The 55,333-nt window shown below is 63.9% G+C and carries 52 protein-coding genes, 2 tRNA genes and 2 pseudogenes (1 of these 56 cut by a window edge); 29 read left to right on the forward strand and 27 right to left on the reverse strand.

Annotation, left to right across the window (positions count from 1 at the left end):
- From dnaA to HYN69_RS00040, 8 genes and pseudogenes are all read left to right on the forward strand, one after another.
- A complete protein-coding gene (gene dnaA, locus HYN69_RS00005) occupies window positions 1–1,383 on the forward strand; it encodes a chromosomal replication initiator protein DnaA (RefSeq protein ID WP_108433940.1) in 1,383 nt (460 codons plus the stop codon).
- A gap of 21 nt (window positions 1,384–1,404) precedes the next feature.
- Window positions 1,405–1,710, forward strand: coding sequence for a hypothetical protein (locus HYN69_RS00010; protein WP_108433941.1), 306 nt, complete (start codon window positions 1,405–1,407; stop codon window positions 1,708–1,710).
- A gap of 155 nt (window positions 1,711–1,865) precedes the next feature.
- Window positions 1,866–2,984 carry a DNA polymerase III subunit beta gene (gene dnaN / locus HYN69_RS00015; RefSeq protein WP_108433942.1) on the forward strand — a complete coding sequence of 373 codons (1,119 nt, stop codon included), beginning with the start codon at window positions 1,866–1,868 and terminating at the stop codon, window positions 2,982–2,984.
- Window positions 2,985–3,055: 71 nt separating this feature from the next.
- Window positions 3,056–4,129: a DNA replication/repair protein RecF gene (gene recF, locus HYN69_RS00020; protein WP_108433943.1), complete on the forward strand. Its 1,074-nt coding sequence runs from the start codon at window positions 3,056–3,058 to the stop codon at window positions 4,127–4,129.
- Between the two features lie 15 nt (window positions 4,130–4,144).
- A complete protein-coding gene (locus HYN69_RS00025) occupies window positions 4,145–4,579 on the forward strand; it encodes a VOC family protein (RefSeq protein WP_108433944.1) in 435 nt (144 codons plus the stop codon).
- Complete coding sequence (locus HYN69_RS00030; protein ID WP_108433945.1) at window positions 4,576–5,196, forward strand: LysE family translocator; 621 nt, start codon at window positions 4,576–4,578, stop codon at window positions 5,194–5,196. The genes HYN69_RS00025 and HYN69_RS00030 overlap by 4 nt, the downstream gene beginning before the upstream one ends.
- 80 nt (window positions 5,197–5,276) lie before the next feature.
- A pseudogene (gyrB, locus tag HYN69_RS00035) lies at window positions 5,277–7,726 on the forward strand (DNA topoisomerase (ATP-hydrolyzing) subunit B).
- Between the two features lie 8 nt (window positions 7,727–7,734).
- Complete coding sequence (locus HYN69_RS00040) at window positions 7,735–8,442, forward strand: hypothetical protein (protein ID WP_159082308.1); 708 nt, start codon at window positions 7,735–7,737, stop codon at window positions 8,440–8,442.
- Between the two features lie 41 nt (window positions 8,443–8,483).
- On the opposite strand, the gene HYN69_RS00045 is transcribed toward HYN69_RS00040, so the two are convergent.
- Both HYN69_RS00045 and HYN69_RS00050 read right to left on the reverse strand, forming a co-directional pair.
- Complete coding sequence (locus tag HYN69_RS00045; protein WP_108433947.1) at window positions 8,484–8,864, reverse strand: group II truncated hemoglobin; 381 nt, start codon at window positions 8,862–8,864, stop codon at window positions 8,484–8,486.
- Between the two features lie 90 nt (window positions 8,865–8,954).
- A tRNA-Arg gene (locus HYN69_RS00050) sits at window positions 8,955–9,030 on the reverse strand.
- Between the two features lie 334 nt (window positions 9,031–9,364).
- Between HYN69_RS00050 and HYN69_RS00055 the strand changes: the two genes are divergently transcribed.
- Window positions 9,365–10,318: a LacI family DNA-binding transcriptional regulator gene (locus HYN69_RS00055; RefSeq protein WP_230426576.1), complete on the forward strand. Its 954-nt coding sequence runs from the start codon at window positions 9,365–9,367 to the stop codon at window positions 10,316–10,318.
- Here the strand turns inward: HYN69_RS00055 and HYN69_RS00060 are convergent.
- The 3 genes from HYN69_RS00060 to HYN69_RS20410 are packed head-to-tail and all read right to left on the reverse strand — an operon-like array spanning window position 10,315 to window position 13,126.
- Entirely contained in the window at window positions 10,315–11,190 is an 876-nt protein-coding gene (locus HYN69_RS00060) for an endonuclease/exonuclease/phosphatase family protein (protein ID WP_108433948.1), read from the reverse strand. The genes HYN69_RS00055 and HYN69_RS00060 overlap by 4 nt on opposite strands.
- Window positions 11,187–12,938: a hypothetical protein gene (locus tag HYN69_RS00065; protein WP_108433949.1), complete on the reverse strand. Its 1,752-nt coding sequence runs from the start codon at window positions 12,936–12,938 to the stop codon at window positions 11,187–11,189. Before HYN69_RS00065 ends, HYN69_RS00060 begins: the two co-directional genes overlap by 4 nt.
- Window positions 12,938–13,126: a hypothetical protein gene (locus HYN69_RS20410; RefSeq protein ID WP_216824626.1), complete on the reverse strand. Its 189-nt coding sequence runs from the start codon at window positions 13,124–13,126 to the stop codon at window positions 12,938–12,940. The genes HYN69_RS00065 and HYN69_RS20410 overlap by 1 nt, the downstream gene beginning before the upstream one ends.
- Before the next feature lie 168 nt (window positions 13,127–13,294).
- Between HYN69_RS20410 and HYN69_RS00075 the strand changes: the two genes are divergently transcribed.
- Window positions 13,295–14,248 carry a glycosyltransferase family 2 protein gene (locus HYN69_RS00075; protein WP_159082310.1) on the forward strand — a complete coding sequence of 318 codons (954 nt, stop codon included), beginning with the start codon at window positions 13,295–13,297 and terminating at the stop codon, window positions 14,246–14,248.
- 60 nt (window positions 14,249–14,308) lie between these two features.
- On the opposite strand, the gene HYN69_RS00080 is transcribed toward HYN69_RS00075, so the two are convergent.
- A tRNA-Lys gene (locus HYN69_RS00080) sits at window positions 14,309–14,384 on the reverse strand.
- A 94-nt stretch (window positions 14,385–14,478) separates the two neighbouring features.
- Here HYN69_RS00080 and dapF point away from each other — a divergent pair.
- Both dapF and mtaB read left to right on the forward strand, forming a co-directional pair.
- Window positions 14,479–15,318 (forward strand): diaminopimelate epimerase, encoded by an 840-nt coding sequence (gene dapF, locus HYN69_RS00085; RefSeq protein ID WP_108433952.1) that lies wholly within the window; start codon window positions 14,479–14,481, stop codon window positions 15,316–15,318.
- Window positions 15,315–16,568, forward strand: coding sequence for a tRNA (N(6)-L-threonylcarbamoyladenosine(37)-C(2))-methylthiotransferase MtaB (mtaB, locus tag HYN69_RS00090; RefSeq protein ID WP_108433953.1), 1,254 nt, complete (start codon window positions 15,315–15,317; stop codon window positions 16,566–16,568). The genes dapF and mtaB overlap by 4 nt, the downstream gene beginning before the upstream one ends.
- A gap of 251 nt (window positions 16,569–16,819) precedes the next feature.
- On the opposite strand, the pseudogene HYN69_RS00095 reads toward mtaB, so the two are convergent.
- The 4 genes and pseudogenes from HYN69_RS00095 to HYN69_RS00110 all read right to left on the reverse strand — a co-directional run bounded on the left by HYN69_RS00095 (window position 16,820) and on the right by HYN69_RS00110 (window position 20,459).
- Window positions 16,820–18,057, reverse strand: a pseudogene (locus HYN69_RS00095) (saccharopine dehydrogenase family protein).
- 47 nt (window positions 18,058–18,104) lie between these two features.
- Entirely contained in the window at window positions 18,105–19,196 is a 1,092-nt protein-coding gene (locus HYN69_RS00100) for a carboxynorspermidine decarboxylase (protein ID WP_108433954.1), read from the reverse strand.
- 296 nt (window positions 19,197–19,492) lie between these two features.
- Window positions 19,493–20,197 carry a winged helix-turn-helix domain-containing protein gene (locus HYN69_RS00105; RefSeq protein ID WP_108433955.1) on the reverse strand — a complete coding sequence of 235 codons (705 nt, stop codon included), beginning with the start codon at window positions 20,195–20,197 and terminating at the stop codon, window positions 19,493–19,495.
- Window positions 20,169–20,459, reverse strand: a complete 291-nt coding sequence (locus tag HYN69_RS00110) for a hypothetical protein (protein ID WP_108433956.1) — start codon at window positions 20,457–20,459, stop codon at window positions 20,169–20,171. The genes HYN69_RS00105 and HYN69_RS00110 overlap by 29 nt, the downstream gene beginning before the upstream one ends.
- Window positions 20,460–20,630: 171 nt before the next feature.
- Between HYN69_RS00110 and HYN69_RS00115 the strand changes: the two genes are divergently transcribed.
- From HYN69_RS00115 to HYN69_RS00125, 3 genes are all read left to right on the forward strand, one after another.
- Window positions 20,631–21,119, forward strand: coding sequence for a hypothetical protein (locus tag HYN69_RS00115; protein ID WP_108433957.1), 489 nt, complete (start codon window positions 20,631–20,633; stop codon window positions 21,117–21,119).
- Between the two features lie 139 nt (window positions 21,120–21,258).
- Window positions 21,259–21,900 (forward strand): ribonuclease HII, encoded by a 642-nt coding sequence (locus HYN69_RS00120; protein WP_108433958.1) that lies wholly within the window; start codon window positions 21,259–21,261, stop codon window positions 21,898–21,900.
- An 88-nt stretch (window positions 21,901–21,988) separates the two neighbouring features.
- On the forward strand, window positions 21,989–23,113 hold the full coding sequence (locus HYN69_RS00125; RefSeq protein WP_108433959.1) for a site-specific DNA-methyltransferase: 1,125 nt from the start codon (window positions 21,989–21,991) through the stop codon (window positions 23,111–23,113).
- A gap of 248 nt (window positions 23,114–23,361) precedes the next feature.
- Here the strand turns inward: HYN69_RS00125 and HYN69_RS00130 are convergent, their stop codons facing one another.
- Together HYN69_RS00130 and HYN69_RS00135 are read right to left on the reverse strand one after the other, a co-directional pair.
- On the reverse strand, window positions 23,362–23,811 hold the full coding sequence (locus tag HYN69_RS00130; RefSeq protein ID WP_108433960.1) for a DUF421 domain-containing protein: 450 nt from the start codon (window positions 23,809–23,811) through the stop codon (window positions 23,362–23,364).
- Window positions 23,811–24,338 carry a hypothetical protein gene (locus tag HYN69_RS00135; RefSeq protein ID WP_108433961.1) on the reverse strand — a complete coding sequence of 176 codons (528 nt, stop codon included), beginning with the start codon at window positions 24,336–24,338 and terminating at the stop codon, window positions 23,811–23,813. Before HYN69_RS00135 ends, HYN69_RS00130 begins: the two co-directional genes overlap by 1 nt.
- A 430-nt stretch (window positions 24,339–24,768) precedes the next feature.
- Here HYN69_RS00135 and HYN69_RS00140 point away from each other — a divergent pair, with 430 nt between their 5' ends.
- Window positions 24,769–25,275 carry a hypothetical protein gene (locus HYN69_RS00140; RefSeq protein ID WP_108433962.1) on the forward strand — a complete coding sequence of 169 codons (507 nt, stop codon included), beginning with the start codon at window positions 24,769–24,771 and terminating at the stop codon, window positions 25,273–25,275.
- Window positions 25,276–25,416: 141 nt separating this feature from the next.
- On the forward strand, window positions 25,417–26,043 hold the full coding sequence (locus HYN69_RS00145; protein WP_108433963.1) for a TetR/AcrR family transcriptional regulator: 627 nt from the start codon (window positions 25,417–25,419) through the stop codon (window positions 26,041–26,043).
- A gap of 7 nt (window positions 26,044–26,050) precedes the next feature.
- Here HYN69_RS00145 and HYN69_RS00150 read toward each other — a convergent pair whose 3' ends face one another.
- Window positions 26,051–27,190, reverse strand: coding sequence for an alkane 1-monooxygenase (locus HYN69_RS00150; protein ID WP_108433964.1), 1,140 nt, complete (start codon window positions 27,188–27,190; stop codon window positions 26,051–26,053).
- 39 nt (window positions 27,191–27,229) lie between these two features.
- The gene (locus HYN69_RS00155; protein ID WP_108433965.1) at window positions 27,230–28,309 is read right to left on the reverse strand and encodes an A/G-specific adenine glycosylase; all 1,080 of its coding nucleotides are present in this window, start codon (window positions 28,307–28,309) and stop codon (window positions 27,230–27,232) included.
- Between the two features lie 81 nt (window positions 28,310–28,390).
- Here HYN69_RS00155 and HYN69_RS00160 point away from each other — a divergent pair, with 81 nt between their 5' ends.
- The 3 genes from HYN69_RS00160 to HYN69_RS00170 are packed head-to-tail and all read left to right on the forward strand — an operon-like array spanning window position 28,391 to window position 30,675.
- Window positions 28,391–28,915: a DUF721 domain-containing protein gene (locus HYN69_RS00160; RefSeq protein ID WP_108433966.1), complete on the forward strand. Its 525-nt coding sequence runs from the start codon at window positions 28,391–28,393 to the stop codon at window positions 28,913–28,915.
- Window positions 28,912–29,553 (forward strand): DsbA family protein, encoded by a 642-nt coding sequence (locus tag HYN69_RS00165; RefSeq protein ID WP_407925238.1) that lies wholly within the window; start codon window positions 28,912–28,914, stop codon window positions 29,551–29,553. The genes HYN69_RS00160 and HYN69_RS00165 overlap by 4 nt, the downstream gene beginning before the upstream one ends.
- Window positions 29,554–30,675: a CaiB/BaiF CoA transferase family protein gene (locus tag HYN69_RS00170; RefSeq protein WP_108433967.1), complete on the forward strand. Its 1,122-nt coding sequence runs from the start codon at window positions 29,554–29,556 to the stop codon at window positions 30,673–30,675.
- Here the strand turns inward: HYN69_RS00170 and lpxK are convergent.
- From lpxK to HYN69_RS00190, 4 genes are all read right to left on the reverse strand, one after another.
- Entirely contained in the window at window positions 30,660–31,658 is a 999-nt protein-coding gene (gene lpxK, locus HYN69_RS00175) for a tetraacyldisaccharide 4'-kinase (RefSeq protein WP_108433968.1), read from the reverse strand. The two genes, HYN69_RS00170 and lpxK, sit on opposite strands and share 16 nt — an antisense overlap.
- The gene (locus tag HYN69_RS00180; RefSeq protein ID WP_108433969.1) at window positions 31,658–32,851 is read right to left on the reverse strand and encodes a 3-deoxy-D-manno-octulosonic acid transferase; all 1,194 of its coding nucleotides are present in this window, start codon (window positions 32,849–32,851) and stop codon (window positions 31,658–31,660) included. Before HYN69_RS00180 ends, lpxK begins: the two co-directional genes overlap by 1 nt.
- A gap of 13 nt (window positions 32,852–32,864) precedes the next feature.
- Window positions 32,865–33,110, reverse strand: a complete 246-nt coding sequence (locus HYN69_RS00185) for a DUF4170 domain-containing protein (protein WP_108436949.1) — start codon at window positions 33,108–33,110, stop codon at window positions 32,865–32,867.
- 309 nt (window positions 33,111–33,419) lie between these two features.
- Window positions 33,420–33,866, reverse strand: coding sequence for a hypothetical protein (locus HYN69_RS00190; protein WP_159082311.1), 447 nt, complete (start codon window positions 33,864–33,866; stop codon window positions 33,420–33,422).
- A gap of 244 nt (window positions 33,867–34,110) precedes the next feature.
- Here HYN69_RS00190 and HYN69_RS00195 point away from each other — a divergent pair, with 244 nt between their 5' ends.
- Complete coding sequence (locus HYN69_RS00195; protein ID WP_174213588.1) at window positions 34,111–36,561, forward strand: DEAD/DEAH box helicase; 2,451 nt, start codon at window positions 34,111–34,113, stop codon at window positions 36,559–36,561.
- A gap of 179 nt (window positions 36,562–36,740) precedes the next feature.
- Here HYN69_RS00195 and dapB read toward each other — a convergent pair whose 3' ends face one another.
- Entirely contained in the window at window positions 36,741–37,547 is an 807-nt protein-coding gene (gene dapB, locus HYN69_RS00200) for a 4-hydroxy-tetrahydrodipicolinate reductase (protein ID WP_108433971.1), read from the reverse strand.
- Between the two features lie 97 nt (window positions 37,548–37,644).
- Here dapB and rbfA point away from each other — a divergent pair, with 97 nt between their 5' ends.
- Window positions 37,645–38,064, forward strand: a complete 420-nt coding sequence (gene rbfA, locus HYN69_RS00205; RefSeq protein WP_108436951.1) for a 30S ribosome-binding factor RbfA — start codon at window positions 37,645–37,647, stop codon at window positions 38,062–38,064.
- Here the strand turns inward: rbfA and uvrC are convergent, their stop codons facing one another.
- The 4 genes from uvrC to HYN69_RS00225 all read right to left on the reverse strand — a co-directional run bounded on the left by uvrC (window position 38,065) and on the right by HYN69_RS00225 (window position 42,019).
- On the reverse strand, window positions 38,065–39,957 hold the full coding sequence (uvrC, locus tag HYN69_RS00210) for an excinuclease ABC subunit UvrC (protein ID WP_108433972.1): 1,893 nt from the start codon (window positions 39,955–39,957) through the stop codon (window positions 38,065–38,067).
- A 312-nt stretch (window positions 39,958–40,269) separates the two neighbouring features.
- On the reverse strand, window positions 40,270–41,046 hold the full coding sequence (locus HYN69_RS00215) for an SDR family oxidoreductase (RefSeq protein WP_108433973.1): 777 nt from the start codon (window positions 41,044–41,046) through the stop codon (window positions 40,270–40,272).
- Between the two features lie 2 nt (window positions 41,047–41,048).
- Window positions 41,049–41,195: a hypothetical protein gene (locus tag HYN69_RS00220; protein WP_216824627.1), complete on the reverse strand. Its 147-nt coding sequence runs from the start codon at window positions 41,193–41,195 to the stop codon at window positions 41,049–41,051.
- A gap of 29 nt (window positions 41,196–41,224) precedes the next feature.
- Complete coding sequence (locus tag HYN69_RS00225; RefSeq protein ID WP_108433975.1) at window positions 41,225–42,019, reverse strand: S49 family peptidase; 795 nt, start codon at window positions 42,017–42,019, stop codon at window positions 41,225–41,227.
- A 61-nt stretch (window positions 42,020–42,080) separates the two neighbouring features.
- On the opposite strand from HYN69_RS00225, the gene HYN69_RS00230 reads away from it, so the two are divergent.
- The 7 genes from HYN69_RS00230 (at window position 42,081) to HYN69_RS00260 (ending at window position 49,314) form a co-directional block, all read left to right on the forward strand.
- Window positions 42,081–42,974, forward strand: a complete 894-nt coding sequence (locus HYN69_RS00230) for a LysR family transcriptional regulator (RefSeq protein WP_108433976.1) — start codon at window positions 42,081–42,083, stop codon at window positions 42,972–42,974.
- A 241-nt stretch (window positions 42,975–43,215) separates the two neighbouring features.
- Complete coding sequence (locus HYN69_RS00235; protein WP_108433977.1) at window positions 43,216–43,686, forward strand: formate dehydrogenase subunit gamma; 471 nt, start codon at window positions 43,216–43,218, stop codon at window positions 43,684–43,686.
- On the forward strand, window positions 43,687–45,204 hold the full coding sequence (locus HYN69_RS00240; RefSeq protein WP_108433978.1) for a formate dehydrogenase beta subunit: 1,518 nt from the start codon (window positions 43,687–43,689) through the stop codon (window positions 45,202–45,204).
- The gene (locus tag HYN69_RS00245) at window positions 45,201–45,413 is read left to right on the forward strand and encodes a DUF4287 domain-containing protein (RefSeq protein WP_108433979.1); all 213 of its coding nucleotides are present in this window, start codon (window positions 45,201–45,203) and stop codon (window positions 45,411–45,413) included. Before HYN69_RS00240 ends, HYN69_RS00245 begins: the two co-directional genes overlap by 4 nt.
- A 1-nt stretch (window position 45,414) precedes the next feature.
- Window positions 45,415–48,291: a formate dehydrogenase subunit alpha gene (gene fdhF, locus HYN69_RS00250; protein ID WP_108433980.1), complete on the forward strand. Its 2,877-nt coding sequence runs from the start codon at window positions 45,415–45,417 to the stop codon at window positions 48,289–48,291.
- Window positions 48,288–49,091 (forward strand): formate dehydrogenase accessory sulfurtransferase FdhD, encoded by an 804-nt coding sequence (gene fdhD / locus HYN69_RS00255; RefSeq protein ID WP_108433981.1) that lies wholly within the window; start codon window positions 48,288–48,290, stop codon window positions 49,089–49,091. The genes fdhF and fdhD overlap by 4 nt, the downstream gene beginning before the upstream one ends.
- Entirely contained in the window at window positions 49,081–49,314 is a 234-nt protein-coding gene (locus HYN69_RS00260; protein WP_108433982.1) for a formate dehydrogenase subunit delta, read from the forward strand. Before fdhD ends, HYN69_RS00260 begins: the two co-directional genes overlap by 11 nt.
- 22 nt (window positions 49,315–49,336) lie before the next feature.
- Here HYN69_RS00260 and HYN69_RS00265 read toward each other — a convergent pair whose 3' ends face one another.
- The 4 genes from HYN69_RS00265 to HYN69_RS00280 all read right to left on the reverse strand — a co-directional run.
- Window positions 49,337–50,413 (reverse strand): lysine-2,3-aminomutase-like protein, encoded by a 1,077-nt coding sequence (locus tag HYN69_RS00265; RefSeq protein ID WP_108433983.1) that lies wholly within the window; start codon window positions 50,411–50,413, stop codon window positions 49,337–49,339.
- A gap of 80 nt (window positions 50,414–50,493) precedes the next feature.
- Window positions 50,494–53,481, reverse strand: a complete 2,988-nt coding sequence (locus tag HYN69_RS00270; RefSeq protein WP_108433984.1) for a DNA translocase FtsK — start codon at window positions 53,479–53,481, stop codon at window positions 50,494–50,496.
- 12 nt (window positions 53,482–53,493) lie between these two features.
- Entirely contained in the window at window positions 53,494–54,672 is a 1,179-nt protein-coding gene (locus HYN69_RS00275; RefSeq protein WP_108433985.1) for an aminotransferase class I/II-fold pyridoxal phosphate-dependent enzyme, read from the reverse strand.
- A 125-nt stretch (window positions 54,673–54,797) separates the two neighbouring features.
- Window positions 54,798–55,333: the 3' end of an amidase gene (locus tag HYN69_RS00280; protein WP_108433986.1), read on the reverse strand. 796 nt of this gene lie beyond the right edge of the window; the window shows 536 of its 1,332 coding nt (coding positions 797–1,332); the start codon falls outside the window, past its right edge; it ends in the stop codon at window positions 54,798–54,800.

Raw genomic sequence — 55,333 nt, forward strand, 5'->3', positions numbered from 1 at the left:
ATGCCAAACGAAACGTGGGGATTGGTTCGTGAAGAACTGGTCAAAAGGGTCGGTCGCAATAACTATGTCACATGGATCGAACCGCTCGCCTTGCGCGATCTGAACGGTGGCGTGGCGCGGTTCGAAGTGCCGACATCGTTTTTCGGTGACTGGGTGTCGCGCAATTTTGCCGATCACATCCTGTCGCATATGAACACATCGGGCTTTGCGGTCGATCGCGTCGAATTCGCGGTGGGTCAGTCGTCGCGCATCCCGCGTCCGGCCGAGAAACCCGCACAGCCGGTGCAGGCGCCCAAGCCCGCGCCGCGTGCCGCCGCCAAATCGCGCGCCGACTCCGAGGAGTTGCCGGGCGCACCGCTTGATCAGCGCTTCACCTTTGACAGTTTCGTCGTGGGCAAGCCGAACGAGCTGGCCCATGCCGCCGCCCGCCGCGTGGCCGAAGGCGGGCCTGTCAGCTTCAACCCGCTGTTCCTTTATGGCGGCGTGGGCTTGGGTAAGACCCACCTGATGCACGCGATCGCGCATGAATTGCAGACCCGCCAGCCGCATCTGCGCGTGCTTTACCTGTCGGCCGAACAGTTCATGTATCGCTTCGTGCAAGCCTTGCGCGAACGGCAGGTGATGGATTTCAAGGAAATCTTCCGTTCGGTCGATGTGCTGATGGTCGATGACGTGCAGTTCATCGCCGGCAAGGATTCGACACAGGAAGAATTCTTCCACACCTTCAACGCGCTGGTCGACCAGAACAAGCAGATCGTCATTTCCGCCGACCGCGCGCCCGGAGAGATCAAGGATCTGGAAGACCGGATCAAATCGCGCCTGCAATGCGGGCTTGTGGTTGACCTGCACCCGACCGATTACGAACTGCGTCTGGGCATCCTGCAACAGAAGGTCGAGCTTTACCGCGCCCAATACAAAGGGTTGGTCATTGCCGATGGCGTGCTGGAATTCCTCGCGCATCGCATCACCACCAACGTGCGCGTACTGGAAGGCGCGCTTACGCGGCTTTTCGCCTTTGCCAGCCTTGTCGGGCGCGAGATTTCGCTGGAACTGGCGCAGGACTGTCTGGCCGACATCTTGCGCGCCAGCGACCGCAAGCTCACGATCGAGGAAATCCAGCGCAAAGTGGCCGAGCATTACAACATCCGCCTGTCCGACATGATCGGGCCGAAGCGGGTTCGTAACATCGCGCGGCCCCGCCAGATTGCGATGTATCTGGCCAAGCAGCTGACCCCGCGGTCCTTGCCCGAAATCGGGCGGCGGTTCGGCGGGCGCGACCACACCACGATCATGCATGGCGTCCGCAAGATCGAAGAGTTGATGGCGACCGACAGCCAGATGTCGGATGATTTGCAGATGCTGCGGCGCCAGCTTCAGGGCTGAAGGTTAAAGGGAACGAGTGGGATGCGTATGATTGTTGCGGGGCTGGTGATGCTGGCAGCCTCGCCCGCCACTGCGGCGCTTTCGGGGTTTTACGACAGTGCCGAAAAGATCGCGACGATACTTGGCAGCGAGGCCGTGGCCGATGCCCTGCGTCAGGCGCCCGTAGGGGCGATCACCAATACCGGCACGACAAAGGACGGCGCGGACGAATGGACGGTGCGGACGCAAGACTGCGATCTGGTCGTCGCGCTGACAGCGCAGCCCTTGCCCGAGGGCATGGTTGGCAAGGCGACCTATGATCTGCGGATCGCAACGCCGTGCGAATAGTGCGGGGTGTGTCTTTTTCGGCGTGCCGCTGCGCGATTTCGTGCCAAATGGCTTGTGCAAGGCCGCAAAGCGGCTAATTTATTTTTCCCCGACGGGGGCGTGCCGGCGGGGCGTGCCAGCAGGCGCGGCGGGGCAGGAATGGATGGGAACGGACGATGAAATTTTCGATCGAACGCGGCACTTTGCTTAAGGCGCTGGCACAGGCGCAGTCGGTGGTCGAACGTCGCAATACCATCCCGATCCTTGCCAACGTGCTGATCGAAGCTGATGGAAACCAGGTCAGCCTGCGGGCGACCGATCTTGATATCGAAGTGGTCGACCGCGCTCCTGCCATGGTGGAACGCGGCGGGGCGACCACGGTTTCAGCGGTGATGCTGCACGAAATCGTGCGTAAACTGCCTGACGGGTCGCTGGTCAACCTGACCGAAGACGGCGCGACGGGGCGGCTGACGATCACGGCCGGCCGCTCGACATTCAGCCTTGCCACGCTGCCGAAAGAAGATTTTCCGGTGATGGCGAGTTCGGAGTATTCCACGAATTTCTCGGCCCCCGCGCCCGTGTTGCGGCGGCTGTTCGACAAGGCGAAATTTGCCATCTCGACCGAAGAGACACGCTATTACCTGAACGGCGTCTATATGCACACCTCGACCGCCGAAAGCGGGCCGGTGCTGCGCTGCGTGGCGACCGACGGGCACCGCCTTGCACGGATCGACGCTCCCTTGCCCGATGGCGCGCAGGCGATGCCAGGCGTGATCGTGCCACGCAAAACCGTGGGCGAGTTGCGTAAACTGCTCGACGATGACGATGCGACGATTGCCGTGTCGGTGTCGGAAACCAAGGTCCGCTTTGCAACGCCCGCGATCACGCTGACCTCCAAGGTGATCGACGGCACCTTCCCCGATTACACCCGTGTCATCCCGACCGGAAACACGCGGCGTCTGGAAGTGGACGCCTCGGAATTTGCCAAAGCGGTCGACCGTGTGGCAACCGTGTCGTCGGAACGCTCGCGCGCGGTGAAGCTGTCCTTGGACGAAGATCGTCTGGTGCTGTCGGTCAACGCGCCCGACAGCGGCGCGGCTGAAGAAGAACTGGCCGTTGCTTACGGCGACGAGCGGCTGGAAATAGGGTTCAACGCGAAATACCTGCTGGAAATCGCGTCGCAAGTCGACCGCGAGAACGCGGTGTTCCTGTTCAATTCATCGGGCGATCCGACCCTGATGCGTGAAGGCAATGACCTGAGCGCGGTCTATGTCGTCATGCCGATGCGCGTTTGACGTGTCGGAGCGGGGGTTTCACACCCCCGCACCCCCGTGGGATATTTAGGCGAGTGTGAAAGCGAGGGGCGTTGGGTCAGGCGGTAACCACGCTTGCGCTATCCCATTTCCGCAGCCATCTGGCGGGGCGGTTCGAATGGGACGGTCGGCCCGTGGCGATTTCGGGTGCGAACGGGGCGGGCAAGACCAACATTCTGGAGGCGGTGTCGCTGCTGTCGCCCGGTCGCGGGTTGCGGCGGGCCGGGGCGGATGAACTCGGCCGGCGGCCTGAATCGCTCGGCTGGAAGATCAGGGCCGAGGTGCAGGGCATCGGCGGGTTCCACGAGGTAGAGACCTTTGCCGAAGGCGCCGAGGCACGGGTGGTGCGGATCGACGGCAAGGCCGCGACGCAGGTGGCGCTGGGCCGCATCTTGCGCGTGCTGTGGCTGGTGCCCGCGATGGACCGGCTGTGGATCGAGGCGGCCGAGGGGCGGCGGCGGTTTCTCGACCGGATGGTGCTGAGCTTTCTTCCCGACCATGCCGAGGCGGTGCTGGCTTACGAAAAGGCGATGCGCGACCGGAACAGGTTGCTGAAGGACATGGTGTCGGACGCGCATTGGTACGGGGCGCTGGAGGCCCAGATGGCGGCGAGCGGGGCGCAAGTGACCGCGAACCGCAGGGCGGCCTTGCAGCGAATCAGCGTGGCGCAAAACGGGGCCGAGACAGCATTTCCCTTTGCAGACCTGGCACTTGCAGGGCCAGAGGGCGAAGGCGAGCCGGACGATCTGGCCGCAGCACTGGCTGAAGGGCGGCGGCGTGACATGGCGGCGGGGCGCACGCTGACGGGGCCGCACCGGGCGGATCTGTCGGCGGTTTACGTGGCCAAGGGCGTGCCTGCGGCGCAGTGTTCGACGGGTGAGCAGAAGGCGCTGTTGATCAGCCTGATCCTGTCGAACGCGCGGGCGCTGGCGCAGGATATCGGGGCCGCGCCGGTGTTGCTGCTGGACGAGGTCGCGGCGCATCTGGACCCTGCGCGACGTGCCGCGCTATATGACGAGCTATGCACATTGAATGCACAGGCGGTGATGACCGGCACCGAAGCGTCGCTGTTCGACACATTGGGGAACAGGGCGCAGTATATTTCCGTGAGTGACCCGATTGGCTAAGGCAGAGGTGACCGCATGAACCGGCAATGCGTGACGTTGATTACGCTGGGGGTCGATGACCTGACCGCGGCACGGGCCTTTTACGCGCGGCTTGGCTGGCGCGAACATGCCGAAAGCCAACCGGGCATCGCCTTTTTCCAGATGCACGGTCAGGCGCTGGCGCTGTTCGGGCGCGCCGATCTGGCCAAGGATCAGGGCAGGGCAGGGGCGGCGCTGGGCACGGGCGCCGTGACGCTGGCGCAGAACTTCGCCACCGAGGCCGAAGTTGATGCCGCCTATGCTGCGGCGCTGGCGGCAGGGGCGACTGCTTTGAAGCGCCCCGAAAAGGTGTTCTGGGGTGGCTATTCCGGTTATTGGGCCGACCCTGACGGCCATGTATGGGAGGTGGCGATGAACCCGTTCTGGCCCTTGGCCGACGACGGATCCCTTACCTTGCCAGAGCCGAAATGACCGTATCGTTTTACCAACTGCTGCTTTACGCGGGCGGCATGGCGGCGCTTTGGGCGGTGCCCGGTCCGGTCTGGGTGGCCTTGACCGCCCGCAGCCTGTCGGGCGGGTTCTCCGCCGCTTGGCCGCTTGCTGTGGGCGTGGCACTGGGTGATCTGATCTGGCCCTTGGCCGCCGTGCTGGGGCTGACGTGGATCGAAAGCGTTTACGGTGATTTCCTGTTGATGCTGCGCTGGGTCGCGGCGGCGGTGTTCCTGTTCATGGGCGTGATGCTGATCCGCAAGCCCGCCGCCACGCTTTCCGCCGATAGCAAGCTGACCCGTCCGGGGGCTTGGGCGGGGTTTACCGTCGGCATGGCCGTGGTCTTCGGCAACCCAAAGGCGATGCTGTTCTACATGGGCGCGCTGCCGGGGTTCTTCGACCTCGGGACGCTTACATGGCCCGATACGCTGGCGATCATTTCGATTTCCGCGCTGGTGCCGATGGCCGGAAACCTGAGCCTTGCGCTGTTTCTCGACCGGGCGCGGCGGCTTTTGTCCAGCCCTGAAAACCTGCGGAAACTGAACATCGGATCGGGTGCGCTGCTGATCGTTGTCGGGCTGGTTATTCCCTTCGTTTGATTCAATATATTGTGGGGTAAGCGTGACATTCCCCGCTAACCCAAGTATAAACCCCAGACAAATTCAGGGGTCCCGGACGCATGGCTGAAGCCGCGAAGAACAATGCCGAATACGGCGCAGATTCGATCAAGGTTCTCAAGGGGTTAGAGGCTGTTCGCAAGCGGCCCGGCATGTATATCGGCGACACCGACGACGGGTCGGGTCTGCACCACATGGTATACGAGGTCGTCGATAACGGCATCGACGAGGCGCTGGCTGGACACGCAACCGCCGTGACAGTGAAGATCCATGCCGACAGTTCGGTTTCGGTGCGCGACAACGGGCGCGGGATTCCGGTCGACATCCATCAGGAAGAGGGTGTTTCGGCGGCCGAGGTCATCATGACCCAGCTTCACGCGGGCGGTAAGTTCAACAACACCGACGAAGGCGGCAACGCCTACAAGGTGTCGGGCGGTCTGCACGGCGTGGGCGTGTCGGTGGTGAATGCGCTGTCGGAATGGCTGGAACTGACGGTCTGGCGAAACGATACCGAATATCGCGCGCGGTTCGAGCATGGCGATTGCGTGGTGCATGTGCACGAGGTCGGCCCCGCCCCCGGCATGCGCGGAACGCAGGTGCGGTTTCTGGCTTCGGCCAAGAGCAATATCCCCGAGGGGACGTTCAGCAATCTCGATTACCAGTTCAAGACGCTGGAAAACCGCTTGCGCGAGCTGGCATTCCTCAATTCCGGCGTGCGGATCATCGTCGAAGATGAACGCCCCGCCGAGCCGCTGCATACCGAGCTGTTCTATGACGGTGGCGTGCGGGAATACGTGAAATATCTCGACCGCTCCAAGACGTCGATCATGGCCGAGCCGATCTATATGGTCGGCGAACGCGGCGGTATCGGGGTCGAGGTCGCGATGTGGTGGAACGACAGCTACCATGAAAACGTGCTGCCCTTTACCAACAACATCCCGCAGCGCGATGGCGGCACGCATATGGCGGGCTTTCGCGGCGCGCTGACGCGCACGATCAACAATTACGCGCAGACCTCGGGCATCGCCAAAAAGGAAAAGGTCGATTTCACGGGTGATGATGCCCGCGAAGGGCTGACCTGTGTGCTGTCGGTCAAGGTGCCGGACCCCAAGTTTTCCAGCCAGACCAAGGACAAGCTTGTATCTTCCGAGGTGCGTCCGGCGGTCGAGAACCTTGTGAACGAAAAGCTGGCGGAATGGTTCGAAGAGAACCCCGCCAATGCCAAGATCATCGTCGGCAAGATCATCGAGGCGGCGCTTGCCCGTGAAGCGGCGCGCAAGGCGCGTGACCTGACGCGCAGGAAAACGGCACTGGATGTGGCCTCGCTTCCCGGCAAGCTGGCCGATTGTCAGGAACGCGATCCCGCGAAATCGGAACTGTTTCTGGTCGAGGGTGACTCGGCTGGCGGCTCGGCCAAGCAGGGGCGCAGCCGTGCCAATCAGGCGGTTCTGCCGCTCAAGGGCAAGATCCTGAACGTGGAACGGGCGCGGTTCGACCGCATGCTTGGCAGTCAGGAAATCGGCACGCTGATCACCGCGCTGGGCACCGGAATCGGGCGCGACGAATTCGACATCAAGAAGCTGCGCTACCACAAGATCGTCATCATGACTGATGCCGACGTTGACGGCGCGCATATCCGCACGCTGATTCTGACGTTCTTCTTCCGCCAGATGCCCGCGCTGATCGAGGGCGGGTTCCTCTATATCGCCCAGCCGCCGCTTTACAAAGTCGCCCGTGGCAAGTCCGAGGTTTACATCAAGGATCAGGCCGGTCTGGAAGATTACCTGATCGACATGGGAGTCGAGGGCGCCGTGCTGCGGCTTGGTAGTGGCGAGGAACTGGCGGGCGCAGACCTGCGCCGCGTGATCGAAGGGGCGCGGCAGTTCCGCCGCGTGCTCGATGCCTTTCCGACCAACTATCCGCGCGGGATTCTGGAACAGGCGGCCCTTGCAGGGGCCTTCGATGCGGGGCAGGCCGATGCCGACCTGCAAGCCGTGGCCGATACGGTGGCCAAGCGGCTGAACCTGATCGCGGCGGAATATGAAAAGGGTTGGGGGGCCGGATCACCCAGGATCACGGCATCCGTCTGGCCCGCGTGCTGCGCGGCGTCGAAGAGCTTCGCACGCTCGACGGCGCGGTTCTGCGGTCAGGCGAGGCGCGGCGTTTGTCGTCCACCTCGATGGAACACCGCGACATCTACCGCAATCAGGCGCGATTGGTCCGCAAAGACCGCGAGCAACTGGTGCATGGCCCGATCGACCTGCTGAAATCGATTCTGGCCGAGGGTGAAAAGGGCCTGTCGCTGCAACGCTACAAAGGCTTGGGCGAGATGAACCCCGAACAGCTTTGGGAAACCACGCTCGACCCGAACGCCCGCACGCTGTTGCAGGTCAAGATCGACGATATGGCCGAAGCCGACGACATCTTCACCAAGCTGATGGGCGACGTTGTCGAACCGCGGCGCGAGTTCATCCAGCAGAACGCGCTGAATGTGGAGAATCTGGATACTTAGGAGGTAGGATGCTGTTTGGTGTACGAGTTCTGGCCCTCGCTGTTTTTGTTGCGTCATCCAGCCAACCTGCGCGTGCAGGCGAAGCGATTGTAGAAACCCTCAGCTGTCCGATCGGAAATGAAACGGTCAACTACGTAGGGACGACCGGTTGCACATACTTTCAACGTAGCATGTCGCTAAAGCCGATCACGTCTTGCGATTTTGTGGATCAAGTGCCGCAATGCCCTATATATAAGTTTCCCATGTATCGACAGTTTTCGGAAAAAGAAGTCGAGCGCATTCAAGCATTCTCAAAGACGGATGCATATCTGACGGGAGCTGGAAGTTCCCGGTTCTATCTCGCTTACATCATCGAGAACGAATTAGCCCTGGAAAATCACAAATTAAAATTCGAGCTGCTTTTGAATGGCTTTTGGTATGATTCAGCAAGCACCTACAAAGACGACACGTTTTTCGATGCCGCGTTCAAGGAAGGGAAGCGCTACATCGAAACGACAGAGCCGGATCAGCAGGCCTTTATTCGCGCAGTTTTTGCTTTTGCCCGAGTGACACGCGGAGAAAAGGAGGTTGCCTTGAGACAGATAGAACGCGTGCGTTCCTCGTCTGGATACAAGGACAGCTTTCTTCCCAAATACCTCCTCCTACTAGAGAAATGTGCGAACAAGCCTGAGGCGCCCGATTGCCAACCCGATTATGAGTTCGAAGAACAGAATTAGACCCTGTTCCTATCGGCGGTCCGTGGGCAATTCTTTAAAGCTTAAATATTCACTAGCACATAGGCGGCGCGGTGGAACGCCGCGTTGATCCTTTCGCGGGCGGGTCCGGTTATGCCGGTGTCGTCCAAGGCGCAGGCCATGCAGGTTAGCCATTCTTCGGCGTGGCTGGCCGTGATGGGCACATGGGCGTGAATCTCGCGCAGGTTCATATGGCCGTGCTGTTCGGCGTAATGTCTGCGACCGCCGAAGAAGCCGCACAGGAAAGCAAACTGCTCGGGCCGCACATGCGCCAACCCGTGACCCTGAAAATGCAGGTCGAGGATCCGCGCCCCTTGGGGGGCCGTTTCGATGATGTCGTAAAACCGTTCCACCAGCGCACGCACCACCGGCTCACCGCCGATCTCGTCGATCACGCTTGCCATTCCAGCCTCCTATCGCAGGCCTATTTGGCCGCACGCAAGCGACCAGCGCAACGCGGCTTGCGCCCGCAACCCGGTCTTTTCCGACAGGATTGGTGACCCCGGCAGGACTTGAACCTGCAACCTTCCCCTTAGGAGGGGGACGCTCTATCCGTTGAGCTACGAGGCCATGCGCCCTTATTGCGGCGAAATCGCGGGTCTTGCAACTGTCTGCTGTGCAAAGGGAAGAGTGGGGGAGTGAATTTGGCCCACCACTCCCCCTATGGTCCGTTGCGTCTGGGTTGAGAGCTTGCAGGACGCGCAGGATACCGTCAGCATGGGAAAACCCATGCTGTTAGCGGTAACATTAGCGTATCGGGCAGGCTTGGACAAGGGCCAAGTTTGGCGCTAACAAGGACAGACACGCTTGCAGCAGGATCTTGCCCGTGACCAGACCGCCCAGCCTTGACCCCAAACGCACCCTGACTTTGCGGGATGTGTCGGAAGCGTCGGGGGTCAGCGAGATGACGGTAAGCCGCGTCTTGCGAAATCGCGGTGATGTGTCGGTCGCCACGCGCGAACGGGTTCTGGAAGCGGCGCGCAGCCTTGGCTATGTGCCCAACAAGATCGCAGGGGCCTTGGCGTCGCAGCGGGTCAATCTGGTCGGGGTCATCATCCCCTCGCTGTCGAACATGGTCTTCCCCGAGGTTCTGGCCGGCATTTCCGACACGCTAGAGGATACGGGGCTGCAACCCGTCGTGGGGGTCACGAACTATTCGCCCGAACGCGAAGAGACGGTGATCTATGAAATGCTGTCGTGGCGGCCCTCGGGGATGATCGTCGCAGGTCTGGAACATACCGAAGCCGCGCGGGCCATGCTGGCGCAGGCGGGGATTCCCATCGTCGAGATCATGGATATCGACGGTGACGCGGTCGATAGCGCCGTGGGCATCTCGCACCGCCGCGCTGGGCGGCAGATGGCCGAAGCGATCATCGCGGCGGGATACCGGCGCATCGCTTTCCTCGGCACGATGATGCCGCATGACCACCGCGCGCGGAAACGGTTGCAGGGGTTCGAGGAGGCTTTGGCCAAGGCCGGTCTGGAACTGGCAGACCGCGAATTCTATTCGGGCGGATCGGCGCTGCTGAAAGGGCGCGAGATGACGGAAACGGTTCTGAAACGCTCGCCCGACATCGATTTTCTGTATTTCTCCAACGACATGATCGGCGCTGGCGGTCTGCTTTACTGTCTGGCGCAGGGCATCGACGTTCCCGGCAAGATCGGGCTTGCAGGCTTTAACGGGGTCGAATTGCTCGACGGATTGCCGCGTCGCCTTGCCACGATGGACGCTTGCCGTCTGGAAATCGGCCGCCGTGCCGCCGAGATCATCGCTGGCAAGCACGAAGGCACCATCGGCGGCGAGGTGATCGAACTGTTCCCCATTCTGCAACCCGGCGACACGATTCGCAGCGTTTAAAGCGCAATCTCGACGGTCAGCGGGAAATGGTCCGACGCGATGCAGCCGGTATCGACCGACACTGACCGCACGAGCGGTGCAAGGTCGGGCGTCACGAAGCAATGGTCAAGCTGGCGCAGCCGCGTTTCGCCCGCGATCACCTTTTCATGGGTGTGCAGCTTGCCTGCACCAACCGCCGCGACCGCATCGACAAAACCATCGGCGTAGCGCGCGCCGGGGTGATAGGGCGCTTCGCCGGTGATCCGCCTGTATTCGGCGCTGTGGGGTTCCGAGTTGAAATCGCCCATCCAAAGCGCCCTCGCGGGGTTGGCGGGTTCGGGCTGGCCTTCGGTCCAGTTGCGGGCGGGTTCGTCGTCGGTGCCGCTCCACGGGCCACCTTCGGCTGCGGCAAGGGCGTGGCGGTGCAGCAGGAAATCGATCTGTTCCAGCCGCTCGGCCACGCCGACATGCGCCAGATGCAGCGACATGATCCGCAGGGGGCCAGAGGGCGCTACCACCATCGCCTCGAGCGCCGCGTTCTGCGTGTTCAGGGGGTCGAGCATCCGTCGCTTGGGCAGGGGCCAAAGCCGCGACCAGACCAGTGGCAGTCGCGACAGGATCATCGTTCCGAATTGCCGCCGCCGGTGCAGCACGCGGCCTGCCACCACCTTTGATGCGTCCATGTCGAAGGCGGGGCCATAGACCCAATGGTGACCGGGCAGCATCGCGGCGATCAGCGCGGGCTGGTCATCCATGCCACTGCGCGTCCAGTTGCGTTCCACCTCTTGCAGGCAGATCAGGTCGGCATCCGCGATTGCAGGCAGGATGCGCGAGAGATCATAGCGCCCGTCGCTGCCAAAGCCGTATTGGATGTTGAACGAAACCGCCTTCATCGCGCGACCTTAAGCAAAAGCAGGTTCGACCCATTCAGCGGAACGTCGGTCAGCCACGAACGCGGCTCGCCCTTTGCCAATGCCGTGCCGATGCTGTCTGCAGCGCCATAGGTATCGCCCTTGCACAGCAGGACATAGTCTGCCCGCGTCCGGTCGACCGCCGCGCGCAATCCGGCCTCGTTGCCCTCGAACGGCAGCGTGCCGTTCACGAAGGCATCGGCGCTGCGGTGATAGGGGGCCGATGTCACCGAATGGGGACTGCCCAAAAGGATGATTGGCCCGAGGTTGATCGGGTTAAAGACAATTCCCGTCGGCACCGAATTCAGCACCGCCATCTGGTCAAGATCGTTGCACTGCTCGCTCATGGCAGCCTTGCCCTGCGCTTGGCCCGGACCTTCCCTGTTCAGCTTGAGATAGCCGATCGCAAGCGGGCGCGACAGCAGCACGCACAGGATGACCGCGACGCCGCCCAGCCGCGCCCATGCCGCCCGCTGCGACATCGCCCATGCAGCACCCGCGCCAAAGGCAACGGCCACCACAGGCAGGCCCATGGTCAACATGCGGAACTGCCAGAAGGACAGCACAGCCCCCATGGCAAGAAACGCCAGCAGCACGACCCCGCGCCCCCGCCCGGCCAGCACCGTCAAGGCAAACAGCAAGGTAACGGCATAGATCGGCAAAAGCAGCGAAATGACGCGCCCCCCGTCGGTGGCAAAGTAAAAGCTGGCAGGCTTGATTTCTTGTATCCGCGACAGCACGCTTTGCTGGATCTCGGCCGACATGGCGGTATAGGGACCGGCAAGGCAGGGCTGGATGGCGGGCAGCAGAATGACGCCAGCCACTGCGCCGACGGCCAGTGTCACACCTGCGCGGGCCATGGGGGTTTGCACGAAACGTCCGGCCAGAACCAGCACCGCGCTCGCCACAAAGGCCGCCGTGGTCAGCGCCAGCAGGGGCGGCGATATGGCATCGCAGACCGGCACGACCCAAAGCGAAGGGTCAAGCTGCCCCGCCATAAGCAGCGGCGTGGTCAGCGCCAGAGCGGCGGAAAACCCGGTCAGCCGGCGGTCCGAACCGCCACGGCCCAGCACAAAGGCCAGCACCATAAGCACCCCGGCAAGACCGATGAACAATATCATCTCGAGCCCGACCGCCAGCGACAAAGCCGCCAGCACCCCGCCAGCCACGCCGCGCAGCATCGGGCGATCCGGCAGTACGGTCATCGCAAACAGACCAAGCATCAGGATGATCTGGACGGCGTGGTGATCGGTCGACCCGACCCCGAAACCCGACCCTGCCAGCAATTCATAGGACGGAATGACCAGAAGCGACAAAAACGCAGCCTGCCGCCCGTACAGCCGTTTGGTCAGCGCGGCGGTGGCCAGAATGAACACGACACCCAGCATGAGCGGCCACAGGATCGCGATGATCCGCCCGGCCATATCCAACCCGAAAAATGGCTGCAGCGCCCCCATCATCAGCGCCATCGGCGCGTCGATATAGCGCGACCAGTGCATCGAAAGCCCCTCGGGCGGCAAGACGCGGTGCTGGAACAGGTCGTACCACGCCTGACCGGCCAGCAGGTCGCGCACCTCGACCAGACGCATGGCGTCATCGGTCGTCAGCCCCGCCCCGTTCGAGATCATCACGCGTGCATCGGGCATTTGCGACGCCAGAAAAACCAGCACCATCGTAGGAAGCGCGGCGCGGTAGCTTTGCTCGCTTTCGAACAGACTGGCTTTTGCCATCACCGCGGCTCCCCGAGCAGCATATAAAGCACGATTGCCGCCGTGGCGGCGGTAAAGCCGGTGGTGCCAAGCCAGACCGTCAGCCCGACCGCCTTTGGCAGCAGGCGCAGCACCATCCACAGCGCCATGACCGCAGCGCCCGCGCCAAAGATAAGCCCCATGCCCGCCCCTGCCTTTCGTTGCGGCATCAAGGCATCAGCGATCCGCTTTGGCAAGCCGCAGCCGCCCTTTCCCTGCAACCTGCGGGCGCATGCGACCGATTCTTTCGGCACGCCCGTGGAACCGCTTGGACCCTTTCCGATTGAATACCGAAGAATTTGGTCGCCCAAGGCGTTCGTCTCAAAGGAATAAGATCGTTGAACATTTCCACCGGCCCCTCTGCCCTGCACTCTGGCCCGCGCTTCAGCTTTATCGTCTGCACCCGAGACCGCCCCGCCAAGACGCTTGCCTGCCTGCGGTCGATCGCGGCGACGGTCGGCCCGGCGCCGGGCGAGGCCGAGATCATTCTGGTCGAGAACGGCAGTCAGAAAAGCCTGTCCCTGCCGGACGCCGAACTTGACGAGGCAGCGCCTGGCCTGTGCCGGACGTTCCGCCTTGCCAAGGGCTGCCTGTCCGAAGCGCGCAATCTGGCCTGCGACGCGGCGCAGGGCGAATTCGTGGTGTATATCGACGATGATTGTATGCTTCAGTCCGGCTATCTCGACGATCTGAAGCGCCATGTTGGCCGCATGGAGGCCGAGGGGCAAAGGCATTATATAATCGGGGGTCGCGTCATGCTGGGCGATCCTTCCGATCTGCCCTTTACCATCAAGGACCATCCCCAAGCGCAGACCTTCCACACCGGCATCCACCCCGGCGGCTTTGTGCAGGGATGCAACTTTTTCCTGCCGAAAGCGACCGCCGCCCTGATCGGCGGTTTCGACCCGCGCTTCGGACCGGGCGCGCGGTTTCATGCCGGCGAAGACACCGATTACCTGATCCGTGCCCATGCCGCCGGGGTGCCACTGCATTATGTGCCCGACATGGCAGTATGGCACTGCCACGGGCGCCGCACCTTTGACGAGGTGGACCGCCTGAACCGGACCTATGCCTTTGCCAATGGCGCGATCCTTGCCAAGCATCTGCGCGACCATCCGTGGCTCGCCCGGCATCTGGCCTGGACCATCCGCTCGACAGCCAAAGAGCGCATCGGCGGCCCGCATTTTGACGACGACCTCGGCCTGTCTTGGGGATCTGTCACCACCTCGCAACTGCGCGGCGTCTGGGCCTTTATCGCCGACCGCATGCGGCATGGCCGCATGGCTTTGTGAAGGGCGACCCAAAAACCAAACGGCGCCATGCAACAAATGCATGGCGCCGTTTTGTAAAAGTGGTGAGCCGGACAGGATTCGAACCTGTGACCCGCTGATTAAAAGTCAGCTGCTCTACCAACTGAGCTACCGGCCCCACGCGGCGCTGATTAAGGGGGCGGGGCGGGGGGGTCAAGGCCAAAATCATGGCCCTCTGGCAAAATCGGAGCGTGGGGCGTATATCGGCCCGCATGACCCAGAAGATGCGCCCTTCCGGCCAGGCTTTCATGAAAATGCATGGGCTTGGCAATGACTTCGTAGTGATCGACTCGCGCGGGCGCGGTTCGGTCACGACTCCTGCTTTGGCGCGGGCGCTGGGTGATCGGAACCGTGGCGTGGGGTTTGACCAGCTGGCCGAGATTCTCGATGCGACGGGGGCGGATTTCACGCTCGACTTCTGGAACAGCGATGGCAGCAGGGCGGGGGCTTGCGGGAACGCCACGCGCTGCGTGTCGGATTACGTGATGCGGGGTTTGGGCAAGGATGCGGTGACGCTCGTTACGGCGCGGGGTGAATTGCAGGCCTTGCGGCGGGCCGACGGGCTGGTTTCGGTCAATATGGGCCAGCCGCAGACCGGCTGGGCCGAGGTGCCTTTGGCATCGGCGGTCGACACGCTGCACCTGCCGATGGCGGGCGATCCGGTGGCGGTCGGGATGGGCAATCCGCATTGCATTTTCTTCGTGCCCGATGCGGAAGCCGTCGATCTGTCAGGGGTTGGCCCTGCGCTTGAACATGACCCGCTTTTCCCGCAGCGCACGAATGTGGAATTCGCCAGCGTCATCGCCCCCGACCGCCTGCGCCTGCGGGTGTGGGAGCGGGGGGCGGGCATCACGCTGGCCTGCGGGTCGGGGTCTTGTGCAACGGCCGTGGCGGCCCACCTGCGCGGCCTGACGGGGCGGCGGGTGCTGATCGACGCCGACGGCGGGACGCTGGAGATCGACTGGCGCGAGGATGGGGTCTGGATGACCGGCCCCGTGGCGCATGTGTTCGACGGGGTTCTGACCGCCGAATTTCTGGCGGCCCACCCATGAACGCGCCTGTTTTCGCCACTTTGGGCTGCCGGTTGAACGCCTATGAGACCGAGGCGATGAAAGAGCTTTCCGCCGCTGCGGGGGTGGAAAACGCTGTCGTGGTAAACACTTGCGCGGTGACAGCCGAGGCGGTGAGGAAGGCCAAGCAGGAAATCCGGCGGCTTTCACGCGAGAATCCGGGGGCCACGATCATCGTGACCGGATGCGCGGCGCAGACCGAACCGGAGACGTTTGCGGCGATGCCCGAGGTGGGCCGCGTCATCGGGAATACCGAAAAGATGCAGGCCGCGACTTGGGCCGCGATGAAGGCGCCGGACCTGATCGGCGTGACCGAACGGGTGCAAGTCGATGATATCATGTCGGTTCGTGAAACTGCGGGGCATCTGATCGACGGGTTCGGGCGGCATCGGGCCTATGTTCAGGTGCAGAACGGATGCGACCATCGCTGCACGTTTTGCATCATTCCTTTTGGTCGGGGAAATTCCCGTTCGGTGCCTGCGGGGGTGGTGGTCGAACAGATCAAGCGTCTGGTGGACAAGGGTTTTCTGGAAGTCGTGCTGACGGGGGTCGATCTGACCAGTTGGGGTGCGGACCTGCCCGCGCAGCCCCGTCTGGGCGATCTGGTGATGCGGATCCTGCGGCTTGTGCCGGATTTGCAGCGGCTGCGGATCAGTTCCATCGACAGCATCGAGGCGGATGACGCGCTTATGGGGGCGATTGCCACCGAGCCGCGTCTGATGCCGCATCTGCACCTGTCTTTGCAGGCGGGGGATGACATGATCCTGAAACGCATGAAGCGGCGGCATTTGCGGGATGATGCGATCCGGTTCTGCGAAGATGCGCGGAAACTGCGGCCCGATATGGTCTTTGGCGCTGATATCATTGCCGGATTCCCGACCGAGACCGAGGAGATGTTCGCGCAGTCGATCAAGCTGGTTGACGATTGCGGCCTGACGTTCCTGCATGTCTTCCCTTTTTCGCCCCGCAAGGGAACGCCTGCCGCGCGGATGCCACAGGTGCGGGGGCCGGTGGTCAAGGGCCGTGCGGCGCGGCTGCGGGCGGCGGGCGATGCGGCGCTGGCGCGGCATCTGGCGGCGCAGCAGGGGGTGCTGCACCGCGTGCTGACCGAAGGGCCGAGGATGGGGCGGACCGAGCAGTTCACCGAGGTGGTTTTCGGGGCCGATCAGCCGGAGGGGCAGGTTGTGATGGCGCGGATTTCGGGGTTCGCCGAAGGGCGGTTGACGGCCTGACTGCTGACGGAAAGTGGCGGTAAGTTCGTTAGGCGCCTGATGCACCAGCGATGCACAGGGGATGCAGACGCGCTGCGCGGCGGGTTAGGGAATTTTTTAGGGATCGAGATGTCGGTAGGGGCGCGAAGATTGCCTTCGACTGACGGCCCTATCCCAATGCGCCGGTCAGGATTGCACCGTGGCCCAAAGCCACGGTGCGCTCCCGAACCGCCCCCACGGGGCGGGCGCGCACCTACTGTCGCGACGCTAATTTAAAACGTGACCAACCGGTCGCCCTGTGCGTCCTTGATGCGGGTCGGCAGGCCCATGCCGTTGAGGAGGGTGATGAACGGCTTGGGGTCCATCTCTTCGACGTTGGCCATGGTGCCCACGTCCCATGTGCCATCGGCGATCAGCAGGGCGGCGGCGACGGGGGGACGCCTGCGGTGTAGCTGATGCCTTGGGCGCCGGTCTCAGTGTAGGCCTCGGCGTGGTCGGCCACGTTGTAGATCAGCACTTCGGCTTCTTTTCCATCCTTAACGCCGCGGATCACATCCCCGATGCAGGTCTTGCCGGTGTAGGTGGGGGCAAGGCTGGCGGGGTCGGGCAGCACGGCTTTCACCACCTTGAGCGGGACGACTTCCAGCCCCTCGGCGGTCTTGACCGGCTTTTCCGACAAGAGGCCAAGGTTTTTCAGCACCGTGAAGACGTTGATGTAATGATCGCCGAACCCCATCCAGAACCGCACATCGGCATGGGGGTAGCGGGCGGACAGGCTGTGCACCTCGTCATGGCCGGTAAGATAGGCTTTCTGGTCGCCGACTACGGGCAGGTTCCAGACTTGGCCGACCTCGAACATGGAATTGGACTGCCATGCGCCCTGCTGCCACGAATAGACCGTGCCGGTGAATTCGCGGAAGTTGATTTCGGGGTCGAAGTTGGTGGCGAACCATTTGCCATGGCTGCCTGCATTGATGTCGACGATGTCGATGCTGGTGATCGTGTCGAAATGGTCTTCTTCGGCCAGTCGCGCCCATGCGTTCACCACGCCCGGGTCGAAGCCGATGCCAAGGATCGCGGTGACACCTGCCGCGCGGCAGCGGTCGCGGCGCTGCCATTCGTAATTGCCGTACCACGGCGGGGTTTCGCAGATCTTGGCGGGGTCTTCGTGGATGGCGGTATCCAGATAGGCGGCACCGGTTTCGATGCAGGCTTCCAGCACCGTCATGTTGACGAAGGACGAGCCGACGTTGATCACGATCTGGCAACCCGTTTCGCGGATGAGTGCGGCGACAGCGGCGCTGTCCATGGCGTTCACGGCATGGGCCTTGAACACCCCTGCGACTTTCATCGCCTGCTTTTCGTGGACCGAGGCGATCACCGCCTCACATTTGGCAAGCGTGCGGCTGGCGATGTGCAAATCGCCAAGCCGGTCATTCGCCTGCGCGCATTTATGCGCCACGACTTGGGCCACGCCACCGGCGCCGATGATCAGAACGTTGCGTTTCACTTCGAACCGTCTCCTTTAAGGACAGAGGGAAGCGCCCAAGACGGGCATTAACCAAGGTTGCCGACGAAATCGGCATAGCCGAATTCGCGCGACAGGGTGATGGAGCCATCAAGCTCGCGGATGGCGATCGAGGGCATCTTGACCCCGTTAAACCAGTTTTTCTTGACCATCGTGTAACCGGCGGCGTCGGCAATCGACAGGCGGTCACCGACCTTTAGCGGTTCGGCAAAGCCGAATTCGCCGAAGACATCGCCCGCAAGGCAGGATTTGCCGCAGATTTGCCACTGGTGCGGGCCGTCGGTCTCGATCCGGCCCGAGATGCGGTAGATCAGCAGATCGAGCATATGGGCCTCGACGCTGGAATCGACCACGGCGAGGTCTTTGCCGTTGTTCAAGACGTCGAGCACGGTGACTTCCAGCGACGCGGCGCCGGTGATCGCGGCTTCGCCGGGTTCGAGGTAGACCTGCACGCCGAAGCGGTCGGAGAAGGTTTTGAGGCGGGCGGCGAGGCGGTCAACGGGGTAGCCATCGCCGGTGAAGTGGATGCCACCGCCGAGCGAGACCCATTTCAGGCGTTTCAGGAGGGGGCCGAATTCATCTTCGATGCGGGTCAACTGGCGGTCGAACAGGTCGAAATCGGCGTTTTCGCAGTTGTAGTGGATCATGAAGCCCGAAATCCGGTCGATCACGGTTTCGATCTTGCCCGCATCCCATTCGCCCAAACGGCTGAACGGGCGGGCGGGGTCGGCAAGGTCGAAGCCGGAGGTCGAAAAGCGCGGGTTCAGGCGCAGGCCGCGGGCGATGGATGCGGACTGGTTGTCGAAGCGGTCAAGCTGGCTGATCGAGTTGAAGATGATCTTGTCGGCGTAAGTGACGGCCTCGGCGATTTCATGGTCGGCCCATGCGACGGAATAGGCGTGGGTTTCCTTGCCGAATTTCTCGGCCCCCAAGCGGAGTTCGTAGAGGCTGGAGGAGGTCGTGCCGTCCATATGCTGGCGCATCTGGTCAAAGACCGGCCAAGTGGCAAAGCATTTCAGCGCGAGGAGGGTCTTCGCGCCCGAAGCGTGGCGCAACTCGTCCATGATGGCCATGTTGCGCGCCAGTTTTGACCGGTCGATCAGGTAGAAAGGCGTTTGCATGGCACCCCCGGGGAAAGTGGACAGAAGCGCGGCTATTTAGGGCCAGCGCCCCCCCTATGCAAGCCCTGCGGGGTCTAGCCCCTTTGCGTGTATCTGGCAAAGGCGCGTGCCTTTGCCATGCGGAGGAGGTGCCGCCACCAAGCCGTGTGCCCCAAGCACACGGCCAGCGCCCGCCCCGCCCATGGCGGGCGCTGGCCTATCGTCGTCTTGCGGGACGGCCGATACAGCCGCACTGCCGCGCACGGGCGGGGAAACGCGGGTCGCGTTTCCTGTTCCGCCCGAATGGCCGTGTTTCTTTAAACCATCCGGATCGCGTCTTTGCCCACGGCCAGAACATAGCCGCGGCGGGCGATGGTTTTGACCAGCAATTCGCTGACCATCTGGTTACCGAGCGCGTCGCGCAGGCGTTTGATGCGGGTGGCGCCTGCGGCTTCGTCGCAGTCGGCTTCGTTCCGGCCCGAGATGACGGCTTCGATCTGGGCGCCTGTCAGCACCTCGTCATCCATGCGGGCTTCGGCTAGCACGGCCATGGTTTCGAGTGCTGCTTCGGTCAGGGTGAATTCCATGTCGTTGATATAGACCGCACGGCCCTCGCGGCTGATGAGGAGGGAGGCCACCTGAATGCCTGACCGCTGGATCGCGCTGATGCGGCGGTTGAGGGCGATGATGGTTACGAGGAAGACGAGGGCGGCCAGCAGCAGGGCGGCGGAAAAGGCCAGCAGGACGAACATCACCATGCGGTAGCTGGCCAGCACCTCGGAAAAGGCGGTGCCGGACTGGGCGAGGATTTCCAGCAGTTTGATGTCGGCATAGGTCGTAAGGTCGTTGTTTTCCACGAACAGCCGTTCGACGCGGGCGTTGAAGGCGTTGGCGTCGGGCAGCGACAGGAACAGGAAGACCGCCGCACCCAGCAGGATCAGCACGATGGCGCCGATGCCAAGGGCGACGACGCGGTTACCCGCCTTTAGGCTTTCAGAAGCGGAGGAAGTATTCTCCTGCACTCGCTTTCCTTTCCCCAAGCCCCTCGGGGCCGAATACCGACAGCACGTTCAGCAGCGTCCACCCCCCAGCGGCAAGGCGCGGGGCAAGTTCGGCTTCGGCTGCACCGCGACCACCCGAACAGGCGGAATCGCTGACCTGCGCCACTCCATAATGCAAGCGAAGCGGGTCGTCCTGCTTGGCCTTGTAATCGGCGAAACATTCGGCGGAAGCTGGCCCGCCAAGGGCAAGGAGCGTGGCCGCGAGAAGGCTAAGGCGCGTCATCGGAGGCATCCTTTGTATCACTGGCCCCAATCTGCGCTGCGCCGCGTGGTTATTCAATGTCAGACAGGGTTTATGGCACTGCTATCGGATAGCAGCGTGGCGTTATTGCCTGTCCGGGATGGTTCTGGCCACCCTTTCCCCATCAACCACTTGCGGGAACGGAGGCCGAACATGACCCGATCGGAAACGCTTGCCGAGACGATGCTGCTGACGCAGGGCGGCAAGGGGCGGAAGCTGCGCCTGCGCTTCGTGGCGCTTGTCGCTGCGATTGCCGTAGCCATGGGGCTGCTGGCCACGGCAGCCCCTGCACGGGCCGACAATGACGATCTGGCCAAGGCGCTGGCGGCTTTGGCGATTGTCGGCATCATCGCCCATACGGCGCAAAAGGACCGCCCCCGGCAGGAGCAGTATCCCGGCTACCCGCCCGAGCCGCAGCAGGTGAGGCACCCGCGCGTTCCTGCGGTCTGCGGGATCGAGATCGCGGGCCAGCGGACCCGCGCCACGGTTTACGGCGAACGCTGCCTGCGCGAGCAGGGTTTTGCGTGGCGGCTGCCGCAACACTGCGCCCGTCCGGCGCGCATCTACGGGCAGAACGACCGCATCTATTCCGAACAATGCCTGCGTGACGCGGGCTTCAAGATCGGCAAGCACCGGAACTGACCGTCCGGCTGCCGGGCGCGGTGGTCCCGAAGCCGCGTCTACTGGGGGGGCAAGAGGGTGAGCAGCTCTTGCCCCCCGACTTTTATCCGGTCGCTTTTTGCGGCTTTCCGTAGCCTGCGCCCTGCGCTAGCCATGCGGGATGGACCCCGCGACCTTGCCAGATTTCACCTATGAAGCTGCCGCCTACGGGCGTGGCTTTCTGGTGGTGGCCGGCGTGGACGAGGTCGGTCGCGGCCCCCTCGCTGGCCCCGTTACGGCGGCGGCGGTGGTGTTGCACCGCGACCGTATCCCCAAGGGGTTGAACGATTCCAAAGTGCTGACAGCGGCACGGCGCGACGATCTGTTCGCCGAGATCATGGCGGTGGCCGAGGTTTGCGTTGCCCATGCCACCGTGGCCGAGATCGACGAGATCAACATCCTGCGCGCCAGCCACCTTGCCATGGAGCGGGCGCTGCGCGGCCTTGCGCGGCAGGTCGACCACGCGCTGATCGACGGCAACATGGTGCCCCGCGGCCTGTTCTGCGGCGCCGAGCCGATCATCAAGGGCGACGGGTTGTGCGTGTCGATTGCGGCGGCCTCGATCGTGGCGAAAGTGACGCGGGACCGTATCATGGTGGATTTGGCGCAACAGCACCCCGGCTACGGCTGGGAAAGCAACGCGGGTTACCCGACAAAACAGCATCTGGACGCGCTGCTAAATCTTGGTGTTACCCCACATCATAGACGTTCGTTTCGCCCCGTCCACAATATCTTGTATCAAGATGTTTCTCTAAGTGCTTGATTCAAAAAAGAATTTGACGGCGAATCACCAATGACTCATCTTGGTCTCCAATAAGACGGCCACAAGAGCCGTTCACATCGAGGCGCAAATGACCAAGAGCAAGACCGTGGAAGCCATCGAGCTTCCGCTAAACCAGATATTGTCCGGCGACTGTATCGACGTGATGAACGCGCTTCCTGCGGGCAGCGTGGACCTGATCTTCGCCGACCCGCCCTATAACCTGCAATTGAAGGGCGATTTGCACCGCCCCGACAATTCGCTGGTCGATGCGGTCAATGACCATTGGGACCAGTTCTCCAGCTTTGCGGTTTACGACGATTTCACCCGCAAATGGCTGGCGGCGGCGCGGCGGCTTTTGAAGCCGAACGGCGCGATCTGGGTGATCGGCAGCTATCACAACATCTTTCGCGTCGGCACAGCACTTCAGGATGCGGGCTACTGGATGCTAAACGATGTGATCTGGCGCAAGTCGAACCCGATGCCGAACTTCAAGGGCAAGCGCTTGACCAACGCGCATGAGACTCTGCTCTGGGCGAGCCGTGATGAAGGGTCGAAATACACCTTTAACTACGAGGCGCTCAAGGAATTGAACGACGGCGTGCAGATGCGGTCGGACTGGGTGATTCCGCTGTGCACCGGGCATGAGCGGCTGAAGGATGAAAACGGCGACAAGGCGCATCCGACGCAGAAACCCGAAGCGTTGCTGCACCGCGTGCTTCTCGCCACGACCAATCCGGGCGATGTGGTGCTGGACCCGTTCTTCGGCACCGGAACCACGGGGGCCGTGGCCAAGATGCTGGGGCGCGATTTCATCGGGATCGAGCGTGAGGAAGCCTATCGCAAGGCCGCAGCGGAACGGATTTCGCGGGTGCGGAAGTTTGACGCCTCGGCCTTGGAGATCACCGGATCGAAGCGGGCCGAACCGCGCGTGCCCTTCGGGCAGGTGGTGGAACGCGGGATGCTGCGGCCGGGGGAAGAGCTGTTCTCCATCGGCAACCGCTACAAGGCCAAGGTGCGGGCCGATGGCACGCTGGTCGGCAATGATGTGAAGGGGTCGATCCATCAGGTCGGCGCGCATTACGAGGGCGCGCCAAGCTGCAACGGCTGGACCTACTGGCACTTCAAGCGCGACGGAAAGATGATTCCGATCGACATCCTGCGCCAGCAGATCCGTTCCGAGATGGAGGTCGATCAGGGCGGCCGCCGCCACTGATCTTTACCAAGGGTTTCTAACGCCAGCGCCGCGGTCCGCCTGCGGTGCAACTCCCCGCCATGTCCATGGCGGGGTCTTTTTCGTTTGAAGGCGGGGCCATGCTCCATTGCGGGGACTATCCGTCTGCGTGGCGCAAGCGGAGTTTGACGCAAACTCCGCGCCGGAATTTGACGCAAATTCCGGGGCGTGGCGGTGGGGTCCGGTTTCTGCGTCAGAAACCGGCGCGAAATTTGCGTCAAATTTCGCCGTCAGCGCGGGTCTTTGGGGATGATGCTAATCGCCCCGCCGATTTCCAGCACCGCGCAGTCGATCTGGTCTAACCGTTTCAATCCCTGTTTCTCGCGCGCGGATTGCAGGATGTCGGACACATCCACCCGTGCGCGGCGCAGGGCGCGGGTGTCGAGTTCGCCGCCCGATATCAGTACGGTCGGCGTGCCGTCGATGGCAAGGCCAAGCGCGGGCGACCATGCCTTGGCATAGGACAGGACCACATCGGTCAGGGCGAGCGTGACGATGACGATTGCCGCCGTGGTGATGGAATAATCGTCGCCAAGCAGCGCCTGATCCGTGGTTTCCGCAACGATCAGCAGCAGGACAAAGTCAAACACGGTCACCTGCGCCAAGGTGCGCCGCCCCGCAAAGCGGGTGACGACCAGCAACACGAGATAGACCGAAACGGCGCGGATCACGCTGTCCATTATGGCAACACATAGGTTGTCAGCGTGGTCTCCTCGCCGCCGATGCCGATGGTATAGCTGGCAACCCCGGCCTTTTGCGACCGAAGCGAAAGGCGCAGCGCATTCGGGGCGGCAGGGTCGGGAAAGAAGGCAAGGCGCAAGGGATCGCCGCCGCGTTCCATCGCGGGGCGCGGGGTGATCGCCTCGATCTGGAACAACCGCTGCATATCGCTGCCGACGAGAAGTTCGGGGCCGGTTTCGGGACCGGAAAGCCGGATCGTCAGCGTCTCGGGCGCGCCACGGCGGGTGAAGCGGGGCCATGTCACCTCGGCGTTGCCGATGGTTACGTGGCCTTGGGCGAGCGTTCCGCCGCGACCGCCGATGCCGGTGGCGGCGATCAGCGCAACCAGCATGAACCCGCCCCATGCACAGCGCTGGGCGATCCAGAACCCTTCCTGAAACCGGCGGTTTTCATCGATCTGCAAGCCGTCTGGGCGGACGGGAGCCGCTTTGACCTTGGCGGGCGGTGTTCGGGCGGGTTCGGGCATGGCACTTTCCTTCGCCTTTCAACCCGTCGGGTCGGCTGATGTTCCTGTTGAGCCTTTGGTCCTTTTGCGGGTTCGGGCCGATTGCAGGTTCGGGCCGATTGCAGGTTCGGGCCGATTGAAGGTTCGGGCCGATTGCGCGTTAGGGATGTAACGGTTGTGCGAAAATAGTGAACGCTACCGTTCATCATCCTATTGCATACGCTGTCGTACAGTATATCTAGGGTCCAGACGAAACGAAACGACGGAGGCACCGATGTGCTGACAGAGATAGCGACCCTAAAGACTGCTCCCCGGGGCTAGGCCCCATTGGCCGCCAGGCCGAAACGGACTGAACAAACCGCATCGCCGAACCAAGGACCGACCGGATGATCCGGCGCGGAACGGTGGATGCTTGCCGACAAACACAATGATCCCACGAAAGGGAAACACCATGCGTAACATCATTCTCGCCTCGACCATCGCCATCGCTGCCCTGTCGGGTGTGGCCAATGCATCGTCCACCATCGTCGCTGCCGGGCCGGGCGATGTGCAACTGGCACAGATCGCCGGTGTGCAGCCGGGCAAATACAGCCGCGCCGAACTGCTGAACATCATCGACGCACGCTCGGAAAACGACGAACAGGCGTTGTCGTTCTACCTGTCGGGTGCCAACCGCGCTTCGGGGCAGGCGTCGGATGAAAGCCTTGCCCAACTGGCAGGCACGGCCGGTGTGGCGGCGGACGGGTATTCGGCGACCGAGTTGGCACGCCTGACCGATGCGCGCCGTGAAAACGACGCGTCGGCCGTGTCGTTCATCGTGAACCGTGCCGCCAAGGCACCGCTGCCTGCCGAAGCCGTGACCCCCGGCGAGGCGCAACTGGCCGCATTGGTCGGTGTCGATCCGGCCGACTACACGCTGGCCCAGCTGGTCGCCCTTCAGCCGCAAGCCGACGATTGATCCTTTTGCAAAGGATCGACCTTTGGCCACCCGCAGCGATGCGGGTGGCCTGACCATGCGCGGGGTGGCGAGATGACTTGTTTTGAACCTGAAGCAGGCATAGCCTTGGGGCAGCCGCCCAATGGCGATTGTGGAGACAGCATGGCCCTGCGCCTGCCCGGCAGACCGAAGGATATGGAAAAGCGCGAGGCAATCCTCGACGCTGCCCAAAGCCTGTTTGCCCAACGTGGCGTAGACGGCTGCCCGATCGAGGCGATCGCCGCGCAATCGGGCGTGTCCAAGGTGACGGTCTACGCAAATTTCGGCGACAAGGCGAAGATCTTCGATGCCGTCGTGCAACGCGAGACGGAACGCCTGCAACGCGCGCTTGCCTGCGCCAGCGCCGAAGGGTCAACGCTGGAAGAAAGGCTGACGCGCTTTGGCACCGCGCTGGTGGGGATGATGACCGCGCCCTGCCATCTGGCGCTGGACAAGGCGATCAGCCTGGAAGCTCAGCGCAATCCCGACATCGGCAAGCGGTTCTTCGATGCGGGGCCGGGACAGGTGTGCAAGCTTCTGGCCGGTATCATCGCCGATGCCTCGGCCCGGGGCGAGGTTCAGGTGGCCGAACCCGCCCGCGCGGCGCGCGATCTGCTGGGCCTGTGGCTGGGGTTCAACGCGCTGGAACGGCGGCTGTGCGGCACCTGCGACATCGACGCGGTGGGGCTGACCGCGCATGTCGGGCGCACCACGCGGCTTTACCTTTCGGCCTGCCAAGCCGTCACCTGACCGCCCGTCACCTGACGGGCTTGGGGTTCATGCCCTTGTTATAGGGCTTCCAGTCGGTGATGTCGGGGTAAAATGCCTTGCGCCACGCCCGCACGCGCGGGTTCATGATGCGCTTCCACAGGGGCGGCACCATCGCGGCAAGGGTCATCAGCGGGTAGCCGTGCGGCAGTTGCGGCGCTTCCTGTTCGCCGTAAGTCTGAAGCAGCGGAAAGCGGCGGTCGGGTTTGTAATGGTGGTCGGAATGGCGTTGCAGGTTGATAAGCAGCCAGTTCGACGCCTTGTGCGCCGCGTTCCAAGAATGGCGCGGCAGGACGTGTTCGTATTTGCCATTGCCCAGATGGCGGCGCGTCAGGCCGTAATGTTCGATGTAATTGACCAGTTCAAGCTGCCAGACCGCCACGGCGGCCTGAAACAGGAACAGCGCCAGCCCCTGCACACCGCCAAGCGCGAAGGCCAGCGCGATCATCCCCGCTTGCAGCGCCCAGTAACGCCAATAGGGGTTGGCGCGGTCGTGCCAGGGCAGACCCTTGCGTGCCAGCAGCGCCAGCTCTGCCGCCCATGCCGAACGGCGGCATTGCACCAGCACGCGCGGGAAAAAGCGGTGGAAGCCTTCGTTATAGCGGGCGGTCACCGGATCGGCGGGGGTGGCGACCCACAGGTGATGCACCCGCAGATGTTCCGACCGGAAATGGCTGTAAAGCACCATGGCAAGCAGGATATCGGCCAGCCAACGCTCGGCCTTCGGTTTCTGGTGCATCAGCTCGTGGCTGTAGTTGATGCCGATGGTGCCCGAGAGCACGCCGATCCCGAAGAACACCGCGAACTTTTCGGCGGTGCCAAGGTGGCTGCCATGTGTGACGACGTAGATCGTGCCGAACAGCACGGCAAACTGCACGGGCGCCCAGATCAGGGTGATCAGCCGGTACCAGAACAGGTCGGCATCGGGCGTGCCGGTTTCGGCGCTGTCCGCGTTCAGGCCCAGAAGCGCGTCGAGCAGCGAAAAGCTGCCCCATGCGGCAAGCGGGGCAATCAGGGTCCACCATCCGCCAAAGGTGGCGCTTATTGCGATGACCGGCACGAGCAACAGCGAAAGCCAGAACGGCAGGGCGTTTTTCAGGCGGCGCACTTCGGTTGCGGGTATCTGCATGGATCATCCGTTACTGGTCACAGGGCACAGGATAGCGCGTTAGTGGTCGGTCAGGAATACGGACGCCACGTCATAGGCTTTACGCATCACTGTGGGCAGGTCGCCGGGGCGAAAGTCGGGGTCGGGCAAAAGGTAGCCGCGTTCGGGGTTCAGCGCGGGCAGACGGGCGGCCAGAACCGTCAGGATCAGGTGGAAATGGGTGAAGGTGTGGCGCACCTCGCCCAAGGTTTGCCAATCGGCCGTGACGGGGGCGGTGCCACCCGCGCCATCCCACGGGCTGCCGGGAAAGCCGAGCATCCCGCCCAGAAGCCCCTTGTCGGGGCGGCGTTCCACCAGCCACGCGCCCCTGCCGTCACGGGCGATCCAGATCGTGCCTTGCCGTGTGGGTTTGGCGGCTTTCGGTGATTTGCGCGGCAATTCGGCCTGCACGCCTGCGGCGCGGGCGGCGCAGGGGTCACGCCACGGGCAGATGCCGCAGGCGGGGCTGCGCGGCGTGCAGATGGTCGCGCCAAGGTCCATGATGGCTTGGGCGTAATCTCCGGCGCGCGAGGGCGGCGTCAGTTCGGCGGCGAGGCGGGTGAGTTCGGGCTTTGACGCAGGCAAGGGAATGGTCACCAGCCGCAAGCGCGAGATGACGCGTTCCACGTTGCCGTCGACCACGGTGGCGGGTTCGTCATATGCGATCGAAGCTATTGCGGCGGCGGTATAGGGGCCGATGCCGGGCAGGGTAAGCAGCCCGTCCCGCGTGGCGGGAAACATCCCGCCATGGTCGCGCACAACGGCGCGGGAGCAAGACAGCAGGTTTCGGGCGCGGGCGTAATACCCGAGACCTGCCCATTCGGCCATGACATCGGCATCATCGGCGGCGGCAAGGTCGGCGACCGTGGGCCAGCGAGCGGTGAAGCGGGTGAAATAGTCGCGCACGGCGGCCACGGTGGTCTGTTGCAGCATCACCTCGGACAGCCAGACGCGGTAGGGGTCGGGGCGCACTCCGGCCTGCTTCTGCGAGGGCGGCGTGCGCCAAGGCATGATGCGGGCGTTCCGGTCGTACCACGCGAGCAGCATGTCGGGCAGCAAGTCGGGCAGCATGTCGGGCAGGTTTTCGGCAACGTCACGCATTCTTTATGCCCTGTCATGGGTCGGCATTTGCAGCCGACCTTGGTTGAGGCTTAGAATAGCGGGGAACGCCGAAAGGACCAGATGACCAAAGCGCCGATCCATATGCCCAATCCCTCGCGCCGGATGCGCGGGTTCGAGGCGACCTTCGGGTTCGTCAAGGACCCGATCCGCGCCGTGGGTGAAAAGCGCGGCTTTGCGGTGACGCGGCTTTTGACGCATTGGCCCGATGTGGTGGGCCAAGACCTTGCCCGGACCACGCGCCCCGTGAAGATCGGCTACAGCCGCGACGGGTTCGGGGCGACGCTGACGGTTCTGGTGTCATCGGCCCATGCGCCGATGGTGCAGATGCAGGTGCCGCGGATCATCGAGAAGGTGAATGCGGTCTACGGCTATGCCGCGATTTCCAAGATCAGCCTGACCCAGACCGCGCCGACAGGCTTTGCCGAAGGTCAGGCCGAGTTTCTGGCCGCGCCCAAGGCCGAAAAGGTGATCGACCCCGCCGTGCGGGAAAAGGCGGTCGAAACGGCCGCGCCGATTGCCGATGCGGGCTTGCGGGCTGCCCTTGAAGCCCTTGCCCAAAACATTTTAACTCGTCGCAAGACATGAAAAGGTTGAACGATATGCTGAAAACTCTGGTCGCCGCCCTGGCGCTTGCCCTGACCCCGATGCTTGCGACCGCGCAGGAAAACGCCGTGACCACGCCCGACGTGGCGGCGGTCGAGGTGCAGGATTTCTCGATCGGCGATCCGGCGGCAAAGGTGCAGATCACCGAATACGCATCTTTCACCTGCCCGCATTGCGCCAACTTTCACGCGACGGTCTGGAAGGACCTGAAGACCAATTACATCGACACCGGCAAGGTCTACTTCACCTACCGCGAGGTGTATTTCGACCGCTACGGCCTGTGGGCCGCGATGATGGCGCGCTGCGGCGGCGAGATGCGCTATTTCGGCATCGTCGACGTGCTGTTTGACACGCAAAAGGAATGGGCCGCTTCCGAAGACCCGAACGTGACGGTCGAGAACCTGAAAAAGATCGGGCGCTCGGTCGGGATGGATGACGCCACGCTCGACACCTGCATGAAGGATGCAGCCGTGGCCGAGGCGATGGTTGCCCGCTTTGAAGCCAACTTCAAAGCCGATGGCATCGAAGGCACGCCGACCTTCATGATCAACGGCACCAAACACTCGAACATGTCCTATGCGGATATGGCGGCGGTCATCGACGAAGAACTGGCCAAGTAAATGCCGGCACCGCTGGCGGGGGTAAAGGTCGTCGAACTGGCGCGGATTCTGGCTGGCCCATGGGCTGGCCAGACGCTGGCCGATCTGGGGGCCGAGGTCATCAAGGTCGAAGCGCCGGAAGGCGACGATACGCGGGCATGGGGCCCGCCTTTCATCGAACGCGAGGGCGACCGTTCCGCCGCCTATTTCCACGCCACCAATCGCGGCAAGCGGTCGGTGGTCTGCGATTTCCGCACCGCCGAGGGGCAAGAGATCGTGCGCCGTCTGGTCGCCGATGCCGATGTGGTGATCGAGAATTTCAAGGTGGGGGGCCTTGCGAAATACGGGCTGGACTACGCCAGCCTGTCGGCGCTGAACCCGCGGCTGGTCTATTGTTCGATCACGGGCTTCGGCCAGACCGGGCCTTACGCGCATCGGGCGGGCTATGATTTCATCATTCAAGGCATGGCCGGATTGATGAGCGTGACAGGCGCGCCGGACGGGCAGCCGCAAAAGGTGGGCGTGGCGGTGACCGATGTCTTCACCGGCGTCTATGCGGCGACCGCCATTCTGGCGGCCATCGTGCAGCGCGGTGTGACGGGGGTTGGCCAGCATATCGACATGGCGCTGATGGATGTGGCCGTTTCCATCATGGCGAACCAGTCGATGAACTACCTGACCACGGGGGTCGCGCCCGCGATGATGGGCAACGCGCATCCGAACCTTGCGCCCTATGCGGTGTTCGACTGTGCGGATGGCTGGATCATCCTCGCCACCGGAAACGACGGGCAGTATCGGCGGCTCTGTGCGATTCTGGGGCTTGAGGCGCTGGCGCAGGCGCCGGATTACCTGACCAACGCCGACCGTATCGCCAACCGCGTGGCCCTGACCGAAGCGATCACCGCGGCAACGCTGCGCTGGGCAAAGGCCGATCTGCTGGCCGCCTGCGAAGCGCAGGGCGTTCCCGCCGGCCCGATCAACGATCTGGCCGAGGTCTTTGCCGACCGCCAAGTGATCGCGCGGGGGATGCGGCTGGATATGGGCGGTGTGCCGGGGGTGCGGTCACCGTTCAGCTTTTCAGGGGCCGATCTGGCGCTGGGCAAGGCCGCGCCGAAACTGGGCGAAGATCAGGATATGGCCTGAGGCGTCAGGTTTTTCAGCCTGTGGTCCAGCGTGGCCCAATCGTCCAGCCTTAGTCTGACCGGAAAGGCCAGCACCTTGGGCCGGAACGATGCGGGCAGGCGCACGGCGTCTTTCTCGGTCGTTACCAGTTGCGCTCCACGCGCCTTGGCCTCTAGCTCCAGCCGCGTCAGAAGCGACGGCGCAAAGGGCTGGTGATCGGCCAAAGCCACGGTGCGGATCACCTCGGCCCCCTCGGCGCGCAGGGTGGCGAAGAACTTTTCAGGCCGCCCGATGCCCGCAAAGGCGATCACGCGGGTGCCATGCCAGTCCATTCCCATTTGCAAAGGTTGCAATGCGCCCGTCAGGTGCGGAACCGGCAGCGCGGGCCATTGCGACCTGAAACGGTCCTGCGCCTCGGGCGGGCCGATGGACAGCAGCAGATCGGCGCGGGCAAGCCCCACCGCCACGGGTTCGCGCAGCGGCCCCGCAGGCAGGCAACGCGCATTGCCAAAGCCCACGGCAGCATCGACGACGATCAGGCTGAGCGTTTTCTGCACGGCGGGGTTCTGGAACCCGTCATCCAGCAGCACCACGCTTGCGCCCGCAGCCTCGGCGGCACGCACACCTGCGGCGCGGTCCTTTGCCACCCAAGTGGGCGCAAAGGCCGACAGAAGCAAAGGCTCGTCCCCCGTCAGCGCGGCCGGGTGCGTGCGTTCATCGACGCGCAGCGGGCCAAGGGCGCTGCCGCCATAGCCACGCGAAACGACATGCGGCGCGTGGCCGAGCGAGGCGAGACGTTCCAAGAGCGCGATTGCGGTCGGGGTTTTGCCGGTGCCGCCCACGTTCAGATTGCCGATGCAGATCACCGGAACCGACGCGGCATAGCCCGTCTGGCGCATCCGGCTTGCGGTGGCGGCGGCATAGGCAAGGCCCAGCGGGGCAAGGGCGCGGGCCTGCCATGCAGGGCGGTCGGGCGGGGTGAACCAAAAGGCGGGCGGGCGCATCAGTCACCGTCCATGATGTGATGGATCAGCCCGTGGATATGTTCGGTCACTTCGGCCCCGTCCGATGTGACAGCCCAGGCGGCCTGGGCCAGACGCGCGGCGCGGTCGGGTGACAAAAGGTCGCCCAACGCCTCGGCCAGATCGGTCGGGCTGCCCACGGCGCGGGCGGCGCGGGCCGCGCCCAAGCGGCCGAATGTGGTGCCGAACATCCCCGGACGCGGGCCGTAAAGGATGGCCGAGCCAAGCGCCGCCGCTTCGAGCGGGTCGCGGATGCAGCCCTGCCCCGACAGGCTGCCCCCCATAAAGGTGATGGGCGCAAGCCGGTACCACAGTCCGAATTCGGCGGGGTTGTCGGCGATATAGACCTCGGTTTCGGCATCGGGTTCCTGCTCTTCGGACCGGCGGGCGACGGTCCAGCCCTCATCCGCCTCGATCCGTGCGGCAAGCGATTCGGCGCGGGCAGGGTCTTCGGGCACGATGATCAGAAGCAGGCGATGGGCAAGCCGCAGGGCCGCGCGGTGCGCGGCGATGGTGGCGGTTTCCTCGGCCTCGGGCAGGGACGCTGCCAGCCAGACGGGGCGGGTGGCAAGCTGGCGGGCAATCGCCTCGCGCTCGGCTTCCAGATGCGGAAGGGCGGCCGATTCCTCCTCCATCTTGCCCAGCACCTCGACCGCCGAAAGCGCAGCACCTGCCTTGCGAAAGGCGCGGGCCGCGGGTTCGTCGATGGTCAGCACATGGCGAAAGGTGCCGAGCAGACCCCGCGTCAGGCCGGGATACCAGCCATCGCGTTCGCGCAGGATATAGGGCGTGCGTGCGGCGACCATCAGCACGGGCAAGGCCCGCTCGCGCGCTTCGTGCAGCAGGGCGGGGCGCAATTCGCCTTCGGAAAACAGCGCAATTTCGGGCTGCCAGTGGTCAAGGAAGGACCGCGCCTCGGCGGGCGTATCGGTGGGCGGGGGCTGCAAGATCAGCCCCTGACGCGGGGCGATGTCGGCGGGGGTGGTGAACAGGACGGGGTGGCCGTCTTCGTCGATCACGCGGCGGGCCAGTTCAAGCATCGACCGCGCGATTTCCGCCGTTGGCGCATGCAGCCACACCAGCCGTCCCGCAGGGCGGGGCGGGCGGTCATGGACCTGCCCGAGGTCGCGCCGGTTGGACAGGTTGTAAAGCGTAAGCCCGAGTGAATACGCCATTTAAATCAGGTTCTTACCCACCGAATTCCTCGGTCGACGACCCTGCCGCAGCCTCATCCCGCAGGCGGTGGATATGGGCGATGTAGTAACGCATGTGGGCATTGTCGACGGTGCGCTGGGCTTCGGCCTTCCATGCCGAAAAGGCCGAGGCATAATCGGGATACATGCCGACGACATGGATTTTCGACACGTCCTTGAAAACGTTTTTCTGGGGCGAGACGAGTTCGCCGCCGAAGACGAGGTGCAGGCGTTGGGTCATCTGTGGTGCTCCGAGGGAGGAAGAGACGCCGCGCAAGGTAACGGCTGGCTGCGCGGGGGGGAAGGGGGATGCCCCGCTGTTCTTGCGGTTGGTCGGGCGGAAAAGGAAACGCGACCCGCGTTTCTCCGCCCGTGGCACGACCGTCTGGCTGGACCGGATCCACCCGACGCGCAATAGGCCAGCGCCCGCCATGGGCGGGACGGGCGCTGGCCGGTGGCTTTGGGCCACCGGCCCGATGTCGGACCCGTGGCGCATGGCAAGGCACGCGCCTTTGCCATTGGAAGCGGAAACCGGAATTGCGGAACGGGGCTAGCGCAACAACTCATAGACCGCAGCAAAGTCGGGCGAGAACTTCTGGTGGACGAATGTCCATGCCCCGTCGATGCGCGAGGCGGCGAGGAAGGCGTAGAGGCGGGCGCGGTCTGACCCGAACATCATCAGGTAAACCTCGAAATCGGGGCCGAGCGGGCGGGCGACGAGGACGGCGCAATCGTCGTAACCGAGGGGTGCGAGGGCTTCGAGGTCGGCGATCATACCTTGGCGGTTTTCTTGCACCATCATCACCGATCCGGGGTCGAGCGCCTCGGTCAACTCGCGGTAATCGCCGCGCAGGGCCGCATCGATCACGGGGGTCAAAAGGGGCGCCGATCCGGTGGTCAGCCCGTCTTCGCACAGGCCAGCAGCGCGGGCGGCGGGGGTAGCGAGGAGGACAAGGCCAAGGGCTGCGGCTAGAACAGGGCGGAACGAAACGGGCATGAAAGGCATCCGGTTTGGCAGGCTGCTTTCGGCATACACGCAAAAGCGCCGGTCCGGACAGAAAGATTAACGCCGCAGCGCAGGGACATGGCTGTATACAAACGGCCCCCGATCCTGTAGGGCGCAATCTGTTACGGCCCGAGACATCCGGTGCATGGCGGCGAGGAGGCCGACCAAGCGAAGGGGAGAGAGGTGCCGGACTTTGGCACTTTTCGGGCGCGATGCCGCCCCTTTGGGAAAAAACATGAACGATCTGGATATCGCCGCGCCTTTGGCAGCGGCTCTTGCGGCCAAGGGCTATGACGCCATGACGGCTGTGCAACTCGCGGTTATTGCGCCCGAAGTTGCGGGACGCGACCTTCTGGTTTCGGCACAGACCGGCAGCGGCAAGACCGTTGCATTCGGCCTTGCCATGGCGGGCGAAGTGCTGGGCGGCGTGGACAAACTGCTTTACGCCGACAAGCCGCTTGCGTTGGTCGTGGCGCCCACGCGCGAATTGGCCCAGCAGGTGCAGCGCGAATTCGAATGGCTTTACGGCTCCACGGGCGCGCAGATCGCGTCTTGTGTCGGGGGCATGGATTACCGCACCGAAAAGCGGGCGCTGGACCGTGGCGCGCATATCGTCGTCGGCACGCCGGGCCGTCTGCGCGACCATATCGAGCGCCGGTCGCTCGACCTGTCGGGCGTCAAGGCGGTGGTGCTGGACGAAGCGGACGAGATGCTCGATCTCGGCTTCGCGGAAGATCTCGAATTCATCCTCGGGTCGGCGTCGGAAGACCGGCGCACGATGATGTTTTCGGCCACCGTGCCGAAAGAGATCGAAAAGCTGGCGGCAACCTTCCAGCGCGATGCGCTGCGGATCGTGGCGCAGGGCGAATCGCGCCAGCACACCGATATCGAATACCGCGCCATGTCGGTGCAGGCGCGTGACCGCGAACACGCGATCTTCAACGTGCTGCGTTTCTACGAGGCGCAGACCGCGATCGTGTTCTGCAAGACGCGGGTGAACGTGAACCATCTGCTGGCCCGCATGGCGAACCGTGGCTTTCAGGCCGTGGCACTGTCGGGCGAGCTGAGCCAGACCGAGCGGATGCATGCGCTGCAGGCGCTGCGTGACGGGCGGGCGCGGATCTGTATCGCCACCGACGTTGCGGCGCGGGGCATCGATTTGCCGGGGTTGGAACTGGTGGTCCATGCGGATCTGCCCAGCAATTCCGAAACGCTGCTGCACCGGTCGGGGCGCACGGGACGGGCGGGCAAGAAGGGTACTTCGGTGCTGATCGTGCCGCCGGCGGAATTCAAAAAGGCGCAGCGGTTGCTGCAAGGTGCCAAGCTGGCTGCCGAATGGGGCAAAGCCCCGTCTGCGGAAGAAGTGCAGGCCAAGGATGACGTGCGCCTGCTGGAGCATCCCGCTTTGGCTGCCGATGCGGCGGACGAGCAGGTGATGGTGTCGCAACTGCTGGAACGTTTCGGTCCCGAGCAGGTCGCCGCCGGTTTCGTGCGGCTGTGGCGCGAGGGGCGTTCTGCGCCCGAAGTGCTGTCGGATGCGGTCACGCCCGTCGCTTCGGCCCCGCGTGAACGCGGGGAATTCGGGCCTTCGGTCTGGTTCTCGCTTTCTGTTGGCCATACCGGACGGGCGGAAGCGCGTTGGTTGCTGCCCAAGGTGTGCGAACAGGGCGGGATCACCAAGGACGGGATCGGCGCGATCCGTGTGCAGCAGGAAGAAACCTTCATCCAGATCGCCGATCAGGTCGCAGGGCGCTTCCCGCAATCGGTCGAGATCGAACCCGGTCTGGTGCTGACGCGTCTGGCGGGTGAACCGTCGATGGAACGCGCGGAACGCCCCGCCTATGGCGCGGGCAAGCCCGAACGCCGCGCGCCTGCGCCGCGTGCGCCGCGCGAGGACCGTCCCGCCCGCGAAGAGCGTGCGCCGCGTGACGATCGTCCGGCTTACGTGCCCAAGCCTGCGCGTGTGGTCGAGGAAGGCTCGGGCTGGTCGCCCGCCGACAACGCCCCGTCCGCCGAGGCTCCGGCCGAGAAAAAGCCCTATGCTCCGCGCGCTGCTTACGGCGAGAAGAAGCCTTACGAGAAAAAGGCTTACGCTCCGCGTGACGGTGCCGCGCCGCGCCCGGCCTATGGCGAGAAAAAGCCCTATGCCCCGCGTGAGGGTGGCGAACGGTCGTCGGCCCCGCGTCCGGCCTATGGCGAGAAAAAGCCCTATGCACCGCGCGACGGGGGCGACAAGCCGTCCTATGCGCCGCGTGCGGCTTACGGGGACAAGAAGCCCTATGCGCCGCGTGCCGCAGGGGCTGAGGGTGACGACAAGAAACCGCGCTGGAAGGCCGAGACCGGCAAATCGGCAGGGTTCAAATCGCATGGCGGGCCGGAAGGCGCTGGCCGTGCGGCAGGGTCGAAATCGCATGGCGACAAACCGTCCTATGCGCCGCGTGGCGACGGTCCGGCAAAGCCGCGTGGCGAATGGGCGGGCAAATCGGATGCCAAGCCCGCCTACCGTGGCAAGTCCGAAGGCAGCGCCGATGCGCGGCCGTTCAAGGGCAAGTCCGATTTTGGCGCCAAGCCTGCCTTTGGCAAGCCTGCGGGGGCCAAGCCCTTTGGCGCAAGGCCGAAGCCCGCGGCACCGCGTGCGGATGCCAAGGACACGTCCAAACGCTTTGTGCCGCCGAAGAAGAAGTGATCTTTCAGGTTTCGTGACAGGGGGCCGTTCGGGAAACCGGACGGCCCTTTTTGTTGACCAAACGGAGCGGCGTGCCGCCGCAAGCCACTTATCTCGCTTGCGCTCGGGGTCAGGGGGCTTTCAGCCCCCTCGGCCTTGCGGCCTCACCCCCTGAGGATATTTGGGCGAGTGTGAAAGGGTCAGAGGCCCAGCACATCCATCATGTCGTATTGGCCGGGTTTCTGGCCCTGGCCCCAGAGCGCGGCTTTGAGAGCGCCGCGGGCGAAGATGGCGCGGTCGGTTGCGACGTGGCGCAGGATGATGCGTTCACCTGCTGCGGCGAAAAGCACGTCATGTTCGCCCACGATGTCGCCGCCGCGGATGGCGGAAAAGCCGATGCTGCCGGTTTCGCGCGGGCCGGTGATGCCGTCGCGGCCTGACACCCGCGCCGCATCGAGCGCCACGCCGCGGCCTTGGGCGGCGGCTTGGCCCAGCATCAGCGCGGTGCCTGACGGGGCATCGACCTTGTGGCGATGATGGGCTTCGATCACCTCGATATCCCAGTCGGCGTCGAGGGCGGCGGCGACCTTTTGCGTGAGTTTCACCAGCAGGTTGACGCCGAGCGACATGTTGCCCGCCCGCACGATGACGGCATGGCGGGCGGCGGCGTCGATCGCTGCCAAGTGGGTGGCTTCCAGCCCCGTGGTGCCGATCACATGCACGGCGCGGGCTTGTGCGGCGAGGGCTGCGAATTCCACCGTGGCGGCGGGGGCGGTGAAGTCGATCACCGCTTGCGCCGATGCGAAGGCTTCGAGCGGGTCGTCGGTGACGGTGACGCCGAGCGCGGCACCCCCCATGCACAGGCCCACGTCGCGGCCGATCCATGCGTGGCCTGTGCGTTCCACGCAGCCGACCAGACGCGCCTTGTCCGATGCGGCGACTGCGCCGATCAGCATCTGCCCCATGCGGCCCGATGCGCCCGTGATCACGATACCCGGCTGTTCCATGCGAAATCCCCCGCCTTTTGCCCCGCTTTAGCCGCTTCGCCGAAGCGGTGAAAGCCTGCCGTTGCGCGGCGGGGGCAAAACCCCTATGGAAGCCCCCATGTCAAGCAAGCGCCCCCAATCCCAAGGCTCCAAGCAGCGCCAGCTGCGCGTCGGCGAACTGATCCGCCGCACCCTTTCCGATATGCTGTCGCGGGGCGAGATCCATGATCCCGAACTGAACCGCATGTCGATCACCATCGGCGAGGTTTCGTGTTCGACCGACCTGAAGGTGGCCACGATCTATGTCATGCCGCTGATGGGCACCGGAACGGCACCAGAGGCCTGCACGGCGCTGGCGCGCAATGCCTATGAATTCCGCCGCCGCCTTGGCCGCGAGATGACGCTGAAATATGCGCCCGAGCTGCGGTTCCTGCCGGACCTGACCTTTGACCGGCTGGATGAAACACGGCGGCTGTTCGCGGACGAGGTCGTGCAGCGCGATATCGCCGCCAAGGATGATGACGGCGACGACGACTGATCAGCGGTCGTGAAAGAAGTCGTGGATCACCTGCGCCATCGCTTCAGAAATGCCGTCGACCGCCATCAGGTCTGACACCCCCGCCCGCGCCACCGCCTTGGCTGACCCGAAATGCGCCAGCAGCGCGCGTTTTCGGGTGGCCCCGACGCCCGGCACATCATCCAGCGGGGTGACGCTGATCGCCTTGGAGCGTTTTGCCTTGTGCGCGCCATTGGCCCAGCGGTGCGCCTCGTCGCGCAGGCGCTGGATGAAGTATAGAACGGGGTCGTTCCGTTGCAGGGCAAAGACCGGTTCGCCGGGGCGGTAGAATTCCTCCTTGCCCGCGTCGCGGTCGATGCCTTTGGCCACGCCGACAAAGGGCACGTCATCGACGCCAAGCTCGGCCAGAACCCCTGCCACCGCCGACACCTGCCCTGCGCCGCCGTCGATCAGCAACAGGTCGGGCCATGCGTCGGTCTTGCGGTCGGGGTCGTCCTTTAGCAGGCGTTCGAAGCGGCGGGTCAGCACCTCTTTCATCATGCCGAAATCGTCGCCCGCCTTGCCTGCCGCGCCCTTGATGTTGAACTTGCGATACTGGCCCTTGATGAAGCCTTCGGCCCCTGCCACGACCATGCCGCCCACGGCATCAGACCCTTGGATATGCGCGTTGTCGTAGATCTCGATCCGTTTCGGGGCTGCGTCGAGGTCGAAGGCATCGGCCAGACCGATCAGCAGTTTGGACTGCGCCGCCCCTTCGGCCATGCGCCGCGCCAGCGATTCACGCGCGTTGCGGGCCGCGTTTTCCATCAGCTCGGCCTTTTCGCCGCGCAGGGGCACGGCGAGTTCCACCTTGCGCCCCGCGCGTTCGGCCAAGGCTGCTGCCACCAGATCGGGGTTTTCCACCTCGTGCGACAGCAAGACCAGACGGGGCGGTTCCTTGTCGTCGTAGAACTGGGTGACGAAGGCTTCGAGGATTTCGGGTTCTTCCGCGCCAGACCCTGTGCGCGGGTAAAAATCGCGGTTGCCCCAGCTTTGGTTGGCGCGGATGAAGAAGACCTGCACGCAGGCCTGCCCGCCCTCCAGATGCAGGGCGATCACATCGGCTTCGGCAACGCCCTTGGGGTTGATGCCTTGCGCCTGCTGCACATTGGTCAGCGCGCGGATGCGGTCGCGCATCGCGGCTGCCCGCTCGAACTCCATCGCTTCCGAGGCGGCGGCCATGGCGGTCGCAAGCTCGGCCTGTATCTGGGTCGATTTGCCCGACAGGAACTGTTCGGCATCATGCACCTGCGCGGCATATTCGGCGGGCGTCACCTTTCCCACACAAGGCGCGGAACAGCGCTTGATCTGGTGCAGCAGGCAGGGGCGGGTGCGGCTGGCAAACATCGGGTCGCTGCAGGTCCGCAGCAGGAACACCCGCTGCAACTGGTTCAGCGTGCGGTTCACCGCCCCGGCTGAAGCGAAGGGGCCAAAGTAACTGCCCTTTTCCGACCGCTTGCCGCGATGCTTCTTGATCTGGGGGAAGTCATGTTCTTTCCCGATCAGGATGTTGGGGAACGACTTGTCGTCGCGCAAAAGCACGTTGTAGCGCGGCTTCAATTGCTTGATCAGGTTCTGTTCCAGCAGCAGCGCCTCGGTTTCCGTCCGCGTGGTCAGAAACATCATCGACGCGGTTTCCGAAATCATCCGCGCGATGCGGCCCGAATGCTGGGCGGAGGGGCGGCTGTAATTCGTCACCCGCGCCTTGAGGTTCCGCGCCTTGCCGACATACAGCACCTCGGCCTTGGCGTTCAGCATGCGGTAGACACCGGGCGACGCGTCGAGCGTGCGGAGGTAGCCGTGGATCACCGCGTGACCCGTGGGCACCCGCGCTTCGGGCACGGTTTCGAGGCTGTTTTCGCTGTTCTCGGTCATCGTTCCGAACGCTGTTTCCCGCAGATGTCGATTCTACTTCCGGCTGCACCGCCAAAGCCACAAGAGCAAGAGCAAAGCTGTCCACTCTTTCTGTGGATAACTAGGTGGGCAAGTTTTGGCGAGCGGCGGATTCTCCTTGTTTTTGGCCCGTTTCGCTGGGGTGCCTCATTTTTAGGCATAAATTTAACTTATTGAAATTAAACGAAATTATTTTCAACATAGGGCAAATACCTGAAATTCTTGACGAATTCGTAACGGCTCTGTGACCGTGTTAATGGAAGTGGACAACTTACGGCTGCGGTAGCGTCAGGTTTATTCGACATCTACCACATCGGGCGTTTCCCAGGCCAGGTGTTGCCCGCCGTCTACCGCGATCATTTGCCCTGTGATTGCGGGCGAATCGAGCAGGAAGCCCAAGGCGGCGATGATATCGGCCTCGCCCGCGCCGCGCCGCAGGATCGTGGCGGCCCGCTGCCGTGCAAAGGCCGCCTCGGTCTGCCGCCCGCCGCGCAGGGTGGGGCCGGGACCGATGCCGTTCACCCGCACATCGGGGGCAAGGCCTTGTGCAGCGGTCTGGGTCAACGCCCAAAGCGCCGCCTTGGCCAGCGTATAGGTCGAAAATTCAGGCGTCAGTTTCCAGACGCGCTGGTCGATCATGTTCACCACCAAGCCCGGCGCCAAGGGTTCGCCGTTCTCGTCGGGCACCGCTGCGGGCACCTGTGCCGCGAAGGTCTGGATCAGCAGATAGGGCGCGCGCAGGTTCGATTCCATATGCCGGTCCCAGCTTTCGCGGGTGGCGCTGCGGATCGTGTCATGCTCGAAGATCGAAGCGTTGTTGACCAGCACCGTCAGCGGCCCGCCCAGTGCGGCGGCGGCGCGGTCCACAAGGGTTTCCGTTTCAGCCTCGACGCACAGGTCGGCCTGCAGGGCCACCGCCCGCCGCCCCAACGCGGTGATCTCGGCCACCACGGCTTCGGCCTCGGCCCGGCTGTGGGCGTAATGCACGGCCACGTCATACCCGCGCCGCGCCAGATAAAGCGCCATCGCGCGGCCAAGTCGCTTGCCCGCCCCCGTCACCAAAGCCCGCATTGTCATCCCTTTTTGCAGTCGCAACCTGTCTTGCCGAGCAGATAGCGCCCGCAGCGCGGACAACTAGCCGCTTTCGGCAGTTGCCGCCGCAAAACCCGCTTCACCGATCCCGGCGCGATGGCGTTGCCGATCATGCCGATGGCGGCCATGACCAGAAGGAAAAAGATCGCGCCCTTTATCACAGCCCGTACCGCGCCCAGAGTGCGCGTTCCTCGACCCCCTGCAACAGCCCGTCGGTCGCGGCCATGCCCAGACGCTGCAACAGGCTGCGGCGCTGGCCAAGCGGGACCAGCCGCGCCTTGTCGCCGTAAAGCGCTTTCAGCTTGGGCACCACATGCGCCACGCCGTCCACAAGCCCCAGATCGACCGCCTGTTGCCCGACCCAGACATCGGCGTTGAACAGATCGGCGCTTGCGTCGATCCGTGCCCCGCGCCGCGCTTTGACATGGTCGATAAAGGCCTGATGGATCGGGGCCTGCAACGCTTTCAGCCGATCGATATCTTCGGGCTTTTGCGGCAGGAACGGGTCGGCAAAGGATTTCGACCGCCCCGCCGTGACCACGCGGCGTTCCACACCCACCCGCGCCATCGCCTCGGGGAAACCGAACGAGGCGAAGATCACCCCGATCGACCCCACGATCGAGGACGCATCGACCCAGATGTCATCGGCAGCGCAGGCCAGCCAATAGCCGCCAGATGCCGCAACGTCTTCGACAAAGGCGTGGACCGGCACGCCCTTTTCATCGGCCAGCCGCCGGATGCGCGCCGCGATCAGCGACGATTGCACCGCCGACCCACCCGGCGAGTTGATGACCAGCGCCACCGCCGCAGGCTTGCCACGGGCAAAGGCGCGTTCGACCAAGGGCGCAAGCCCTGCATCCGACAGGCCACGCGAACCCCCGCCAATCGCGCCCGACAGGCGGATGACGGGCACATAGGCGGGCTTCTTCACAAAGGGGATAAAGCGTTTCATGCAGCAGAGGTAATGGCCGCAGCCCTTGCGGACAAGCACCTTATCGGGTCAGGCTTGTCACATGATCGACAAGCTGGAAATGTTCATCGCCCTTGCCAACGAACGCCACTTTGGCCGCGCGGCCGAGGTGTGCGGCGTGACCCAGCCCACGCTTTCGTCGGCGATCCGCCAGCTTGAGGAACAGCTTGGCGTGCAGCTCGTGTTTCGCGGGTCGCGCTTTCAGGGGCTGACACCCGAAGGCCAGCGCGTGCTCGATTGGGGCCGCCGCATCGCGGGCGACATGCGGGCGCTGAAAGACGAGATGCGGGCGGTGCGGGCGGGCCTGTCGGGCAACATCCGGCTGGGCGTGATCCCGACCGCGCTGCCGATGATCGCGGGGCTGACCGGCCCGTTTACCGCCCGCCACCCAAATGTGCGCGTCACGATCCTGTCGCGCACCAGTGCCGAGATTTTGGCCGGTATCGAAAGCCTCGATCTTGATGCAGGGATAACCTACCTCGACAACGAACCCTTGGGCCGCGTGGCGCAGGTGCCGCTTTACGCCGAATTCTACCGCCTGCTTTGCGCCACGGGTTCGCCCCTTGCCGAGCGTGAAAGCGTGTCATGGGCCGAGGTGGCCGAACAGCCGCTGTGTCTGTTGACCGGCGACATGCAGAACCGCCGCATCGTCAACCAGCATCTGGCCGAAGCGGGCACCAGTATCACCCCGCAGATCGAAAGCAATTCGACCATCGCGCTGACCGCCCATGTGATGACGGGTCGCTGGGCCAGCATCGTGCCGCGCGAACTCGCGCTGATGTTTGCGGGTGGCGGGCAGTTGCGCGCCATTCCCATCGTGGAACCCGAGGTCGAGCACCTTGTGGGCATGATCGCCGCCCGCCGCGACCCGCTGACACCGGTTCTGGCCGCGCTGATCGCGGAAGCGGAACGGTTTGCCAAGGGGGCGGGGGTTTAAGGACGATAGGGTAGGGGCGCGCCCGACCTGCGGGGTGGGTGCACGTATACGTGCGCCCGCCCCGGGGGGCGGGTCGGGCGCGCCCCGTGGCTTTGGGCCACGAGGCAATCCCTGTCGTTCCATCCGTGAGCCGACACGTCCCTAGCCGTTCAATAGACCGCGTCTATCAAACAACGGGAAATCGATATTGATTCCCCTATCGTTCCGCGTCATCACCCTTGCATCAGACAAAGGGCCCGACATGACGCTTTCCACGACCGAAATCCTTGCGAGAACCGAGGAAATCCTGACCGCACATGACGGACTCGAAGGCCCGCTCTTGCCGATTCTGCACGCGATACAGGCCCAGTTCGGTTACGTTCCGCGTGACACGCTGCCGGTCATCGCCAAGCGCCTGAACCTGTCGAAGGCCGAAGTGCATGGCGTGATGTCGTTCTACCACGACTTCCGCGAAGACCCCGCCGGTCGCCACATCCTGAAACTCTGCCGCGCCGAGGCGTGCCAGTCGATGGGCGGCGACCGTGTCGCGGCCCATGCGCAAAAGGCGCTTGGCATCGAATGGCACGAAACCACCCGTGACGGGCAGGTGACGCTGGAGCCGATCTTCTGCCTTGGCCTGTGCGCCTGTGCGCCTGCCGCGATGATCGACGGCAAACTGGTCGGCCGTGTCGACGAAGCCCGTCTTGATACCATTATCGCAGGGGTCCGCTGAATGAAGATCTACGTTCCCCGCGACGCCGCCGCCCGCGCCCTCGGCGCGGATGAGGTTGTGAACGCCATCACCATCGAAGCGCAAAAGCGCGGCGTGACGGTTCAGATAATCCGCAACGGATCGCGCGGCATGGTCTGGCTGGAACCGCTGGTCGAGGTTGTCACCGATGCCGGACGCATGGCGTTCGGCCCGATGACCACCGCCGATGTGGCGCAAATCTTCGACGGCGGCCCGCTTGCCCTCGGCCTTACCGACCAACTGCCGTGGATGGCGCAGCAAACCCGCCTGACCTTTGCCCGTGTCGGCCTGATCGACCCGCTGTCGCTCGCCGATTACGAAGCCCACGGCGGCCTTTCCGGTCTGCGCCGCGCGCTGACGCTCGACGGCGCGGCCATCGTGAAAGAAGTCACCGATAGCGGGTTGCGTGGTCGTGGCGGCGCGGGCTTTCCCACCGGCATCAAGTGGAACACGGTCGCAGGGGCCAAGGCCGACCAGAAATACATCGTCTGCAACGCCGACGAAGGCGACAGCGGCACCTTTGCCGACCGCATGCTGATGGAGGGTGACCCGCTTACCCTGATCGAAGGCATGGTCATCGCGGGCCTCGCCACGGGGGCGACCAAAGGCTACGTCTACATCCGCAGCGAATACCCCGACGCGATCGAGGTGATGTCCGCCGCCGTGACGATTGCCCGCGATGCTGGCATCCTCGGGGCATCCATCCTCGGCACCCCGAACGCCTTTGACATGGAAATCCGTGTCGGCGCGGGGGCCTATGTCTGCGGCGAGGAAACCTCGCTTCTGAACAGCCTCGAAGGCAAGCGCGGCGTGGTCCGCGCCAAGCCGCCGCTGCCCGCGCTGCAAGGCTTCCTTGGCCGCCCGACGGTCGTGAACAACGTGATTTCGCTGGCGACCGTGCCGGTGATTTTCGAACGCGGTGCCGCGTTCTACAAGGATTTCGGCCTTGGCCGGTCGCGTGGCACCATCCCGCTGCAAATCGCCGGAAACGTGAAACAGGGCGGCTTGTTCGAAACCGCCTTCGGCCTCACCCTCGGCCAGATCGTCGATACCATCGGCGGCGGCACCGCCACGGGCCGCCCCGTCAAGGCGGTGCAGGTGGGCGGGCCGCTCGGGGCTTATTTCCCGCGCGACCTGTTCGACACGCCCTTCGGCTATGAGGAATTCGGCGCCAAGGAAGGGCTGATCGGCCATGCCGGTCTGGTGATCTTTGACGACAGCGCCGACATGCTGAAACAGGCCCGCTTCGCGATGGAGTTCTGCGCCATCGAATCCTGCGGCAAATGCACCCCCTGCCGCATCGGCGCGGTGCGCGGCACCGAAACCATCGACCGCATCGCCAAGGGCGACGCTGCTGCCATCCCGCTGCTGACCGACCTGTGCAGCACCATGAAATCAGGCTCGCTCTGCGCGCTGGGGGGGTTCACGCCCTATCCGGTGCTGTCGGCCCTGACCCATTTCCCTGACGACTTCGCCCCCATGAAGGAAGCCGCCGAATGACAGAAACTGTCAAAGGACCGGCCTCGTACTTTCCTTCGATCGAGGCGAAGTACGGCCAGCCAATCCAGCACTGGTTCGACCAGATCGCTGATCGTCTGGATCAAACACATATGCAGATCGTTTCCTTTCTCAAGGAAACCCACGCGATGGGCCACGGCCATGCCAATGCCATCGTCGCCCACCAGCTTGCCAAGAAAAAAGGTGCCTGAGATGAAAGACTTCATCATCCCCGACCGCGATTTCGGCACCCCCGCCGCCAAGTCCAAGACCATGGTCACGCTGACCATCGACGGCTTCGACATCACCGTGCCCGAAGGCACCAGCATCATGCGCGCCGCAGCCGAAATCGGGATCACGGTCCCGAAACTTTGCGCGACCGACTCGGTCGATGCCTTCGGGTCGTGCCGCCTGTGCCTGGTGGAAATCGAAGGCCGTAACGGCACCCCCGCCTCGTGCACCACACCCGTGGCACCGGGGCTGAAGGTTCACACCCAGAACGCCAAGCTGAAACAGCTCCGCCGCGGCGTGATGGAGCTTTACATCTCCGACCACCCGCTGGATTGCCTGACCTGCTCGGCCAATGGCGATTGCGAATTGCAGGATATGGCGGGCGCGGTCGGCCTGCGCGATGTGCGCTATGAGGCGGTCGATACCCACTTCAAGGCCAAGAACAACTCGGGCGAGGTCAACCCGCAATACCTGCCGAAAGACGATAGCAACCCCTATTTCAGCTACGATCCTGCAAAGTGCATCGTTTGTTCCCGCTGCGTTCGCGCCTGCGAGGAAGTGCAGGGCACCTTTGCCCTGACGATCGAGGGCCGTGGCTTCGACAGCCGCGTGTCCTTCGGCGCGAAAACCGATACCGCGCTTACGTCGGACTGCGTTTCCTGCGGCGCGTGCGTGCAGGCCTGCCCGACCGCGACCCTTCAGGAAAAGTCGATCATCGAGATTGGTACGCCCGAACGGTCCGTCATCACCACCTGCGCCTATTGCGGCGTCGGCTGCTCGTTCAAGGCCGAAATGCGCGGCGACGAATTGGTGCGGATGGTCCCCTATAAACACGGCAAGGCCAACCGCGGGCATAGCTGCGTCAAGGGCCGCTTCGCCTATGGCTACGCCAGCCACAAGGACCGCATCCTGTCACCCATGGTCCGCGACAGCATCAACGACCCGTGGCAGGAAGTGTCGTGGTCGGAAGCGATGGAATTCGCCGCCAACCGGATGAAGGGGATCATCGACAAGCACGGTCGCCATTCGGTCGGTGTCATCACCTCGTCCCGCTGCACGAATGAAGAAACCTACCTCGTGCAGAAACTGACCCGTGCGGTGTTCATGAACAACAACACCGACACCTGCGCCCGCGTCTGCCATTCGCCCACCGGATACGGGCTTGGCCAGACCTTCGGCACCAGCGCCGGAACGCAAGACTTCGACAGCGTCGAACACACCGATGTCGTCATCCTGATAGGCGCCAACCCGACCGACGGCCACCCCGTCTTTGCCAGCCGCCTGAAAAAGCGCCTGCGCGCCGGTGCCAAGCTGATCGTCGTCGACCCGCGCCGCATCGACCTTGTCGATGGCCCGCACATAAAGGCCAGCCACCACCTGCAACTGACCCCCGGCACCAACGTGGCCGTGGTGACGGCGCTGGCCCATACCATCGTGACCGAAGGCCTGTTCAATGAGTCCTTCATCCGCGAACGCTGCGATTGGGACGAATTCCAGGACTACGCCGAATTCGTCAGCGACCCGCGCCACTCGCCCGAGGCGACCCAGCTTCTGACTGGCGTCCCCGCCGAGGAACTGCGCGCCGCCGCCCGCCTGTTCGCCCGTGGCGGCAACGGCGCGGTCTACTACGGCCTTGGCGTGACCGAACATTCCCAAGGGTCGACCACCGTCATCGGCATTGCCAACCTTGCGATGCTGACTGGCAATGTGGGCCGCCCCGGCGTGGGCGTGAACCCGCTGCGCGGCCAGAACAACGTGCAGGGTTCCTGCGACATGGGGTCGTTCCCGCACGAACTGCCGGGCTACCGCCATGTCAAGAACGATGCCGTGCGTGACGTGTTCGAATCGCTCTGGGGCGTCAAGATCGACAACGAACCGGGGCTTCGCATCCCCAACATGCTGGATGCCGCGGTCGAAGGCACCTTCAAGGGGCTTTACTGCCAAGGCGAAGACATCCTGCAATCGGACCCCGACACGAAACATGTCGCAGCCGGACTTGCCGCGATGGATTGCGTGATCGTCCATGACCTGTTCCTGAACGAGACCGCGAACTACGCGCACGTGTTCTTCCCCGGCTCGTCCTTCCTTGAAAAGGACGGCACCTTTACCAACGCCGAACGCCGCATCAACCGCGTCCGCAAGGTCATGGCCCCGAAGCAGGGCTATGCCGATTGGGAAGTGACCCAGATGTTCGCGCAAGCCATGGGTGCCAACTGGGCCTATACCCACCCCAGCCAGATCATGGATGAAATCGCCATGCTCACCCCGTCTTTCGCGGGCGTGTCCTATGAAAAGCTGGAAACCATGGGCTCGGTGCAATGGCCCTGCAACGACCTCGCCCCCGAGGGCACGCCGCTGATGCACACCCAAGGGTTCGTGCGCGGCAAGGGTAAGTTCATCGTCACCGAATACATCGCTACCGACGAGAAGACCGGCCCGCGCTTTCCGCTGCTGCTGACCACGGGCCGCATCCTGTCGCAATACAACGTGGGCGCGCAGACCCGCCGCACCGACAACGTGGTGTGGCATGACCAAGACGTGCTGGAAATCCACCCGCATGACGCCGAACTGCGTGGCGTGCGTGATGGGCAGTTCGTGAAACTCGCCAGCCGCTCGGGTGAAACCGCGCTTATGGCGAAAATTACCGACCGCGTGTCGCCGGGGGTGGTCTACACGACCTTCCACCACCCCGACACGCAGGCCAACGTCATCACCACCGACTTTTCCGACTGGGCGACCAACTGCCCCGAATACAAGGTGACGGCGGTTCAGGTGTCGCCGTCCAACGGCCCGACCGAGTGGCAAGAGGAATACAACGCCCAAGCCGCAAACTCGCGCCGCATTCTCGCGGCCGAATGATGGACAGCGTCCGCCGCCTCCCGCGCCTGTCTTTCGGCGCAGACGGGATCGCGCAGGGGGTCCGCCCCCTGCCGTCCGAGGTGGCGGTTGCCCTGTCCTTCAACGGCTCGACCCAAGCCGTGATGATGGCCACCCCGTCGGACCTGACCGATTTTGCCTATGGCTTTGCCCTGACAGAGGGAATCGCTACCCCTGACCAGATCGACTCGGTCGAAGCGGTGGAAACCTGCAACGGCATCGACCTGCAAATCTGGGTGCCTGACGCCGCGCAGTCGCGCCTTGCCGCCCGCCGCCGCACCATGGCTGGCCCCGTGGGCTGCGGGCTGTGCGGCATCGACAGCATCGAACAGGCGATGCGCCGCGTGCCGCATGTCGCGCCGTCAAGTTTCCGCATGTCGCCCGAACAGGTGAACGCGGCAGTCGCCAGCCTGACCGCGCAACAACCCCTGCATGACATCACCCGTGCCGCCCATTGCGCCGCCTATTGGACGCCGGCAGGCATCTTCGCCGCGCGTGAGGATGTGGGCCGCCACAATGCGCTGGATAAGCTGGTAGGCCATGTGGTCCGCAATGGCCGCCTGCAAGGCGCGGTGATCCTCACCTCCCGCGTGTCCATCGACATGGTGCAAAAGGTTGCCACGCTTGGCGCGCCCGTGCTGATCGCCGTTTCGGCCCCGACCGCCACGGCGGTGGACCTGGCCGAGGAAGCCGGCATCACCCTTATCGCCCTCGCCCGTTCCGACAGGTTCGAGGTGTTCTCCCATTCCGACCGACTGACAAAGGCCGCCCATGTCCGCTAATACCGACGCCAAACTGATCTACATGGCAAACCAGATCGCCCAGTTCATGGAATCCAAACCCCATGCCGAAGGGGTCGAGCTGACGGCCTCGCATATCAATGATTTCTGGGAGCCGCGGATGCGGACCAAATTCTTCGCCCTGCTCGACGGCGGCGCGGCAGGGTTCCGCCCGCTGGTCGTGGAAGCCGCGGCGAAAATCAAGCGTCCGGTCGAAGCGGCCTGAAAGCGTAAACCTTAACCGGTCTTCACGCTTTTTGCAGAATCGTCTGCACAGACTGTGCATCGGTTGTGCAGTGCGGGTCGCGGTAGTCATGGACCCCGCCACGCCAATCGGTGATGCGCCACTCGCCCGGCGTGGCACCCGCTACCACATAGTCCGGCGTGATCGGAACCTTGCCAAAGCCACCTGCAATATCAATGACATAGGTGGGGATCAGCGGCCCTGCCAGCTTGCCGCGCAGCCCGCGCATCAGCGCCATGCCATCGGCAATCGTCGTGCGAAAGTGAGAGACGCCCTTCGCAAGGTCGCAATGGTGCAGGTAATAGGGCTTCACCCCGCAGCGCAGCATTTCGCGGAACAATTCCTCTAGCGCGGGCAGGCTGTCATTCACCCCGCGCAGCAGAACCGATTGGGAAAGCAGCATAATTCCGGCACGCTGCATCGCCCGCAATCCCGCCCGCGCCGCATCGGTGAACTCGGCCGCGTGGTTCGCGTGCAGCACCAGAATCACCGTCAACCGCGTCTCGAACGCCGAAACCAGCGCCTCGGTCATGCGTTCGGGGGCCACCACCGGCACCCGCGTGTGTATCCGCAGCGTATCGACCGTCGAAATCGCCCCGATCCGCTCGACCAAGTCCTTGATTCGACGGGGGGAAAGCACCAACGGGTCGCCGCCTGTCAAAATCACCTCGCGGATCGCGGGATTAACCGACACGTAATCCAAAGCCGCTATGATCTCGTCTTGTGACAAGTGCCCTTCGTCACCCACTGCCTCGCGGCGAAAACAGAAACGGCAGTAAACCTCGCAGGTTTTGGTCACATGCAGGATCACGCGGTCGGGGTAACGATGCGTTAACCCTTTGACGGGGCTGTGAACCTCGTCCCCGATCGGGTCGCCCGATTCGTCGGGCTTGATGTCAAGTTCCTGAACTGACGGGATGAATTGGCGGGCTACCGGATCGTCGCGTGTGGCAATCGCCCCCTGCATCGCGCCGGAAAGGCGGATGCGGAACGACTGCTCGACCGGCAGCAGGGCAGGGGCCTCGGCCGCTTCGACCAGACCACGCGCCACCAGATCACCCAAGGAAACCGCCGCTTTCATGGCGCGGGGCCTATCAACCAAAGCCCGAAAGAACAAGGCCGCCCCGATAGGGCGGCCTTTTGTCGTGCATTTCCAGCGCGTTACGCTTCCGGCACCAGAATTTCACGCTTGCCCACATGGTTGGCCCGCGTGACGACATGCTGCTCTTCCATCTGCTCGACCAGCTTTGCCGCCTTGTTGTAGCCGATACCCAGTTTGCGCTGGATATAGCTGGTCGAGCACTTGCGATCCTTGGCCACGATTGCCACCGCCTGATCGTACAGCGCATCGTCTCCGCCTTCGCCACCACCAAGGCCCAGCACCATGTCGATATCGTCGGCCTTGTCATCCTCGACCCCTTCGACCACGCCCGACATATAGGCAGGCGGTCCGAAGCTCTTGAGATGGTTGACGATTTCCTCGACCTCTTCATCGGAAACGAAGGGGCCGTGAATACGCGTGATCTTGGCCCCGCCCGCCATGTAAAGCATGTCGCCCATGCCCAAAAGCTGCTCGGCGCCCTGTTCGCCAAGGATGGTGCGGCTGTCGATCTTGGATGTGACTTGAAACGAAATCCGCGTCGGGAAGTTCGCCTTGATCGTGCCGGTGATCACATCGACCGACGGGCGCTGTGTCGCCATGATCAGGTGGATGCCGGACGCCCGCGCCATCTGGGCGAGGCGCTGGATGCAGGCTTCGATCTCTTTGCCCGCGACCATCATCAGGTCGGCCATTTCGTCAACGATCACAACGATATAGGGCAGGGCGACGGGGGCGAATTCTTCCGTTTCGAACACGGGTTCGCCGGTGTCGTCATCGAATCCGGTCTGGATCGTGCGCTTGAACATCTCGCCCTTGGACAGCGCTTCGCGCACGCGGCCGTTGAAACCTTCGATGTTGCGGACGCCCATCTTGGACATCTTGCGGTAGCGTTCCTCCATCTCGCCCACGACCCATTTCAGGGCGACGACCGCCTTTTTCGGATCGGTCACGACAGGCGAAAGCAGGTGCGGGATGCCATCGTAAACCGAAAGTTCCAGCATCTTGGGGTCGATCATGATCAGGCGGCATTCTTCGGGCGACAGCTTGTAAAGCAGGCTCAGGATCATGGTGTTGATCGCCACCGACTTGCCCGAACCGGTGGTTCCGGCGATCAGCAGGTGGGGCATCTTGGCAAGGTTCGCCACGATCGGCTCACCGCCGATATCCTTGCCCAGGGCCAGCGGCAGGCGCATGTTCGAATCGCCGAAATCGCGGGCGGAAAGGATTTCGCGCAGTACTACTTTTTCCCTTACGGCATTGGGCAATTCGATGCCGATCACCGTGCGCCCCGGCACTGTCGACACCCGCGCTGACAGGGCCGACATGCTGCGTGCGATGTCGTCGGCAAGGCCGATCACGCGGCTTGCTTTCAGCCCCGGCGCGGGTTCGAGTTCATACATGGTGACCACCGGGCCGGGGCGGACCGAGACGATCTCGCCCTTGACGCCATAGTCGTCCAGCACCGATTCAAGCATCCGCGCATTCTCTTCCAGCGCCTCGTCCGAAAGTGTGTGGCGCTGCACCCCCTCGGGCGACGCGAGCAGCGACAGGGGTGGCAGTTCATAGGCGGGGGCCGGATCGTCGAAGCGCAGCTTGGGCTGCGATTCGGCCATGGCCTGACGTGACGGCGGCACGGGTTTCTTGACGCCATGCTGCACCACGGGGCGGCGGTCGGCGGCACCCAGACGCGGCATCGGCGGGGCGGGGGCATAGTCGTCCTCGTCCATCACCTCGGCTTCGGGTGCCCAATCGTCGGCAGGATCGGGGCGGAACATGTTGTCTTCGTCAAAGCCGCCCGCTTCGGGCAGCACAGGCATGCCACGGGTAACCAGCGGCGGCAGCGGCGGCAGTTGCGGGGCGGCAAGGGTCGCGGCATGGGCAGCGGTCAGCGGCGGTTCGGTCACGCGGCGGGGCGTGGTGTCGGCCACCAGAGTGACCGGACGGTTGGGCCGCATGAGGGAAGGCTCGCGGCGGCCCACGGCTTGGCTGACCACGCTGACGGGGCCGTTCGGGTTGCGGATGCGCGATTTGATCACATCGGAAATCCGCGCCTTGATGCGGTCTTGGTCGGGGCGGAAATCATCGTCGAAATCGAGCGGCGTGGGTTCGATCAGTTCCGGCTCGGGTTCGACTGCGCGGCGCATCAGGCCCGGAACCCGGGCCAGAAGGCTGACCTTTTCCTTGGGCGGGGCATAGTGGGGCGCATCGGCGAGCGTCGCCCCATAGCGCGGGTCGGCGCGCAATTGGCTGGGCGTGCCCCATTCCGACTGCGTCTCGCGGCGTTGCTGCGGCGCGGGTTCGGCGTTGCGCGACGGGCGGTCATCGAACCGGCGCGGGTCGGATTGCGCGGCGCGACGGCGCTCTTGCACCACCGCTGCGGCCCGCGCCGTGCCTTGGGCACCGCGTCCGGCAAGAGTAAGCGCCGTGTTGTAGCAGATCACCGATCCGACCATCAGAAAGCGCAGGATCGCGGCGACTTCGCGCCTGTCGAAGCCGGTTACGAAAAGCATCATCACCAGCACGCCAAGTCCGGTTGCCAGCGAGACGAACTTGATCCCGAACCCCGCGCTTCCCGGCACGATGCCGATCAGCGCGCCAAGCACCGTATCGCCGAACAACCCTCCAAGGCCGAACGAATGGGGCCAGTCGGCCCCCGGCACCAGCGAGGCCGCGTAGACCGAGGTCATGGCGACCGCGATCACCGCAAAGACGATGCGGCCAAGCGCCCGCTCTGCCCCGCGATGCAGCGTGAAGCGCAGGCCCCATGCCGCGAGGATGACAGGGATCGACCACACGCCCTTGCCGCCGATGATGATCAGCGTCGAGGCAAGGCCCGCCCCGAAATGGCCGAGGAAATTCCGCGCCGGTTCTTCGGTGGCAACCATCCAGCCGGGATCTTCGGGCGAGTAGCTTCCCAGAATCAGCGTGAACAGCAAGGCGGTGACGATCAGCACGATGCCGATCAACTCGCGCCCGCGCCGTTCAAGCATCGCCTGCATGTTCTGGTCCAGAAGCGGATCGCGCTGCCGTGCCTGATAGGATGCCATTTTGCCCGTCCCTTACCCGTACAGACAGTCGCGAAGCTTGATAAGCCCGCGCTGCATTTCGTCTTTGGGTGCCACGAGGGCGACCCTGATATATCCCTTGCCGGGGTTGTGGCCCCCGACATCGCGCGACAGGTAAGCGCCCGGCAGAACCCGCACCCCCGTTTCGCGCCACAGTTTCACCGCCGCCGCCTCGCCGTCATCGACCGGCAGCCAGAGAAAGAAGCCGCCATCGGGGTTCTGGAAGCCCTGAACGCCTGAAAACACCTCATCCGTGATGCGGAACTTGGCCTGATAGAGCGCGAGGTTTTCGGCCACATGGGTCTCGTCGCTCCATGCCCGTTCGCTGACGCGCTGGATCGGTAGCGGCAGCGGCGCACCGGCAAAGGACCGCAACTGCCGGATGCGGGCGATACTTTCCGCGCCGCCAGCCACAAAGCCCGACCGCAGCCCCGGCAGATTCGACCGCTTGGACAGCGAATGGAACACACAGACGCGTTCGGGATCGGCGCCGATTTCATCCGCCACCTGCAGGGCGCCGGGCGGAGGGGCTATGCGCCAGATTTCGGAATAGCATTCGTCGGCAAATATGCGGAAATCGTGCTTTTCGGCCAATCGCAGCAGGTCGGCCCAATAGTCGCGGCTGGCAACCGCGCCTTGCGGATTGGCGGGCGAGCAGAGGTAGGCGATGGCCACGCGGTCCAGCACTTCGGCGGGAAGTGCGGCGTAATCGGGCAGAAACCCCGTGGCGGCGGTCGCGGGCACGTAGACGGGTTCGGCACCCATCGCCAAGGCGGCGACGGCATAGACCTGATAGAACGGGTTGGGCATCAGCACGACGGGCCTTTTGCCGTGCTTTGCTTCGGGGCACAGCGCCACGGCGGCGTTGAACAGCCCTTCGCGCGTGCCGTTGAGCACCATCAAACGGTCTTCGGCCAGATCGACGCCGTAGCGCCGCGCCAGCCAGCCCGAGATTGCCGCCAAAAGTTCGGGCGTGCCGTCATTCGGCGGATAGACAGCAAAGCTGCCGATGTTCGCGGCCATCACCTCGGCCACGAAGGCGGGCATCGGGTGACGGGGTTCGCCGATGGTCATGGCAATGGGCTCGGCCCCCGCAGGGAACGAGTCGAGCAATTTCCGCAGACGCGGAAATGCGTAATCCGGCAGGCTGTCAAACCGCTCAGGAAACACCATTCTTGCCTCATATCCGGGGTCGTATCGCCCCGTTTGACCGGCACGATAGCCAAGACAGGGGCGGCGGTCCAGAAAAAGGCTGCTTCCCCCGCAAGTTGAAGGAAGCATTTGTGTCTTTTGCGCCCTTACCGCAGCGCCTTTTCCGCCGCGCAGCCCAGCCGCAACAGGCGTTCTTCGGCCATGGGCGGGGCCATCAGGCATACGCCGCAGGATGGCTCGATGGTGGGCAGGGTCAGGGCGCACAGGCCCATAAGGTTGCCGATTCGGGTATTTCGCAGCGCAAGCAGGTTTTCGGTGACGTAGTAATCGTTGTCCTGCATGAGCCGTTCGGCATTGGGCGGCAGGATCGGAGAGGTGGGCACCAGCACCGCATCATAGCCCGCGACACGGTCGGCATAGATTCGGCGCAACTGTTCCAGCCTGCGCCAACCGGCCACGTATTCCGGCGCGCTGACGCTGTCGCCCGAGCGGAAGCGTTCGAGGATGCGGGGGAACATCTTGGCCGGCGCAGCCTCGATCGTGTCGCGCCAGATGCCGTAAGCCTCGGTCGCGAAAAGGATGCCTGCCAGCGCCATCGCCTCGGCCACTTCGGGGGCTTTGATGCGTTCGATCTTTGCCCCTGCGCCGCTGAAACGGCTGACAGCATCGTCAAAGCCGCGTT

The organism is Gemmobacter aquarius (assembly GCF_003060865.1).
In the GTDB taxonomy this organism is placed as follows: Bacteria; Pseudomonadota; Alphaproteobacteria; order Rhodobacterales; family Rhodobacteraceae; genus Paragemmobacter; species Paragemmobacter aquarius.

What these genes read in the sequence shown, in the direction of transcription:
- lpxK (WP_108433968.1), bottom strand. Translation starts at nt 31,658, where the DNA reads ATGCGCCCGCCCGCCTTTTGGTTCACCCCGCCCGACCGCCCTGCATGG.
- HYN69_RS00240 (WP_108433978.1), top strand. Translation starts at nt 43,687, where the DNA reads ATGAAGATCTACGTTCCCCGCGACGCCGCCGCCCGCGCCCTCGGCGCG.
- HYN69_RS00260 (WP_108433982.1), top strand. Translation starts at nt 49,081, where the DNA reads ATGTCCGCTAATACCGACGCCAAACTGATCTACATGGCAAACCAGATC.
- rbfA (WP_108436951.1), top strand. Translation starts at nt 37,645, where the DNA reads ATGTCAAGCAAGCGCCCCCAATCCCAAGGCTCCAAGCAGCGCCAGCTG.
- fdhF (WP_108433980.1), top strand. Translation starts at nt 45,415, where the DNA reads ATGAAAGACTTCATCATCCCCGACCGCGATTTCGGCACCCCCGCCGCC.
- HYN69_RS00235 (WP_108433977.1), top strand. Translation starts at nt 43,216, where the DNA reads ATGACGCTTTCCACGACCGAAATCCTTGCGAGAACCGAGGAAATCCTG.
- HYN69_RS00195 (WP_174213588.1), top strand. Translation starts at nt 34,111, where the DNA reads ATGAACGATCTGGATATCGCCGCGCCTTTGGCAGCGGCTCTTGCGGCC.
- HYN69_RS00140 (WP_108433962.1), top strand. Translation starts at nt 24,769, where the DNA reads ATGCGTAACATCATTCTCGCCTCGACCATCGCCATCGCTGCCCTGTCG.
- HYN69_RS00145 (WP_108433963.1), top strand. Translation starts at nt 25,417, where the DNA reads ATGGCCCTGCGCCTGCCCGGCAGACCGAAGGATATGGAAAAGCGCGAG.
- dapB (WP_108433971.1), bottom strand. Translation starts at nt 37,547, where the DNA reads ATGGAACAGCCGGGTATCGTGATCACGGGCGCATCGGGCCGCATGGGG.
- HYN69_RS00215 (WP_108433973.1), bottom strand. Translation starts at nt 41,046, where the DNA reads ATGCGGGCTTTGGTGACGGGGGCGGGCAAGCGACTTGGCCGCGCGATG.
- HYN69_RS00115 (WP_108433957.1), top strand. Translation starts at nt 20,631, where the DNA reads ATGACCCGATCGGAAACGCTTGCCGAGACGATGCTGCTGACGCAGGGC.
- HYN69_RS00045 (WP_108433947.1), bottom strand. Translation starts at nt 8,864, where the DNA reads ATGGCAAGCGTGATCGACGAGATCGGCGGTGAGCCGGTGGTGCGTGCG.
- dapF (WP_108433952.1), top strand. Translation starts at nt 14,479, where the DNA reads ATGACCCAGAAGATGCGCCCTTCCGGCCAGGCTTTCATGAAAATGCAT.
- HYN69_RS00160 (WP_108433966.1), top strand. Translation starts at nt 28,391, where the DNA reads ATGACCAAAGCGCCGATCCATATGCCCAATCCCTCGCGCCGGATGCGC.
- HYN69_RS00025 (WP_108433944.1), top strand. Translation starts at nt 4,145, where the DNA reads ATGAACCGGCAATGCGTGACGTTGATTACGCTGGGGGTCGATGACCTG.
- HYN69_RS00110 (WP_108433956.1), bottom strand. Translation starts at nt 20,459, where the DNA reads ATGACGCGCCTTAGCCTTCTCGCGGCCACGCTCCTTGCCCTTGGCGGG.
- HYN69_RS00165 (WP_407925238.1), top strand. Translation starts at nt 28,912, where the DNA reads ATGAAAAGGTTGAACGATATGCTGAAAACTCTGGTCGCCGCCCTGGCG.
- HYN69_RS00155 (WP_108433965.1), bottom strand. Translation starts at nt 28,309, where the DNA reads ATGCGTGACGTTGCCGAAAACCTGCCCGACATGCTGCCCGACTTGCTG.
- HYN69_RS00245 (WP_108433979.1), top strand. Translation starts at nt 45,201, where the DNA reads ATGACAGAAACTGTCAAAGGACCGGCCTCGTACTTTCCTTCGATCGAG.
- HYN69_RS00220 (WP_216824627.1), bottom strand. Translation starts at nt 41,195, where the DNA reads ATGGCCGCCATCGGCATGATCGGCAACGCCATCGCGCCGGGATCGGTG.
- HYN69_RS00270 (WP_108433984.1), bottom strand. Translation starts at nt 53,481, where the DNA reads ATGGCATCCTATCAGGCACGGCAGCGCGATCCGCTTCTGGACCAGAAC.
- HYN69_RS00065 (WP_108433949.1), bottom strand. Translation starts at nt 12,938, where the DNA reads ATGGCAAAAGCCAGTCTGTTCGAAAGCGAGCAAAGCTACCGCGCCGCG.
- HYN69_RS00060 (WP_108433948.1), bottom strand. Translation starts at nt 11,190, where the DNA reads ATGAAGGCGGTTTCGTTCAACATCCAATACGGCTTTGGCAGCGACGGG.
- HYN69_RS00100 (WP_108433954.1), bottom strand. Translation starts at nt 19,196, where the DNA reads ATGCAAACGCCTTTCTACCTGATCGACCGGTCAAAACTGGCGCGCAAC.
- HYN69_RS00135 (WP_108433961.1), bottom strand. Translation starts at nt 24,338, where the DNA reads ATGCCCGAACCCGCCCGAACACCGCCCGCCAAGGTCAAAGCGGCTCCC.
- uvrC (WP_108433972.1), bottom strand. Translation starts at nt 39,957, where the DNA reads ATGACCGAGAACAGCGAAAACAGCCTCGAAACCGTGCCCGAAGCGCGG.
- HYN69_RS00040 (WP_159082308.1), top strand. Translation starts at nt 7,735, where the DNA reads ATGCTGTTTGGTGTACGAGTTCTGGCCCTCGCTGTTTTTGTTGCGTCA.
- HYN69_RS00275 (WP_108433985.1), bottom strand. Translation starts at nt 54,672, where the DNA reads ATGGTGTTTCCTGAGCGGTTTGACAGCCTGCCGGATTACGCATTTCCG.
- HYN69_RS20410 (WP_216824626.1), bottom strand. Translation starts at nt 13,126, where the DNA reads ATGCCGCAACGAAAGGCAGGGGCGGGCATGGGGCTTATCTTTGGCGCG.
- mtaB (WP_108433953.1), top strand. Translation starts at nt 15,315, where the DNA reads ATGAACGCGCCTGTTTTCGCCACTTTGGGCTGCCGGTTGAACGCCTAT.
- HYN69_RS00185 (WP_108436949.1), bottom strand. Translation starts at nt 33,110, where the DNA reads ATGACCCAACGCCTGCACCTCGTCTTCGGCGGCGAACTCGTCTCGCCC.
- HYN69_RS00170 (WP_108433967.1), top strand. Translation starts at nt 29,554, where the DNA reads ATGCCGGCACCGCTGGCGGGGGTAAAGGTCGTCGAACTGGCGCGGATT.
- HYN69_RS00180 (WP_108433969.1), bottom strand. Translation starts at nt 32,851, where the DNA reads ATGGCGTATTCACTCGGGCTTACGCTTTACAACCTGTCCAACCGGCGC.
- HYN69_RS00225 (WP_108433975.1), bottom strand. Translation starts at nt 42,019, where the DNA reads ATGAAACGCTTTATCCCCTTTGTGAAGAAGCCCGCCTATGTGCCCGTC.
- HYN69_RS00120 (WP_108433958.1), top strand. Translation starts at nt 21,259, where the DNA reads ATGGACCCCGCGACCTTGCCAGATTTCACCTATGAAGCTGCCGCCTAC.
- HYN69_RS00125 (WP_108433959.1), top strand. Translation starts at nt 21,989, where the DNA reads ATGACCAAGAGCAAGACCGTGGAAGCCATCGAGCTTCCGCTAAACCAG.
- HYN69_RS00130 (WP_108433960.1), bottom strand. Translation starts at nt 23,811, where the DNA reads ATGGACAGCGTGATCCGCGCCGTTTCGGTCTATCTCGTGTTGCTGGTC.
- dnaN (WP_108433942.1), top strand. Translation starts at nt 1,866, where the DNA reads ATGAAATTTTCGATCGAACGCGGCACTTTGCTTAAGGCGCTGGCACAG.
- HYN69_RS00150 (WP_108433964.1), bottom strand. Translation starts at nt 27,190, where the DNA reads ATGCAGATACCCGCAACCGAAGTGCGCCGCCTGAAAAACGCCCTGCCG.
- HYN69_RS00010 (WP_108433941.1), top strand. Translation starts at nt 1,405, where the DNA reads ATGCGTATGATTGTTGCGGGGCTGGTGATGCTGGCAGCCTCGCCCGCC.
- HYN69_RS00030 (WP_108433945.1), top strand. Translation starts at nt 4,576, where the DNA reads ATGACCGTATCGTTTTACCAACTGCTGCTTTACGCGGGCGGCATGGCG.
- HYN69_RS00190 (WP_159082311.1), bottom strand. Translation starts at nt 33,866, where the DNA reads ATGCCCGTTTCGTTCCGCCCTGTTCTAGCCGCAGCCCTTGGCCTTGTC.
- HYN69_RS00055 (WP_230426576.1), top strand. Translation starts at nt 9,365, where the DNA reads ATGACGGTAAGCCGCGTCTTGCGAAATCGCGGTGATGTGTCGGTCGCC.
- HYN69_RS00230 (WP_108433976.1), top strand. Translation starts at nt 42,081, where the DNA reads ATGATCGACAAGCTGGAAATGTTCATCGCCCTTGCCAACGAACGCCAC.
- dnaA (WP_108433940.1), top strand. Translation starts at nt 1, where the DNA reads ATGCCAAACGAAACGTGGGGATTGGTTCGTGAAGAACTGGTCAAAAGG.
- fdhD (WP_108433981.1), top strand. Translation starts at nt 48,288, where the DNA reads ATGATGGACAGCGTCCGCCGCCTCCCGCGCCTGTCTTTCGGCGCAGAC.
- HYN69_RS00265 (WP_108433983.1), bottom strand. Translation starts at nt 50,413, where the DNA reads ATGAAAGCGGCGGTTTCCTTGGGTGATCTGGTGGCGCGTGGTCTGGTC.